General features: G+C 63.0%; 66 protein-coding genes, 1 tRNA gene and 1 other RNA gene (1 of these 68 running past the window's edge). 15 read left to right on the top strand and 53 right to left on the bottom strand.

Annotated elements, in window-relative coordinates:
• The 3 genes in view from atpG to atpC are tightly spaced (at most 17 nt apart) and all read left to right on the top strand, a layout consistent with a single transcriptional unit that may run on beyond the window.
• A protein-coding gene (gene atpG, locus H6B31_RS08030; protein ID WP_204898047.1) for an ATP synthase F1 subunit gamma crosses the window boundary here: on the top strand, nt 1-500 show its 3' portion. Its footprint begins 388 nt before the window's first position; the window shows 500 of its 888 coding nt (coding positions 389-888); its start codon lies beyond the left edge, outside the window; it ends in the stop codon at nt 498-500.
• A 17-nt stretch (nt 501-517) separates the two neighbouring features.
• Nucleotides 518-1,921, top strand: a complete 1,404-nt coding sequence (atpD, locus tag H6B31_RS08025) for a F0F1 ATP synthase subunit beta (RefSeq protein WP_204898046.1) — start codon at nt 518-520, stop codon at nt 1,919-1,921.
• A complete protein-coding gene (gene atpC / locus H6B31_RS08020) occupies nt 1,922-2,362 on the top strand; it encodes an ATP synthase F1 subunit epsilon (protein ID WP_204898045.1) in 441 nt (146 codons plus the stop codon).
• Nucleotides 2,363-2,420: 58 nt separating this feature from the next.
• Here atpC and H6B31_RS08015 read toward each other — a convergent pair whose 3' ends face one another.
• On the bottom strand, nt 2,421-3,338 hold the full coding sequence (locus H6B31_RS08015) for an RluA family pseudouridine synthase (RefSeq protein ID WP_204898044.1): 918 nt from the start codon (nt 3,336-3,338) through the stop codon (nt 2,421-2,423).
• On the bottom strand, nt 3,335-3,826 hold the full coding sequence (lspA, locus tag H6B31_RS08010) for a signal peptidase II (protein ID WP_204898043.1): 492 nt from the start codon (nt 3,824-3,826) through the stop codon (nt 3,335-3,337). Before lspA ends, H6B31_RS08015 begins: the two co-directional genes overlap by 4 nt.
• Nucleotides 3,827-4,000: 174 nt before the next feature.
• Here lspA and H6B31_RS08005 point away from each other — a divergent pair, with 174 nt between their 5' ends.
• Entirely contained in the window at nt 4,001-4,690 is a 690-nt protein-coding gene (locus tag H6B31_RS08005; protein ID WP_204898042.1) for an anaerobic ribonucleoside-triphosphate reductase activating protein, read from the top strand.
• A 1-nt stretch (nt 4,691) separates the two neighbouring features.
• Here H6B31_RS08005 and H6B31_RS08000 read toward each other — a convergent pair whose 3' ends face one another.
• Complete coding sequence (locus H6B31_RS08000) at nt 4,692-5,273, bottom strand: LysE family transporter (RefSeq protein ID WP_204898041.1); 582 nt, start codon at nt 5,271-5,273, stop codon at nt 4,692-4,694.
• A 118-nt stretch (nt 5,274-5,391) separates the two neighbouring features.
• Here H6B31_RS08000 and H6B31_RS07995 point away from each other — a divergent pair, with 118 nt between their 5' ends.
• Nucleotides 5,392-5,940: a helix-turn-helix domain-containing protein gene (locus H6B31_RS07995; RefSeq protein ID WP_207752284.1), complete on the top strand. Its 549-nt coding sequence runs from the start codon at nt 5,392-5,394 to the stop codon at nt 5,938-5,940.
• Nucleotides 5,941-6,256: 316 nt separating this feature from the next.
• Here H6B31_RS07995 and H6B31_RS07990 read toward each other — a convergent pair whose 3' ends face one another.
• The gene (locus H6B31_RS07990; protein ID WP_204898040.1) at nt 6,257-7,288 is read right to left on the bottom strand and encodes a sensor histidine kinase; all 1,032 of its coding nucleotides are present in this window, start codon (nt 7,286-7,288) and stop codon (nt 6,257-6,259) included.
• On the bottom strand, nt 7,285-7,968 hold the full coding sequence (locus H6B31_RS07985; RefSeq protein ID WP_204898039.1) for a response regulator transcription factor: 684 nt from the start codon (nt 7,966-7,968) through the stop codon (nt 7,285-7,287). Before H6B31_RS07985 ends, H6B31_RS07990 begins: the two co-directional genes overlap by 4 nt.
• 367 nt (nt 7,969-8,335) lie before the next feature.
• Here H6B31_RS07985 and H6B31_RS07980 point away from each other — a divergent pair, with 367 nt between their 5' ends.
• The 3 genes from H6B31_RS07980 to H6B31_RS07970 all read left to right on the top strand — a co-directional run bounded on the left by H6B31_RS07980 (nt 8,336) and on the right by H6B31_RS07970 (nt 14,102).
• Nucleotides 8,336-9,622 carry a TolC family protein gene (locus H6B31_RS07980; protein WP_204898038.1) on the top strand — a complete coding sequence of 429 codons (1,287 nt, stop codon included), beginning with the start codon at nt 8,336-8,338 and terminating at the stop codon, nt 9,620-9,622.
• Between the two features lie 136 nt (nt 9,623-9,758).
• The gene (locus tag H6B31_RS07975; protein WP_204898037.1) at nt 9,759-11,045 is read left to right on the top strand and encodes an efflux RND transporter periplasmic adaptor subunit; all 1,287 of its coding nucleotides are present in this window, start codon (nt 9,759-9,761) and stop codon (nt 11,043-11,045) included.
• Nucleotides 11,046-11,051: 6 nt separating this feature from the next.
• Nucleotides 11,052-14,102 (top strand): efflux RND transporter permease subunit, encoded by a 3,051-nt coding sequence (locus tag H6B31_RS07970; protein WP_204898036.1) that lies wholly within the window; start codon nt 11,052-11,054, stop codon nt 14,100-14,102.
• An 849-nt stretch (nt 14,103-14,951) separates the two neighbouring features.
• Here H6B31_RS07970 and H6B31_RS17690 read toward each other — a convergent pair.
• The 3 genes from H6B31_RS17690 to H6B31_RS07955 all read right to left on the bottom strand — a co-directional run bounded on the left by H6B31_RS17690 (nt 14,952) and on the right by H6B31_RS07955 (nt 16,836).
• A complete protein-coding gene (locus tag H6B31_RS17690) occupies nt 14,952-15,791 on the bottom strand; it encodes a DUF4367 domain-containing protein (RefSeq protein WP_204898035.1) in 840 nt (279 codons plus the stop codon).
• Entirely contained in the window at nt 15,778-16,347 is a 570-nt protein-coding gene (locus H6B31_RS07960; RefSeq protein WP_204898034.1) for an RNA polymerase sigma factor, read from the bottom strand. Before H6B31_RS07960 ends, H6B31_RS17690 begins: the two co-directional genes overlap by 14 nt.
• A gap of 153 nt (nt 16,348-16,500) precedes the next feature.
• Nucleotides 16,501-16,836, bottom strand: coding sequence for a winged helix-turn-helix transcriptional regulator (locus H6B31_RS07955; RefSeq protein WP_204898033.1), 336 nt, complete (start codon nt 16,834-16,836; stop codon nt 16,501-16,503).
• 197 nt (nt 16,837-17,033) lie between these two features.
• Here H6B31_RS07955 and acgA point away from each other — a divergent pair, with 197 nt between their 5' ends.
• The 3 genes from acgA to H6B31_RS07940 all read left to right on the top strand — a co-directional run bounded on the left by acgA (nt 17,034) and on the right by H6B31_RS07940 (nt 18,965).
• Nucleotides 17,034-17,222, top strand: a complete 189-nt coding sequence (acgA, locus tag H6B31_RS07950) for an ACGX-repeat peptide (protein WP_204898032.1) — start codon at nt 17,034-17,036, stop codon at nt 17,220-17,222.
• Between the two features lie 121 nt (nt 17,223-17,343).
• Complete coding sequence (gene acgM / locus H6B31_RS07945) at nt 17,344-18,381, top strand: radical SAM/SPASM domain protein, ACGX system (RefSeq protein WP_204898031.1); 1,038 nt, start codon at nt 17,344-17,346, stop codon at nt 18,379-18,381.
• On the top strand, nt 18,378-18,965 hold the full coding sequence (locus H6B31_RS07940; protein WP_204898030.1) for a nitroreductase family protein: 588 nt from the start codon (nt 18,378-18,380) through the stop codon (nt 18,963-18,965). Before acgM ends, H6B31_RS07940 begins: the two co-directional genes overlap by 4 nt.
• 124 nt (nt 18,966-19,089) lie before the next feature.
• On the opposite strand, the gene H6B31_RS07935 is transcribed toward H6B31_RS07940, so the two are convergent.
• From H6B31_RS07935 to H6B31_RS07905, 7 genes are all read right to left on the bottom strand, one after another.
• Nucleotides 19,090-20,475 carry a vWA domain-containing protein gene (locus H6B31_RS07935; protein WP_204898029.1) on the bottom strand — a complete coding sequence of 462 codons (1,386 nt, stop codon included), beginning with the start codon at nt 20,473-20,475 and terminating at the stop codon, nt 19,090-19,092.
• 281 nt (nt 20,476-20,756) lie between these two features.
• Complete coding sequence (locus tag H6B31_RS07930) at nt 20,757-21,851, bottom strand: aldo/keto reductase (protein ID WP_204898028.1); 1,095 nt, start codon at nt 21,849-21,851, stop codon at nt 20,757-20,759.
• A 22-nt stretch (nt 21,852-21,873) separates the two neighbouring features.
• Nucleotides 21,874-22,407 carry a flavodoxin family protein gene (locus H6B31_RS07925; protein ID WP_204898027.1) on the bottom strand — a complete coding sequence of 178 codons (534 nt, stop codon included), beginning with the start codon at nt 22,405-22,407 and terminating at the stop codon, nt 21,874-21,876.
• Between the two features lie 33 nt (nt 22,408-22,440).
• A complete protein-coding gene (locus H6B31_RS07920; protein ID WP_204898026.1) occupies nt 22,441-23,070 on the bottom strand; it encodes a TetR/AcrR family transcriptional regulator in 630 nt (209 codons plus the stop codon).
• Nucleotides 23,071-23,077: 7 nt separating this feature from the next.
• Nucleotides 23,078-23,545, bottom strand: a complete 468-nt coding sequence (locus tag H6B31_RS07915) for a flavodoxin (RefSeq protein ID WP_204898025.1) — start codon at nt 23,543-23,545, stop codon at nt 23,078-23,080.
• A gap of 23 nt (nt 23,546-23,568) precedes the next feature.
• Nucleotides 23,569-24,459: a DUF362 domain-containing protein gene (locus tag H6B31_RS07910; RefSeq protein WP_204898024.1), complete on the bottom strand. Its 891-nt coding sequence runs from the start codon at nt 24,457-24,459 to the stop codon at nt 23,569-23,571.
• A 385-nt stretch (nt 24,460-24,844) separates the two neighbouring features.
• A complete protein-coding gene (locus tag H6B31_RS07905; RefSeq protein ID WP_204898023.1) occupies nt 24,845-25,264 on the bottom strand; it encodes a MerR family transcriptional regulator in 420 nt (139 codons plus the stop codon).
• 205 nt (nt 25,265-25,469) lie between these two features.
• Between H6B31_RS07905 and H6B31_RS07900 the strand changes: the two genes are divergently transcribed.
• Entirely contained in the window at nt 25,470-26,534 is a 1,065-nt protein-coding gene (locus H6B31_RS07900; RefSeq protein WP_243418915.1) for an aldo/keto reductase, read from the top strand.
• 172 nt (nt 26,535-26,706) lie between these two features.
• On the opposite strand, the gene H6B31_RS07895 is transcribed toward H6B31_RS07900, so the two are convergent.
• The 33 genes from H6B31_RS07895 to rpsJ form a co-directional block, all read right to left on the bottom strand.
• A tRNA-Ala gene (locus tag H6B31_RS07895) sits at nt 26,707-26,782 on the bottom strand.
• A 150-nt stretch (nt 26,783-26,932) separates the two neighbouring features.
• A complete protein-coding gene (gene rplQ / locus H6B31_RS07890; protein ID WP_430691881.1) occupies nt 26,933-27,277 on the bottom strand; it encodes a 50S ribosomal protein L17 in 345 nt (114 codons plus the stop codon).
• A gap of 205 nt (nt 27,278-27,482) precedes the next feature.
• Nucleotides 27,483-28,436 (bottom strand): DNA-directed RNA polymerase subunit alpha, encoded by a 954-nt coding sequence (locus tag H6B31_RS07885; protein ID WP_204898022.1) that lies wholly within the window; start codon nt 28,434-28,436, stop codon nt 27,483-27,485.
• Nucleotides 28,437-28,609: 173 nt separating this feature from the next.
• Complete coding sequence (gene rpsD / locus H6B31_RS07880; protein WP_204898021.1) at nt 28,610-29,212, bottom strand: 30S ribosomal protein S4; 603 nt, start codon at nt 29,210-29,212, stop codon at nt 28,610-28,612.
• Between the two features lie 24 nt (nt 29,213-29,236).
• Nucleotides 29,237-29,638: a 30S ribosomal protein S11 gene (rpsK, locus tag H6B31_RS07875; protein ID WP_087290924.1), complete on the bottom strand. Its 402-nt coding sequence runs from the start codon at nt 29,636-29,638 to the stop codon at nt 29,237-29,239.
• A 13-nt stretch (nt 29,639-29,651) separates the two neighbouring features.
• On the bottom strand, nt 29,652-30,020 hold the full coding sequence (rpsM, locus tag H6B31_RS07870; RefSeq protein WP_087290922.1) for a 30S ribosomal protein S13: 369 nt from the start codon (nt 30,018-30,020) through the stop codon (nt 29,652-29,654).
• 17 nt (nt 30,021-30,037) lie between these two features.
• On the bottom strand, nt 30,038-30,151 hold the full coding sequence (gene rpmJ / locus H6B31_RS07865) for a 50S ribosomal protein L36 (RefSeq protein ID WP_008982609.1): 114 nt from the start codon (nt 30,149-30,151) through the stop codon (nt 30,038-30,040).
• Nucleotides 30,152-30,396: 245 nt separating this feature from the next.
• On the bottom strand, nt 30,397-30,615 hold the full coding sequence (gene infA / locus H6B31_RS07860) for a translation initiation factor IF-1 (protein WP_020989775.1): 219 nt from the start codon (nt 30,613-30,615) through the stop codon (nt 30,397-30,399).
• Nucleotides 30,602-30,901, bottom strand: coding sequence for a KOW domain-containing RNA-binding protein (locus tag H6B31_RS07855; RefSeq protein ID WP_204898020.1), 300 nt, complete (start codon nt 30,899-30,901; stop codon nt 30,602-30,604). The genes infA and H6B31_RS07855 overlap by 14 nt, the downstream gene beginning before the upstream one ends.
• Nucleotides 30,894-31,658, bottom strand: a complete 765-nt coding sequence (map, locus tag H6B31_RS07850; RefSeq protein WP_204898048.1) for a type I methionyl aminopeptidase — start codon at nt 31,656-31,658, stop codon at nt 30,894-30,896. Before map ends, H6B31_RS07855 begins: the two co-directional genes overlap by 8 nt.
• An 11-nt stretch (nt 31,659-31,669) precedes the next feature.
• Nucleotides 31,670-32,302 (bottom strand): adenylate kinase, encoded by a 633-nt coding sequence (locus tag H6B31_RS07845; protein WP_191342483.1) that lies wholly within the window; start codon nt 32,300-32,302, stop codon nt 31,670-31,672.
• Between the two features lie 22 nt (nt 32,303-32,324).
• A complete protein-coding gene (gene secY / locus H6B31_RS07840; RefSeq protein ID WP_204898019.1) occupies nt 32,325-33,689 on the bottom strand; it encodes a preprotein translocase subunit SecY in 1,365 nt (454 codons plus the stop codon).
• Nucleotide 33,690: 1 nt separating this feature from the next.
• On the bottom strand, nt 33,691-34,134 hold the full coding sequence (gene rplO, locus H6B31_RS07835; RefSeq protein ID WP_087290916.1) for a 50S ribosomal protein L15: 444 nt from the start codon (nt 34,132-34,134) through the stop codon (nt 33,691-33,693).
• Nucleotides 34,135-34,150: 16 nt separating this feature from the next.
• Nucleotides 34,151-34,333 (bottom strand): 50S ribosomal protein L30, encoded by a 183-nt coding sequence (rpmD, locus tag H6B31_RS07830; RefSeq protein ID WP_087290914.1) that lies wholly within the window; start codon nt 34,331-34,333, stop codon nt 34,151-34,153.
• A gap of 14 nt (nt 34,334-34,347) precedes the next feature.
• Entirely contained in the window at nt 34,348-34,848 is a 501-nt protein-coding gene (gene rpsE / locus H6B31_RS07825; RefSeq protein ID WP_204898018.1) for a 30S ribosomal protein S5, read from the bottom strand.
• A gap of 17 nt (nt 34,849-34,865) precedes the next feature.
• A complete protein-coding gene (rplR, locus tag H6B31_RS07820; protein WP_087290910.1) occupies nt 34,866-35,225 on the bottom strand; it encodes a 50S ribosomal protein L18 in 360 nt (119 codons plus the stop codon).
• Between the two features lie 17 nt (nt 35,226-35,242).
• Complete coding sequence (gene rplF / locus H6B31_RS07815) at nt 35,243-35,788, bottom strand: 50S ribosomal protein L6 (protein ID WP_087290908.1); 546 nt, start codon at nt 35,786-35,788, stop codon at nt 35,243-35,245.
• A gap of 14 nt (nt 35,789-35,802) precedes the next feature.
• Nucleotides 35,803-36,201, bottom strand: coding sequence for a 30S ribosomal protein S8 (gene rpsH, locus H6B31_RS07810; RefSeq protein WP_087290906.1), 399 nt, complete (start codon nt 36,199-36,201; stop codon nt 35,803-35,805).
• Nucleotides 36,202-36,631: 430 nt separating this feature from the next.
• Nucleotides 36,632-36,817 (bottom strand): type Z 30S ribosomal protein S14, encoded by a 186-nt coding sequence (locus H6B31_RS07805; RefSeq protein WP_087290903.1) that lies wholly within the window; start codon nt 36,815-36,817, stop codon nt 36,632-36,634.
• 15 nt (nt 36,818-36,832) lie between these two features.
• Nucleotides 36,833-37,384 carry a 50S ribosomal protein L5 gene (gene rplE, locus H6B31_RS07800; protein WP_087290901.1) on the bottom strand — a complete coding sequence of 184 codons (552 nt, stop codon included), beginning with the start codon at nt 37,382-37,384 and terminating at the stop codon, nt 36,833-36,835.
• Between the two features lie 20 nt (nt 37,385-37,404).
• Nucleotides 37,405-37,719, bottom strand: a complete 315-nt coding sequence (gene rplX / locus H6B31_RS07795) for a 50S ribosomal protein L24 (RefSeq protein WP_087290899.1) — start codon at nt 37,717-37,719, stop codon at nt 37,405-37,407.
• Between the two features lie 16 nt (nt 37,720-37,735).
• A complete protein-coding gene (rplN, locus tag H6B31_RS07790; RefSeq protein ID WP_087290897.1) occupies nt 37,736-38,104 on the bottom strand; it encodes a 50S ribosomal protein L14 in 369 nt (122 codons plus the stop codon).
• A gap of 12 nt (nt 38,105-38,116) precedes the next feature.
• Nucleotides 38,117-38,377: a 30S ribosomal protein S17 gene (gene rpsQ / locus H6B31_RS07785; protein WP_087290895.1), complete on the bottom strand. Its 261-nt coding sequence runs from the start codon at nt 38,375-38,377 to the stop codon at nt 38,117-38,119.
• A gap of 16 nt (nt 38,378-38,393) precedes the next feature.
• A complete protein-coding gene (gene rpmC / locus H6B31_RS07780; RefSeq protein WP_087290893.1) occupies nt 38,394-38,591 on the bottom strand; it encodes a 50S ribosomal protein L29 in 198 nt (65 codons plus the stop codon).
• Nucleotides 38,591-39,022, bottom strand: coding sequence for a 50S ribosomal protein L16 (gene rplP, locus H6B31_RS07775; protein WP_087290891.1), 432 nt, complete (start codon nt 39,020-39,022; stop codon nt 38,591-38,593). The genes rpmC and rplP overlap by 1 nt, the downstream gene beginning before the upstream one ends.
• Nucleotides 39,022-39,852 carry a 30S ribosomal protein S3 gene (gene rpsC / locus H6B31_RS07770; RefSeq protein ID WP_087290889.1) on the bottom strand — a complete coding sequence of 277 codons (831 nt, stop codon included), beginning with the start codon at nt 39,850-39,852 and terminating at the stop codon, nt 39,022-39,024. The genes rplP and rpsC overlap by 1 nt, the downstream gene beginning before the upstream one ends.
• 15 nt (nt 39,853-39,867) lie before the next feature.
• Nucleotides 39,868-40,200 (bottom strand): 50S ribosomal protein L22, encoded by a 333-nt coding sequence (gene rplV, locus H6B31_RS07765; RefSeq protein ID WP_087290887.1) that lies wholly within the window; start codon nt 40,198-40,200, stop codon nt 39,868-39,870.
• A 15-nt stretch (nt 40,201-40,215) separates the two neighbouring features.
• Nucleotides 40,216-40,488, bottom strand: a complete 273-nt coding sequence (gene rpsS, locus H6B31_RS07760) for a 30S ribosomal protein S19 (protein WP_087290885.1) — start codon at nt 40,486-40,488, stop codon at nt 40,216-40,218.
• A 14-nt stretch (nt 40,489-40,502) separates the two neighbouring features.
• Nucleotides 40,503-41,336, bottom strand: a complete 834-nt coding sequence (gene rplB, locus H6B31_RS07755) for a 50S ribosomal protein L2 (protein ID WP_087290883.1) — start codon at nt 41,334-41,336, stop codon at nt 40,503-40,505.
• Nucleotides 41,337-41,351: 15 nt separating this feature from the next.
• The gene (gene rplW, locus H6B31_RS07750) at nt 41,352-41,645 is read right to left on the bottom strand and encodes a 50S ribosomal protein L23 (RefSeq protein WP_087290881.1); all 294 of its coding nucleotides are present in this window, start codon (nt 41,643-41,645) and stop codon (nt 41,352-41,354) included.
• On the bottom strand, nt 41,645-42,265 hold the full coding sequence (gene rplD / locus H6B31_RS07745; RefSeq protein WP_087290879.1) for a 50S ribosomal protein L4: 621 nt from the start codon (nt 42,263-42,265) through the stop codon (nt 41,645-41,647). The genes rplW and rplD overlap by 1 nt, the downstream gene beginning before the upstream one ends.
• A 19-nt stretch (nt 42,266-42,284) precedes the next feature.
• Nucleotides 42,285-43,010, bottom strand: coding sequence for a 50S ribosomal protein L3 (gene rplC / locus H6B31_RS07740; RefSeq protein ID WP_087290877.1), 726 nt, complete (start codon nt 43,008-43,010; stop codon nt 42,285-42,287).
• 137 nt (nt 43,011-43,147) lie between these two features.
• Nucleotides 43,148-43,462 carry a 30S ribosomal protein S10 gene (rpsJ, locus tag H6B31_RS07735; RefSeq protein WP_087290875.1) on the bottom strand — a complete coding sequence of 105 codons (315 nt, stop codon included), beginning with the start codon at nt 43,460-43,462 and terminating at the stop codon, nt 43,148-43,150.
• 510 nt (nt 43,463-43,972) lie between these two features.
• Between rpsJ and H6B31_RS07730 the strand changes: the two genes are divergently transcribed.
• A complete protein-coding gene (locus H6B31_RS07730) occupies nt 43,973-45,259 on the top strand; it encodes a peptidylprolyl isomerase (RefSeq protein ID WP_204898017.1) in 1,287 nt (428 codons plus the stop codon).
• A 127-nt stretch (nt 45,260-45,386) separates the two neighbouring features.
• Here the strand turns inward: H6B31_RS07730 and gdhA are convergent, their stop codons facing one another.
• The 5 genes from gdhA to H6B31_RS07705 all read right to left on the bottom strand — a co-directional run bounded on the left by gdhA (nt 45,387) and on the right by H6B31_RS07705 (nt 50,103).
• On the bottom strand, nt 45,387-46,739 hold the full coding sequence (gene gdhA / locus H6B31_RS07725; protein WP_191436369.1) for an NADP-specific glutamate dehydrogenase: 1,353 nt from the start codon (nt 46,737-46,739) through the stop codon (nt 45,387-45,389).
• A 315-nt stretch (nt 46,740-47,054) separates the two neighbouring features.
• Nucleotides 47,055-47,915, bottom strand: coding sequence for a GNAT family N-acetyltransferase (locus H6B31_RS07720; RefSeq protein ID WP_204898016.1), 861 nt, complete (start codon nt 47,913-47,915; stop codon nt 47,055-47,057).
• An 86-nt stretch (nt 47,916-48,001) separates the two neighbouring features.
• The gene (locus tag H6B31_RS07715) at nt 48,002-48,208 is read right to left on the bottom strand and encodes a PspC domain-containing protein (protein ID WP_204898015.1); all 207 of its coding nucleotides are present in this window, start codon (nt 48,206-48,208) and stop codon (nt 48,002-48,004) included.
• A gap of 129 nt (nt 48,209-48,337) precedes the next feature.
• Complete coding sequence (locus H6B31_RS07710) at nt 48,338-48,895, bottom strand: hypothetical protein (protein WP_204898014.1); 558 nt, start codon at nt 48,893-48,895, stop codon at nt 48,338-48,340.
• Between the two features lie 26 nt (nt 48,896-48,921).
• Nucleotides 48,922-50,103 carry a DEAD/DEAH box helicase gene (locus tag H6B31_RS07705; RefSeq protein WP_204898013.1) on the bottom strand — a complete coding sequence of 394 codons (1,182 nt, stop codon included), beginning with the start codon at nt 50,101-50,103 and terminating at the stop codon, nt 48,922-48,924.
• Nucleotides 50,104-50,378: 275 nt separating this feature from the next.
• Between H6B31_RS07705 and ffs the strand changes: the two genes are divergently transcribed.
• Nucleotides 50,379-50,643: signal recognition particle sRNA large type (gene ffs / locus H6B31_RS07700), an RNA gene on the top strand.
• A 1,159-nt stretch (nt 50,644-51,802) separates the two neighbouring features.
• Nucleotides 51,803-53,147 (top strand): DNA polymerase III subunit gamma/tau (gene dnaX / locus H6B31_RS07695; RefSeq protein ID WP_204898012.1); only part of this gene is annotated, 1,345 nt, incomplete at its 3' end.

The raw sequence follows: 53,147 nt of genomic DNA, 5'->3' as shown, positions 1-53,147 counted from the left end.
GGGACATCCCCTTTGAGGAGGACTTCTCCTATGTGGTCCAGAACCCCACTATGAGTCGGGCCCGGGACATCAGCGACGAGCTGGTACAGCAGTTCCTGGACCGGGAGCTGGACGAGGTGCGTATCCTCTATACGGAGATGGTCTCCGCCCTCCGGCTGGAGGTGCGGGAGCAGACCCTCCTCCCCCTGGTGCGGGAAAATTTCCCCTGGGAGCCCCCCAAGGGCGGGCCGGTGCTGCCCCCGGTGACCTATCTTCCCTCCCCGGAGGCGGTGCTGAACGCCATTGTCCCCAGCGGCTATGTGCGGGGGATGGTGTTCGGGGCCCTGGTGGAGGCCTTCTCCTCCGAGCAGAGCGCCCGAATGACCGCCATGGAGTCGGCCAGCGACAATGCCCGGGATATGCTCAAAAAGCTGTCCCTCACCTATAACCGGGCCCGCCAGGCGGCCATCACCCAGGAGATCACCGAGATCGCCGGCGGCGCTCAAAATGCCCGGAGTTGAGGAAAGGTGTGGTAACCATGTCAAAGGAATGCAAAGGGACGGTGGCCCAGGTACAGGGCCCTGTCATTGACGTACAGTTCCCCCAGGGGGAGCTCCCCTCCATCCAGGACGCCCTGTGGCTGGAGGCCGGCGGCCAGCGCCGGGTCATGGAGGTGGCCCAGCACGTGGGCCGGGACACGGTGCGGTGCTTCATGCTCTCCCCTAGCGAGGGCATCGGCCGTGGGATGGAGGTTACCTCCATGGGCGGCCCCATCTCCGTCCCTGTGGGCGAGAAGGTGCTGGGCCGCATTTTCAACGTGCTGGGGGACCCCATTGACGGCAAGGGGGATGTGGACGCCCAGGAGCGGTGGTCCATCCACCGCCAGCCCCCCAGCTTTGCCGACCAGCGCCCCGTGGTGGACCTGTTTGAGACGGGCATCAAGGTCATCGACCTGCTGGCCCCCTACGCTCGGGGCGGCAAGATTGGCCTGTTCGGCGGCGCCGGAGTGGGCAAGACCGTCCTCATCCAGGAGCTCATCCACAACATCGCCACCCAGCACGGGGGCTACTCCATCTTCACCGGCGTGGGGGAGCGCACCCGTGAGGGCAGCGACCTGTGGCGGGAGATGACCGAGTCCGGCGTCATCTCCAAGACCGCCCTGGTGTTCGGCCAGATGAACGAGTCCCCCGGGGCCCGGATGCGGGTGGCCCTCACCGGGCTGACCATGGCCGAGTATTTCCGGGACCAGGAGCACCAGGATGTGCTGCTGTTCATCGACAACATCTTCCGCTATGTCCAGGCGGGCAGCGAGGTGTCCGCCCTCATGGGCCGCATGCCCTCCGCCGTGGGCTATCAGCCCACCCTGGCCAACGAGATGGGCGCCCTCCAGGAGCGCATCACCTCCACCAAGAGCGGGGCCATCACCTCGGTGCAGGCGGTGTACGTCCCCGCCGACGACCTCACCGACCCCGCCCCCGCCACCACCTTCACCCACCTGGACGCCACCACCGTGCTGTCCCGGAAGATCGTGGAGCAGGGCATCTACCCCGCCGTGGACCCCCTGGAGTCCACCTCCCGGATTCTGGAGCCCGACGTGGTAGGGGAGCGCCACTACAAGATCGCCCGGGCGGTGCAGGAGCTCTTGCAGCGCTACCGGGAGCTCCAGGACATCATCGCCATCCTGGGTATGGAGGAGCTCAGCGAGGACGACAAGCAGGCGGTGGAGCGGGCCCGCCGGGTGCAGCAGTTCTTCTCCCAGCCCTTCTCGGTGGCCCAGACCTTCACCGGCCTGGAGGGCCGCTTCGTAAAGCTGGAGGACACCCTGCGCTCCTTCGAGGCCATCCTGGGAGGCGAGCTGGACCACCTGCCCGAGGCCGCCTTCAGCATGACCGGCGATGTGGACGAGGTGCGCAAGAAGGCCCGGGACATGGGGGTGATCTAAGTGGCGGAAGCGGCACAGGCCCAGGAGGCCAAGAAGACCTTCCACCTGGAGATCGTCACCCCGGATAAGCAGTTCTTCATCGGGGAGGCGGAGGCCCTGGTCCTCCCCGCCCTGGACGGCTCCCTGGGGGTGGAGGCGGGCCATGAGCCCATCGCCACCGCCGTGGTCCCCGGGGACCTGCGGTTCCGTCAGAGCGGGGAGTGGACTTACGCGGTGGTGGGCCAGGGGCTCACCGAGATCATGCCCGACCGGGTGATGGTCCTGGTGTCCGCCGCCGAGCGCCCCGAAGACATCGACCTGAAGCGGGCCGAGGCCGCCCGGGAGCGGGCGGAGGAGCGCCTTAAACAGAAGCTCAGCGTGCGGGACTACTACAACTCCAAGGCCGCCCTGGCCCGGGCCATGGCCCGGCTGAAAGCGGCCCGGCGGAGAAATCCAAAATAAACAAAACAGCGGCGCGGAACAACAAGTTCCGCGCCGCTGTTTTGTCTATCGAGTGTGTTTATCTAGACATCCGCTCCAGCTTGTCCAGCACCCCCTGGAACCAGTCGGGCAGAGGGCACTCCAGCTCCACCTGCTCCCCGGTCCTCGGATGCCGGAAAATCAGTTTTCGGGCGTGTAAACACTGGCCGGCCAGGCCGGGGTAGGGCTTTTTGCTGCCGTACACCGTGTCCCCCAGAAGTGGGTGGCCGATGGAGGCCAGGTGGACCCGGATCTGGTGGGTGCGGCCGGTCTCCAGGCGGCACTCCACGTGGGTATGGCCGGGATAGCGGGCCAGTACCCTCCAGTGGGTCACCGCCGGCCGCCCGTTTCGGGGCTCCACGGCCATCTTCTTCCGGTCCACAGGGTGGCGGCCGATGGGGGCGTCCACCGTGCCCGAGTCCTCCCGGAAACTGCCCACCGCCACCGCCTCGTACACCCGGGCCAGGGAGTGGTCCTGGAGCTGCTCCGCCAGGGCCAGGTGGGCCTTGTCGTTTTTCGCCGCGATGATGAGGCCGGAGGTGTCCCGGTCGATGCGGTGGACGATGCCCGGCCGCAGCTCTCCATTGATTCCGGAGAGTGTATTGCCGCAGTGATATAACAGAGCGTTGACCAAAGTCCCGTCTGGATGGCCGGGGGCGGGGTGGACCACCATGCCCACCGGCTTGTTCACCACGATCACGTCGCTGTCCTCATACACCACATCCAGGGGGATGTTCTGGGGGAGAACGTCCACCGGCTCCGGCTCCGGGAGGACCACCTGAATGACCTGCCCGGAGGCGGTCTTTTCGCTCTTTTTCAGGGGGCGGCCTCCGCTGGTCACCGCCCCCTCCTCCAGCAGCCGCTGGGCGGCGGAGCGGGTGAGCCCCTCTACGCTGCGGGCCAGAAAGGCGTCCAGCCGCTCGCCCCCCGCCTCCGGGGTGAGGATGAGGGGGATCACGCCTGCTCCTCCTTGGGGGCGCCGGTGTCCTTGGACTTGCCCTCCAGCTTCTCATAGAAGAACAGGTAGTAGACCACCGCGGCGAAGCCCCCCACCACCACGCAGATGTCGGCCACGTTGAACACGGCGAACTCCATGAACAGCACGTGGAACATGTCCACCACATAGCCCTGGAGGACCCGGTCGATGAGGTTGCCCACCGCCCCCGCCAGCAGCAGGGCCAGGGCCGTCCGGCCGAAGGGGTGGCGGAACAGGGGCTTCCACACCGCGATGGCCAGCAGCACCGACATCACCAGAGAGATGAGGGCGAGAATCCAGGTGTGGTCGGAGAACAGGGAGAAGGCGGCCCCCGTGTTCTCCACATAGGTCAGGTCCAGGAGATAGGGGAGGAAGGGCACATGCTCCCCCAGGGGGATATTCTGGACCACCAGATACTTCACCAGCTGGTCCAGGGCCACCAGAACGGCCGCAAGAATGGCATATAACATGGAACGGTCTCCTTTGTATCCGTGGAAAAATGTACATATTATTTTACCATGTCCCGCCGCCGGGAACAACGGGGAATTTTCATGGAATTTTCCCCCTGGGACCGCCCCCCGTTGACAGCCGCCCGGCCCGACTCTACAATGGGAGGAGAAAACGCGCTGTGGGAGGAGACGGACATGGATATTCAGGGACTGCAGAAGATGACCCTGCTGGACTATCCCGGCAGGGTGGCGTGTACCGTATTTCTGGGGGGGTGCGACCTGCGCTGCCCCTTCTGCCACAACGGCGGACTGGTGCTGGGCCCCATGCCGGCCGAGCTGGACAGCGAAGAGCTGCTGGCCTTTCTGCGCAAGCGCCGGGGCCTGCTGGACGGGGTGTGCGTCACGGGAGGGGAACCCCTGCTCCGCCCGGACCTGCCGGAGCTGCTCTCTCAAATCAAGGAGCTGGGCTATCCGGTGAAGCTGGACACCAACGGCGGCCGCCCCGCTCAGCTGCGGGCCCTGGCGGAGGCGGGTCTGGTGGACTATGTGGCCATGGACGTGAAAAACAGTCCCGGGCGGTACGGGGAGACGGCGGGGGTGCCCGGCCTGGACCTGGCCCCCTTCCGGGAGAGCGTCTCCTTCCTGCTCCAGGGGACGGTGGACTACGAGTTCCGCACCACGGTGGTACGGGAGTTCCACGACGCGGACAGCTTCAAGGCCATCGGCCCCTGGATCGCCGGTGCGAAGCGGTACTTCCTCCAGAGCTTTGTGGACCGGGACACGGTGCTCCGGGAGGGGCTCCACCCCTGGGACGGGGAGACGCTGGGGAGCTTCGCGGACCTGGTCCGGCCCTATGTGGAGCAGGTGGAGCTGCGGGGGGTGTAGCTCACAGAAACAGGGAGACGGCGCAGTACACCAGCAGCAGGGCCATAATGGTGTTGACCGCCCGGGCGTGCCGGGAGAACAGGAGGCGGAATACCGACCCGAAGGCCGCCCAGGCCAGGGTGAACGCAAACCCGATGAAGGCCAGCAGCAGGGCAAAGAGAAACAGAATCACCGGCTGTCCGCCATAGTAGGGGAGGATGTAGGCCTCCATGGACATGATGCAGTAGAGATATATTTTCGGGTTGATGAACTGGAGGAGCAGGCCGGACAGGAACCCCTCCCGGGAGTGGTCCTCCTGGATCACGTCGGAGCTGCGGAAGGTGCCCCAGGCCAGATAGAGCATATAGGCCGCCCCCAGCACCAGCATGGGCAGCCGGATGGCCGGGATCAGGGCGGACAGGGCGGTGCAGAACAGGGTGCACAGCACCATCACAATGGTGAATCCCACCCAGATGCCCAGATTGAAGGGCAGGGCCCGCCGGAAGCCCAGCCGTCCGGCGTTGGACATGGACATGATGTTATTGGGACCCGGGGTGGCGGCGGTGATCACCGCGTAGGTGAGGAAGGCGTACCAGGGAAACATGGCGCTTGACCTCCTGTTCCAGGGATGATACAATATCCAGGACGAAAAATCCAGTATCCCGGATTTCTCTTATATTGTACTCTTGTGATACTATATTGTCAATAGGAGGACTGCATCTTTGAATGTCAACGACGTCATCGCCCGAAATGTCCGGGCCGCCCGGGAGCGGAAGAAGCTGACCCTGGACGGGGCGGCGGAGCTCACCGGGGTGTCCCGGAGCATGCTGGCCCAGATTGAGAAGGGGGAGGTCAACCCCACCATCTCGGTGGCGTGGAAGATCGCCAACGGATTCAAGGTCTCCTTCACCTCCCTGGTGGAGCCCCAGAGCGAGGGGGTGTCCGTCCTCCGGTGCGGCGCGCCTCTGGAGGAGGACGGGGGGCGCTACCGCAACTACCCCGCCTTTCCCTTTGACGAGCGGCGGCTGTTTGAGACCTACCGCATCGTCATCGAGCCCCGGGGCCGTTTGGAGGCCCAGCCCCACATGCGGGGGACGGAGGAGTATATCACCGTTTTCCAGGGGACGGCGGAGATCGGCGTGGGGGAGGAGGTCCACCGCCTGAACGCCGGGGACTCCATCCGCTTCCCGGCGGACCAGCCCCACCGCTACGCCAACGCCGGGGATGAGCCGGTCCAGCTGAGCATGCTCATCTACTACGATCCCGTATAACAAAACGGGGACAGGTCATAGACCTGTCCCCGTTTCAGTTTGTCGAAAACCCACGCAGCATCAAATCCGCCTGCGTCAGGGCGGGGGAGCTCGAGGGGGCAGCCGCCCGCCTCGAATGGGATCAAATGCCCCGGAAGCCTTGCTGTGCAAGGCTTTCGGCAAGCGAAGCGAGGACTTTTGCGCCGAATAGCGGCGCAAAAGTAACGGCATTTTTGCAGGCTGTCGGAAAAGTTCTTGGACTTTTCCGACAGCCTGCGGGGACAGGTCATAGACCTGTCCCCGCTTTTTTCTTTCTGAGGCCGTATCCCACCGGGCGCTACACCGCCCGGGGCAGCCGGACGGTGAAGGTACTCCCCTGGTCCTCCACGCTGTCCACCTGGATCTGGCCGCCGCACAGCTCCACGATCCGCTGGACGATGGACAGGCCCAGGCCCAGGCCCCGCCCGCTGCCGTTGGGGTTCCCCTGGTAGTATTTATCAAAGATATGGGCCCGTACCTCCTCCGACATGCCGATGCCGGTGTCGGCCACCGAGACCGTCAGTTCCTCCGGCCGGGCCTGAAGGGTGACGGTGATCTCGCCCCCCTCGGGGGTGTATTTCACCGCGTTGTTCAGCAGGTTGATCCACACATGGCGCATCAGCTCCTCATTGCCCGCGTACTCCGCCGGCTCCAGATTGGCGGTGAAGGAGATCCGCTTTTTCTCCCAGGCGGGGGAGAGGAGAATGGCGCACCGCTTGATCTGCTCGTCCAGGGAGTAGGGCCGCTTCTCCGCGATGCACTGCTGGGACTCCAGCTTGGTGAGCAGCAGGGTGCTGTTGGCCAGATCGGCCAGGCGGGAGGACTCGTCCAGAATGATCTGGAGATACTGGTCCCGCTCCTCCGGGGTGGTATCCGGCTCCCGGAGGAGCTCGGCAAAGCCCTTGATGGCGGTGATGGGGGTCTTGAACTCGTGGGAGAAGTGGTTGATGAAGTCGGTGCGCAGGGTCTGGATGCTCTGGAGCTCCTTGGACATCTTGTTGAAGTCCTCATAGGCGGGCTGAAGGGGGCCGCCCTCCTCCGGCTCCAGCCGCTGGGAGAAGTCCCCGTCGGCCACCGCCCGCAGCCCCCGGGTCAGGCCGGAGACCATCCGGTTGAACCGGCGGCTGAACAGGGTGGCGGTGACCCCCACCACGCTGCCCATGATCACCAGCATCCCCAGGGCAAGCACCGTGGAGGCCCTAAGCCAGTAAAAGCGGTTCACCAGGTGGAGCAGGGCGAAGGGGGCCACGGCGGCCAGGGTCACCACGATGGACTCCAGCGCCAGCCAGAATCCCAGTGTGCGGTTATGTCCCCGCTTTCTCTTATTCATGCGCCTTCCTCCTTGGTAATCTCCGCCTTATAGCCCAGGCCCTTGATGGTGACGATGCGGAACTCCGGGATGTCCCGCAGCTTGTTGCGCAGGCGGCTGATGTGGGTCTTCACCGTGTCCTCCCCGCTCTCCGAGTCATAGCCCCAGACACCGTCCAGCAGCTGGTTGCGGGTGAAGATCTGTCCGGGGTAGGACAGGAGCTTATAGAGCAGCTCAAACTCCTTCCTGGGCAGCTCCAGGGTCTCCCCCTCCCGCTGCACCGTGTAGGTGCCGGAGTCCAGCACCACCCGCCCCACCACAATTTTCTGCTCGCTGGCGATGCGGGAGCGGCGCAGCAGGGCGTTGAGCCGCCAGGTGAGCTCCTCATAGTTCACCGGCTTGGTCATATAGTCGTCAATGCCGGAGGAAAACCCCTCCCGCTTGTCCTCAAAGGACTGCTTGGCGGTGAGCAGCAGCACGGGGATGGAGTCCCCCCGCTCCCGCAGGGTCTTCACCAGGGTGTACCCGTCCATCCGGGGCATCATCACGTCGGCGATGATCAGGTCCACCGCTCGGCGCTCCAACACCTCCAGCGCCTCCACGCCGTCCCCGGCGCACACTATGTTGAACTGGTGCTTCAGTTTGGCGGTGGTGAGCAGGCGCATGGAGTCGTCGTCCTCCACCAGCAAAATGGTCGCCATGCCGCTCCTCCTCTCCCTCCGGGGCGGCCGTGCCCGCCCAAAAAATCCTTCTGGACATTCTCCCCCGCCGGAGTTATTCTATATTTAAGAGTAGTATCAACGGTATTATACCGCCGCGGACAGCCCCCGTCAAAGGGCCGGACCGTCTCTTTCCTCAGGATAGCCGCTCCGGGTAAACCCAGTGTAAACTTCCAACCCCTTCCGGTCTGTGCGCTTCGACAAAATCAAGGGCGGAATGCCGAAAAAATCCGGTATTCTCTCCTAGCCGGGCCTTGGGGCAGTTTACGCTCAGTTTACCTTCCCGCGCTATGATGACTACGATGACCAATCTGCATGCAGAAGCATGAATCCAACGGAGGAACCTTCCATGAAACGAAGCATCTCTATGCTGCTGGCCATTCTGACCCTGGCCGGCACACTGACCCTCCCCTCCATGGCCGCCGAGCCGGACGAGGAGAAGGGAACCGCCCAGGAGGCGGTCCAGGAGGAGGAGGCCGCCCAGACGGACGGAACCGAAGCGGGGGAGGCCGAGCCTGAGCCGGAGCCCGACCCGGAGGGGACGGTGACCTGGGGGAATCTGGACGACCGCATCCGGGCGGAGAGCCTCAACGCCCGAATTCTCATTGAGAACATCACTGGAATCGAGGACATCGACTACGACCAGATGTACGAGGACCTGCGCCGGCAGCTCAACGACATCGCCCAGGCCCAGTGGATGATGATTCTTATGGGGGCCGGCCAGGCCGCCGACGCCCTGGACCAGAGCTATGACTCCCTGCGGGACGTGTTTGACTCCATCAAGGACGGGGAGCTCCAGGCGGACAACGCCGACGTGGTCTGGCAGCTGGAGGACACTGTCAACCAGGTGGTGTCCGGGGGCGAGAACCTGTACATCACCCTGGTGGGCCTGGAGCAGCAGGCCGCCGACGGCCAGCGGGGGCTGGACACCATTGACCGCAACCTGGAGCAGCTGCGCCTGCGAGAGCAGCTGGGCCAGGTGTCCCAGCAGACGGTGACTGAGCTGGAGCAGACCCGGGCCCAGACCGTCAGCCAGCTGGCCACCCTGGACTCCAACATCCGCCAGCTGAAGATCCAGCTTCAGAACCTGATCGGTGAGGACCCCACCGGGGAGCTCATCCTGGGTCCCCTGCCCACTCAGGAGGAGACGGCGTGGGAGGAGCCCGACTACGAGGCCGATCTGGAGGCCGCCAAGGCGGCCAGCTGGACCCTGCGGAACGCCCAGCTCACCCTGGACGACGCAAAGGAGCAGTGGGAAGACGACCAGTCCGACTACCGGGGCGCCAGCAAGCAGTATCTGTACCAGCAGGCGGAGCACACCTGGAACGCCGCCCAGCTCACCTACCAGTCCACCGTCCAGAACTTTGAGACCAGCTTCAAGTCCCTGTACGACTCTCTTGCCAACTATGAGCAGGTGCTGGAAAACGCCCAGTCCGCCCTGGCCTGGCAGCAGACCCTGCTGGAGACCGCCCAGACCCGCTACGACCTGGGCCTGATCTCCTACTCCGAGGTGCTCACCGCTCAGGACAATGTGGCCTCCGCCCAGTCCACGGTGGACGGCGCCTGGCGGGATCTGTTCACCGCCCGGAACAGCTATTGCTGGGCGGTGGAGACCGGCCAGCTCTCCCAGAGCTGACCGCCGCCGGACTTCCCTCCGCGGGCCCTCCGCACCCTGGCCCGATGATACTGAAACACAGCGCGGGGGCGGCCTATGGCCGCCCCCGCGCGGGATGTGAATTCCCTGAACGGGAGAAAGGATGGAGTACACGTCTATGAATCGAACACGATCCGCCCTGCTCTGCTGCGCCCTGGTCCTGGCCCTGAGCGGCTGTCAGGAGCAGGTGGAGGAACCTGTGCTGGACCCCACGGTCACGGTGGAAACCACCGCCGTCCAGACCGGCGATCTGAGCACCCAGAGCACCTACATCGGCACCATCTCCGCCGAGGGCACCGCCAGCGTGGTGGCCATGGTATCCGGCAATGTGGAACAGGTGGCCGTCTCGGTGGGGGACACCGTCACCGCCGGTGACCTGCTGTGCCGCTTTGACGACGAGAGCGCCCGCCTCAGCCTTCAGAACGCCCAGGCCGCGGTGAGCAGCGCCCAGGAGAGCTACAACAGCGCCGTGGCCAACTACGGCGGGGCCGACCTGCCCCTCCTCCAGGAGCAGCTGCGCCTGGCCCAGGACAACTACGACGACACTCTGGCCCTGCTGGAGATCGGAGCCGCCTCCCAGGCGGAGGTGGACCAGGCCCATCAGACCCTTCTGTCCGCCCAGGCCGGGGTGGAGGCCGCCCGGGCCTCGCTGAACTCCGCCCAGGCGGGCATCCGGTCCGCCCAGGTGGGGGTGGAGTCGGCCCAGTACCAGCTCTCCCTCTACAACCTCACCGCCCCCATCTCCGGGGTGGTGGAGGCGGTAAACGTGACGGAGAACAACTTCGCCGCCTCGGGCACCGCCGCCTTTGTCATCTCCAACGGCAGCAACAAGACGGTCACCTTCTATGTCACCGACTCGGTGCGCCAGACCCTCACCCCCGGCCAGGCGGTGACCGTCAACTACAACGGCCAGACCTATGAGGGGGCTGTCACCGAGATCGGCGGCGTGGTCAACGCCCAGGTGGGGCAGTTCCAGGTGAAGGCCGTCATCGACGGGGCGCAGGATCTGCCCGACGGCCTGTCGGTGGAGCTGACCACCACCGCCCACCGGGCCAACGGGGCCGTTCTGGTTCCCAGCGACGCCATGTTCTTTGAGGACGGCGTGGCCTATGTGTATCTGCTTCAGGACGGGAAAGCTGTCCGCAGCGACGTGACCATCGGCCTGTACACCGCCGACGAGATCGCAGTGACCGACGGCCTGACCCCGGGGGACCAGGTCATTACCACCTGGTCGGCCAGCCTGCGGGACGGCGCCGACGTGCGCCTGGCCGGCGCGGAGACGGATGCTCCCGCGGATTCCTCCGCGCCCGCCGACTCCTCGGCACCGGCGGACTCCCCGGCCGCCTCGTCCCAGAGCAGCAGCGCCGCCTCCGGTGAGACGGCCGGCGGAGAGGCGGAGGGATAACGGGCCATGAAGTTTGTTCAATTAGTCCTGCGCCGCCCCATGTCCGTGATTATGCTGATCCTGGGCATCGTGGTATTCGGCTCCGCCTCTCTGAGCCAGATGCCCCTGGAGTACATGCCGGATATGGAGATGCCCATGGAGCTGGTGATGGTCACCTGGCCCGGAGCGGACGCGGACAGCGTGGACCGGCTGCTCACCCAGCCCCTGGAGGAGGAGTGCGAGTCCCTGTCCGGCCTGGACAGCATCAACTCCTACTCCTCGGAAAACTACACCATGCTGCAGCTGACCTACAACTACGGCACGGATATGAACGACGCCTACTCCGATCTGAAAAGCGCCATCGACAACCTGATGCCCTCCCTGCCGGACGACTGCCAGGACCCCATGATCATGGAGATCAGCGCCGATGCCCTGGGCACCATGATCATCTCCGCCACCGCCCCCGAGGGGATCGACGTAACCGACTATCTGGAGGACGACGTGGTCCCCGCCCTGGAGAACATCGGCGGCGTGGCCCGGGTGGAGCTGTCCGGCGCCCGGGACGAGTATCTGCGCATCGTGCTGGATGAGGCGGCCATGCGCCAGTATGGCCTGTCCATCTCCACCGTAGGCTCCGCCATCGCGGCGGCCGACTTCGACATGCCTGTGGGCAGCGTGTCTCTGGGCTCCCAGGACATCGCCCTGGGGGTGTACGGCAACGTGGAGGTCAACCCCAGCTTCCGGGACCTGCCCATCCAGACCCCCTCCGGCCAGACGGTCATGCTGGAGGACATCTGCACCTTCTTCAACCTCTACAAGGCGGAGGCCGATTCGGTCAGCCGCTATAACGGCGAGGAGAGCGTCATGCTCACCGTCACCAAGCAGGACTCCGCCTCCACCATGGAGGTGTGCAGCGCCGTTCAGGACGTGCTGGACCAGTACAGCGTGGACGGCGTGGGCTTCCAGGTCACTTACAGCGAGGGCGACAGCATTCTGGAGACCCTGGGTGAGATTCTCAACACCCTCATCACCGGCGTCATCCTCACCATGCTCGTCCTGTTTGTCTTCTTCGGCGACCTGAAAGCCAGCCTGATCGTGGGCGTCAGCATGCCCCTGTCCATTCTGCTGGCGGTGATTCTGCTGAACTTCGCCGGCTTCAACATCGATCTGATGACCGGCTCGGCCCTCATCATCGCCATCGGCATGATCGTGGACAACTCCATTGTCATCCTGGAGAGCTGCATGCGCGCCAAGGAGGACGGCCTGGAGGCCAGAGAGGCCGCCGCCGTGGGCACCAGCACCATGCTCATGTCCATTCTGGCGGGCACCCTCACCACCGTGGTGGTGTACATCCCCATGGCCATGGCCGAGGGCCTGGTGGGCATGATGACCGCCCCTCTGAGCTGGACCATCCTGCTGACTCTGACCTGTTCCTTCCTGTCCGCCGTGGTGGTGGTCCCCCTGGCCTTTATCTGGCTCAAGCCCCGCACCCGGGACGAGCTCATCACCAACCGGATTCTGGGCCGTTTCAAGGCCTTTTACCGCCGCACCCTGCCCCGGCTGCTGCGCCACCCGGGCCGGGTGGTGTCGGTGGGCGCGGCCTGCTTCGTGGCCGCCATCCTGCTGATGAGCCAGATGGAATTTGTGCTCATGCCCAGCAACTTTGACGGCAGCATCACCATCAGCGCCGCCTTCCGCTCCGGCACCAAGGTGGAGGTGATGAGCCAGCGCATCCAGGCCCTGGAGGACGCCCTCCTGGCCGACGAGAACTTCGAGAGCGTCACTCTGGACATCTCCGGCAGCACCGCCTCCTTCACCGCCTACGCAGTGAGCAACTGCGGCCGCTCCAGCGAGGAGGCGGTGGTGGAGTACACCAACCAGTTCGGCAGCATGCCGGACATGGACGTGTCCGTCTCCCCCACCGGCACCATGGACATGAGCTCCATGATGAGCAGCAACAGCAAGGACGTGGTCCTGCTGTCCAACGACCTGGACTCCCTCCAGGAGGCCGCCGCGTCCGTGGAGGACGCCATGGCCCAGGTGCCCGGCGTCATCCGCATTGAAAACCCCTTCAACTCCAGCCAGTCCAAGGGCCGCATCGTCATCGACTCTCAGAAGGCCATGGCCCTGGGCACCTCCGAGTCGGCGGTGGCCATGCAGATCTACTACCTGCTGGACGGCCTCACCGCCACCTCGGTGACCTATGAGGACACCGAGTACGACGTGGTCCTGGAGTACCCCGAGGGCAAATACGACGACATCACCTCCCTGCTGGACTACTCCATCACCACCCAGACCGGCCAGCAGGTGGCCCTGCGGGACATCTCCACCGTGGAGTACATCACCACCCTGCCCACCATCACCCGGCAGGACGGCCAGTACAGCGTCACCCTCACCGCCACCACCACCGACACGGCCAAATACAGCGCCCCGGAGGCCATTGACGCCCAGGTGGCCGGGGTGACCCTGCCCGCGGGCGTGAGCGTGGGCATCGGCATGATGGACCAGAGCACCGCCGACGGCCTGGAGAGCATGACCACCGCCATTCTGGCGGGCGCCTTCCTGGTATTCCTGGTCATGGCCATTCAGTTCGACTCCCCCCGCCTGTCCATCATGGTGATGATGTGCATCCCCCTGAGCCTCATCGGCTGCGTGGGACTGGTGTTCCTCACCGGCCGGCCCATGAGCATCGTGGGCCTGATGGGCTTCCTGATGCTCATCGGCATTGCGGTGAACAACGGCATCTACCTGGTGGACGGCACCGACCAGTTGCGGCAGACCATGCCCCTGGGCGACGCCCTAGTGGAGGCGGGCACCACCCGCCTGCGCCCCATCCTGATGACCACCCTCACCACCATCATCTCCATGGTGCCCATGATGTTCTCCACCGACAGCGGTATGGGCATGATGAAGGATATGGCCTACGTCATGGTGGGCGGCCTGGTGGCCTCCACCATCCTGGCCATGTTCCTGATGCCTGCCTTCTACCTGCTCATCCGGCGGGAGAATCTGGACGGCACCAAAAAGGGCCGCAAACACAAGCAGCAGAAGATCGAGGCCGGGGCCGCTCAGTCCTGACGGACCGTTTCGGTTCCTTCCAAAAAATTAAGACGCGCCCGCGCTGGTCATTCAAAGCCAGTGCGGGCGCGTCTTTTGTTCTTCGGGGGGAGTTTCGCCGCCTGTCCTTTTTAAGCCTTCCCCCCAGGGGGAAGGTGGCTGGCCGTAAGGCCAGCCGGATGAGGGGACAGGTTTCGGATTGAATTCGTTGTACGCAGGGAAGTTTCGCCGTCTGCGGACGGCGAGTGACTTTGCCCCCGGCGGCAAAGTCACCAAAACGCCGCCGGGGACGCAGCCGATGGACTACGGCTCCGCTTCGCTCCGCCTAGGTCCATAGGACTGCTTTCCCCGGACCCCATTACGGGGAACGCATACCTGTAAGGAGGCGGAGAATTTCCGGCGCGCAAAATCTGAGTGGCGGTCCGCGTGTTCTCCCGGGCCACCGGGCCCTGGGTTTGCAAAAATTGCAGGTGCAACATTTCCACAGCCGCGCCTGCCTTTGCCGAGCCAACGCTCCCGGTGCAATTCTGGCGGGAGCCCCAAGGGGCTCCCCTACCCAAACTCGGAATCTTTTCTTGAAGCCTGTAGGGGAGGACGACTCCCCTTATCAAGGGGCCGATTCCCCCTATCAGGGGGAAATGGCCGTAGGCCAAAAGGGGTAGGGATGATGGCCAAAGGCCAGAGGGGATAGGGACAGGTGTCACGCAAAGCGTGACGGATGAGGGGAACAGTCCGGTATAAAGGCAGTTCGTTTTTCCCGTAGGGGCGGCACACCTGGGCCGCCCGCCTTCCCCCTCTCAGGGGGAAGGTGCCGAGCGCAGCGAGGCGGATGAGGGTGCCTCCCCGCTCCGCACCATTTCCATGCGTGCCCTACTGTCCCCCGCCCCAGTGGAACCCCTCCGCCAGGCGGAGCATCTCCTCCTCCGTCAGATTTGTGGCGTTAATCTGCACGATGACCCGGTTGTTCTCATCAATCCAATAGATCATCATATCGCTCCAGATGTCAAATCCAGTCATAGAGAATCGCTTTTGAAGCATCTCTTCCCCTGTGACATACAGCTCAGCGGGATGCCCCTGCACGGTAATCTCCCGCTTTGTGCAGCCCTCTGTATTTAAATTGTACACTGAGCTTTGGCTATAGGGAGTGACACTTACTTCAAGTAAGCCGTCCACCGGACTCAGATAGCTCACCAAGTCACTGCCTCCTTCAATACCGCCCTCCAGCTCAAACCCCTCCGGCACCCACTCCAGGGCGATGTTGTAGTGGTACTCCAGTCCATCCTCCGCCGCAGTCCCCTCCGCGGGGGGCGCGGCCGTCCCCCCGGCGTCCCCGCCGGCGCTCTCAAAGGTGATCTGGGTCCGGTCGTCCATCACCTCAATGACTGCGTTCAGGGTGGCCACCCGCACGTCCTCGCTGAGGGCGAAGGCGGCGGCGAACATGACCGCCCCCAGCATTGCCGCCACCAGGACTTTGGTGAGCCACCGGACGGCAGTCCGTCCGGTGGCGTGGAGCCGCCTTTGGACAAAGGCCTCGCGGATAACCGCCTCACAGCGCCGGTCCACCTCCGGCGGGAGCGCCCCCTCCGGGTCCCGGTTCAGCGCCTCGCTCAGGCGCAGGGCCTCCTCCCCCTCGGCCTCCGCCAGGGCGTCCATCAGCAGGGCGAAGCGGGCCTCCTCATAGTCCTCCCACAGCTGTTCACGGTTTTTCACGCTTCTCCGCCTCCTTTCCCATCAGCCGGAGCACCTTCCTCCTGGCCCGGGTCAGCTTCATGCGCACGCTGTCCGTCCGGCAGCCCAGCATCCGCCCCAGCTCCTCATTCTCATAGCCCAGGATGTACTTGCGCTCCAGCAGCATCCGGGTCTCCCCGTCCAGCTGGGGCCAGATCTCCCGCAGCCGCTGGACCTCCTCCCGGCAGAACACCGTCTCGTCCAGACTGTCCGTCCGGGGCGTCTCTCCCTGGGTCAGGTCCTCCAGACCCACCACCCGCTCCCTCTCCCGCCCCTGGACCTTCAGCAGGTCGATAGCGGTGTTCCGCACCGTGGCGCGCACATATCCGGCCAGGGCGGGCCGCTTCAGCCGCCGCAGGACGGCCACCTTCTCAATGAGCTTTTTCAGGCTCTCCTGAACCACCTCCTCCTGGCTGTGGGGATCGGCCAGGTACTTTTGGGCGGTGTAGAACATCAGGCGGCTGAACTCCTGATAGAGCCACAGGAGAAACTCCCGGTCGCTCCCATGGAAGGCGGCCTCCTGCTCATCCCAAGGCATGGTATCATCTCCTCGCTGTATACTTCTGCACATCAAAAGACGGCTCCAGGCGGAAAACGCAACAGGGCCCGCAGGCTTTTTCCTCCGCCCCGAAAAAAGACGCGCAGGGAGGCGGCAAAGCGCCCCGTGCGCGTCTAACATTTTCCTCTGCGGTCAGCTCTTTTGTCTCATGCGCGTCTGGTACTCCAGCCCCCACCGCCGCATCACGTCGATAATGGGCCGCATGGACTCCCCCAGGTCGCTGAGGGCGTACTCCACCCGGGGCGGCACCTCCGGGTAGACTGTGCGGGTGACGATCCCGTCCTCCTCCAGCGAGCGCAGGCTGTCGGTGAGCACCTTCTGGCTGACCCCGTTCAGGTCCTTCTTCAATTCGTTGAACCGCCAGGGCCGGGCCATCAGATTCCGCAGAATCAACAGCTTCCACTTGCTGCCGATGAGGGCCACAGTGGTGGCCACCGGACAGGCGGGCATCTCCTCCTTGGTCAGCATGGATCGCCCCTCCCTTCCCCTTGGAATGATGTTGTTCCCATTATAATCCCCATCCAAAACCCGGTCAAGGAGTTACAAAAAGGTGACCTGGTTATAAAAAAGTGCGTACTTGTGGGGGACAATCGGCCGCCGCTATACTAAGCGCAGGGAACAGGGAAACCCCTGATTCCCAGACGAAATTCAAGGAGGAACCGAGTATGGCATTGAAGGATCTGTTTGGCTGGAGCGGCAGGGGAGAGGAAAAGGCCTCCTCCGCCTGCGGTGCCGCCTGTGGGGCGGGGAACAAGCCGGAGGAGAAACCCGCCGCCTGCGGCTCTGCCTGCGGAGCTGGCGACCCCAAGCCCACCGCCTGCGGAAGCGCCTGCGGCGCCGGCGGCCGGCAGTAAGCGCCCGCGCCCTCTGGCCCGCCCCCGCCGGGCGGGCCAATGGGGCGCACTTCCCGAGGGACGTGCCCCGCCTCTGGGGAAATGCGCCCCGCTCCACACACCCATCAGGAGGTAACTTGCTATGGAATACTTTGCCTTTCAGTGGCACATCACCGACGCCTGCGACCAGCGCTGCAAGCACTGCTACATCTTCTCGGAGGACGCCGGCAGGGAGCCGGACGCCATGACCTGGCCTCAGATCCAGGATACTTTCTACAACTGCCTGGACTTCTGCAAAATCCACCGCCGCCTGCCCTACTTCTACCTCACCGGGGGCGACCCCATCCTGCACCCCAGCTTCTGGGAACTGCTGGGGCTGATGAAGGAAAATGAGATCCCCTTCACCATTCTGGGCAACCCCTTCCACCTGGACGACGAAGTGTGCCGGCGGCTGGAGGAGTACGGCTGTGAGAAGTACCAGCTCTCCCTGGACGGCCTGCGGGAGACCCACGACTGGTTCCGCAAGCCGGGCAGCTTCGACTGCACCCTGGAGAAAATCGCCTGCATCAAAAAGGCCGGTATCCGGGCGGTGATTATGACCACCGTGTCCGGCGTCAACATCGACCAGATCCCGGAGCTCATCGACACGGTGGTGGCCCACGGGGCGGACGTGTACGCCTTTGCCCGCTACTGCCCCACCAGCGGGGAGAAGGATGTGGGCGTCGAGCCCCTGCGCTACCGGCAGCTCCTGGCCGACTGCGACAGGAAGTTCAAAGCATACGAGGCCGCGGGCTGTGAGACCTATTTCAACAAGAAGGACCACCTGTGGACCCTGTACGAGTATGAGACGGGCGAGTTTCATATCCCGGAGACTGCGGAACCAGGGGTAATCTACGGCGGCTGCAACTGCGGCTGCTGCCACCTGACCATTCTGCCCACCGGGGACGTATACGCCTGCCGCCGGGTGCAGAACAGCAGGGTGGGGAACGTGTTCACCGACCGGCTGGCCGACCTGTGGGTGTGCCGGATGGAGGAGTACCGGGACTTTGCCCGCTTTGAGAAGTGCGCCAAGTGCGAGCTTCTGGCCTGGTGCCGGGGCTGTCCGGCGGTGGCCAGCGGGCGGGATGGAAACTTTTACGCCGCCGACCCCCAGTGCTGGAAGGAGGTGGCCGGAGCATGAACCAGGTGATGCAGACCATCCTCCACCGCCGGTCCATCCGTCAGTTTGATCCCCGGCAGATCGACGAGGGGGCGCTGGAGCAGATCCTCCAGGCGGGCCTGTACGCCCCCAGCGCCGGCGGGCGGCAGGGCCCCCTCTTTGTGGTGAGCCAGGACCGGGAGGTGAACCTCCGCCTGGGCCGGATCAAGCGGGCCAACTCCCACCCCCGCATGGCCGCCGCCGGCAGCTATGTCTCCCGGGAGCAGCCCAGTATCGCCGACGCCCCCGCCATCACCGACGCCTTTTACGGGGCCCCCACAGTGGTCACCCTGTTCGCCCCCAAAAACTTTCTCTTTGCCCCGGAGGACTGCGCCGCGGCGGCGGAGAACATGCTGCTGGCCGCGGACTCCCTGGGGGTAGGCGGCTGCTACATCGGCCAGGGGTGGACCGCCTTCGCCGACCCCTACGGCCAGGAGCTCCTGCGCCGGTGGGGGATTCGGACGGACTACTACGCCGTCCTCCAGGTCCTTCTGGGCCGCCCGCGGGAGGGGAACCCACACCCCGCGCCCAAGCCCCGAAAGGAGGGGCGGGTGCTTCGGGTGTGACCCCGCCCTTCCGCCGCTTCTAAAATCCCCAGTCCCCAAAACAGCCCGGCGCAGGCGATGCCTGCGCCGGGCATTTTCTCCCGCCTTCGCCCCAGTCGGGTCAGAGGGGGAGCCGGGGATTCTATCACACCGTCACGATGGGGCCGCAGCAGCAGCAAAAATCGCTGTCGATGTTATGAGCGATGACGCGGGCCCGGAAGCTGCGGGGCTCGCACATGGGCCGGGTGTTTCCGCCGGTCCCGTCCAGGTCCTCCGGCACCACAAATTTGATGCACTTCACCAGCACGTCCCGGCAGTTGGGGAAATCGTGGGCCGGGATGATGACCGTCTTCATCCCCCGGGCGTGCTCCTGGCCGTTCTCATCCACTTCGGTGAGGATCACGGCCAGCGCCACCCGCTTGCCGGGACAGACCTGTTTCAGGGTCAGATCCAGCTGGAGAATGCGGCCCTGGGACTCCAGGAACACGTCGCCCAGATTCACCACCACCGAGTCCTGGCAGCCGCGGACGGTCAGATCCACAGGGATCGGGCACTCCTCCGGCTGGACCACCACGTCGCACTCCACCGTCACGGTGGGCTCCAGGAATGTCACCTGGTTCCCTTCGGTGTCCGTGTAGGAGATGGACTCGTTGACCAGCTTGACGCCGGGCGTGTTCCCCACATGGCGGACGAAAAATTCCAGGGTAGCGCTCTCCGAGGCGCTCACCCCCAGGGCGGGAATAGTCCAGCGCAGGGAGGTGTCGTCCAGCTGCATGGCGCTGCCCTGGCCAGGAGGGGTGATGCTGGTGATGACAAAGTCGGCGGTCACCACCTCATGGATCACGATGTTGGTGGCCCCCGTCTTGGAAATATTGGCGGCCAGGTCGGCGAATAACTGCTCCAGGTCGGCGGCGTCCGGCGTGACCGCCACATGGGCGGCGTCTGGGTCGGTGGCCCAGTCGTTGAGGGCGCTCACGTCCACCCCGTCCGACCCGATCAGGCCGATGCAGTAGATGGTGATGCCCTGGGCACGGGCCGCGGCGGCCACGGGGGCCGGCGGGACGCCGGTGGTGGTGTTCCCGTCGGTAAACATGACGATGACCCTGGCACTGCTGGAGCTGGGGTCGAACAGGGAGGCCGCCTGTTCAAACGCCTCCGCGTGGTTGGTGCTGCCGCCGGCCGACAGGGCGTCCACCGCGTCCTTCAGATCGGCCACCGAGGTGATCAGCTGGGTGTCCTGCACAGCAGTGTCCGCGAAGCTGACAATGCCGATGCGGCTCCCCGCGCCGATCTCTCCCGTCGGCTGCCCACCGGTGGACTCCGCGATGATATCAATAAAGGTCTTCGCCCCCGCCTTCATGTTGGCCAGAGGGGCGCCGGCCATGCTTCCCGAGCGGTCCAGCACCAGGGCGATATCCACCGGATTCGACAGGATATCCGGCGCGGCGGTGAGGGCCAGCGTGACCTTCAGCGTCTCCCCGCAGTCGATCTGTCCGGTGCTGAGCACCTTGTTTGAATTTGTAATACCCATTCGTATTACCTCCTTCTGGGGCAGGGCCCCAGGTCAGTCTATTCCTGACCGCCGTCCCTCGACACAGTGCGCCGTCCTTCCCGCCCAGCCGAAACAGTCTCTGCCGGGCGTGGAATTCTGAAGGGCCCCTTCTCCAATATTTGGGCCCGGTAAACCGAAAGGGGGCTCCCTGCGAAAGGGAGCCCCTGGGAAATCAATTTTATTGATGCCGTTTTGCGGTCAAAATGCTCCCCAGCCCTCTCCAGCACGCCGCGCCGGAGAGGACGGGGAGCAGACAGCTCTTATCTGCCAAAATATTCCGCAATCCGTTTCATGCGGTCCGACTGGGCCACACGGAAGGGACAGCGGCGGTCGCAGTGGCCGCAGGAGATGCAGTCGGAGGCGTGCTTTTCCAGCTTGGCGTAGTGGTCCGCCGCCATGGCGTCGCCGATCTTGGCCAGATCGTAATACTTGTTGATGAGGCCGATGTTCAGCCCCGCCGGACAGGGGGCACAGTGGTTGCAGTACACACAGGTTCCGGTGACGTCCCTGGGAGTGAAGGTCCCCAGGACGGAGTAGTCCCGCTCCTCTGGGGAGGCGTCCAGCCAGGAGAGCGCCTCCTTTATGTCCTCCAGGTTCCGGATGCCGGGCAGCACCGTCAGCACCCCCGGCTTGTCCAAGGCGTACTGGAGGCACTGGACCTTGGTGAGGGCCCTGCCAAAGGGGGAGGTCTGATCGCTGAGCAGCTGTCCGGCGGAGTAGGGCTTCATGACGGAGATGCCGATCCCCTCCGCCTCGCAGCGCTGGTAGAGCTTCATCCGCTCCGAGGCGCTGCCGATGGCGAACTCCCCGTGCTGGTAGTCGTAGGCGGGGTTGATGGAGAACATCAGCTGCTCCACCAGGCCGGTGTCCAGGATCTTCTGGATCAGCTCCGGCGTGTGGGAGCTGAGGCCGATGTGCCGCACCACGCCGGACTTCTTCAGCTCCAGCAGATAGTCCAGCACGCCGTTTTCCCGGTACGCCCTCCAATCCCGCTCCTCGTCCAGGCAGTGGATCATGCCGAAGTCGATATAGTCGGTCCTCAGCTCCTTCAGCTGCCAGTCCACCTGACGCCGGATGGTGTCCAGGTCTGTGGTCCAGCCGTATTCACCGCTCTCGTAGTTGGCGCCGAAGTGGATCTGATAAAACAGCTCCCGCCGCACAGAGCCGAGGGCCGCTCCCACATAGGGGAAGGTCCCGGCCCCGGCGGTGGCGAAGTCCAGGTAGTTGACCCCGCGCTCATAGGCGCAGGCCAGCGCGGCGGCCGCCTCCCGCTCCGGCGCCTCGAAGATGGGGCCGGTGCCGATGCCGATGACGCTGATCTTGTCCCCCGTTTTGGGGTGCACTCTGTATTCCATGGTAATCCTCCAACCTCTGTTTTCATAGACGGCGGCCCAGCTCATAGGCCAGCTTGGGGTAGCGGGACCGCTTTGTCATGGACAGGGTTCCGCATCCCCTGCCCAGCACCGTGCCCTGATCCTCCAGATCCAGATAGCGCACCAGGGTGCGGTAATGTGCCTCCAGGGCCTCAAAGGTCCAGCTGTCCGCGTTCCATGCGGCGGCCAGGAGGGCGGACTTCATGTGCTTCCGGGTGATGCTGCTGTTGATGGCGCAGAACCGGTCCACCAGGATCTTCAGCTGGGCGGACATCCCGTAGTAGTACAGGGGGGTCACAAATACCAGCATGTCCGCATCCAGGATCTGCCGGCGGAACTGCTCCATGTCGTCCTTCTGAACACAGGGGCCCTCATATCCGCAGCGGACACAGCCGCTGCAGGGGTGGAGGTCGGCATGGGCCGCATCGATGACCTCCACCGCATGGCCCGCCTCCCTGGCTCCGCGGATAAATTCCTCCGCCAGGAAATTGGAGGAGCCATGCCGGTTGGGGCTGCCCTCCAGAACAAGAATCTTCATTTGATCTGCCTCCTTGTGCCCGCCTGGGGTTCCTTACTCAAAGGCCCGCAAAAAATTGCCCACAAAGGACTTTGTCAGCTCGTAAATGGAGGCGGGGGTGTACGCCACCTGGGCAGCCTCCATAGCCGCCAGCTGTTTCTCCGTGTGGGAGGTGTAGGGATAAACGCCGAACAGGAAGGGAAAGAAGGCGTAGAGGAAGCTTTGCGTCTCATCCGCAGTCAGATGGGGGAACGCCTTCTCCAGACAGCGGGTGACCGCCCCCAGCGCGCCGGCATAGGCCCGCTTGAAGTCCACCAGATTTTCCAGCCGGCTGTTTCCCTCCATATCGTAGAGGTTCATGCTCATCAGCTTCAGCATGCAGCCGCGCTTCTCCAGCACGCGGGCCATCCCGTCCGCAAACTCCCCGGCGGACAGCGGCCCGTCCCGCCGGGCCAGCTCTTCCAGATCCGCGGCCCACCGCTCGTGTTCCCGCTGGAGCAGGGCCAGAAAGATCTCCTCCTTGGTCTGAAAGTAATTGTAAATCGAGGTACGGGTGAAGGAGGTTTTGGCCCCGATGTCCCGAATGGTGATGTCCCGAAACCCCATGGTCTCATAGAGGGCGGCGCAGGCGTCGATGATCTCTTCCCGCCTGGCGTGGGTCAGTTCTTCCGATCCCTTGGGCATGGCCGCCTCACAGTCCCAAAACGGACCTGGCCCAGGCCGCCGCGCCGCTGTTCACCAGCTTGCCCCGCTTCCAATCGGCCTTGGGGCAGTGGTCCTCCAAGCTCTTCTCCGCTCTGCTGATGCCGCTCCCGCCGGAGGTGGCAAAGGGGATCGCCGTCTTGCCGGAGAAATCATAGCCCTCCAAGAAGGTATCCACGACCCGGGGTTCCACTGCCCACCAGATGGGAAACCCCACGAATACCGTGTCATACTGTTCCATGTTCTCCACCGCCCCGGTAATGGCGGGCCGGCATGCCGGGTCGTTCATCTCCCTGGTGCTGCGGCTCTTCTTGTCCATCCAGTTCAGGTCTGCGTCGGTGTAGGGCTCCGCCGGGCGGATCTCATACAGGTCCGCGCCCACGGCCCGGGCAATCTCCTTCGCCGCCCGGGCGGTCACGCCGCTGGCGGAAAAATAGGCCACCAAAATGTTGCTCATATGGTTCTCCTCCGTTTCAAGTCTTACAGCTCAATCAGTTCATATTCCCGGGAGCCGAAGCCCAGGTCAGCCGCGGCCTCGATGGTATGGATGCCGTTGCGGCTGTTCACCCGCTCCATAAAGTGCTCCTTTCCCGGATCGTCGGAGTTCATCACCAGGTCGATGCAGGCCTGGTCGATGGCCACCGGGTCCAGAGAGGCCAGGATACCGATATCCTTCATGCAGGGGTCCTCGGCCACCTCACAGCAGTCGCAGTCCATGGACAGGTTCTTCATCACATTGATGAAGGCGATTTTTCCCTTAAAATGCTCCACCACGCTGGAGGCAGCGTCGGCCATGGCCTCCGGGAAGGCCACAGGGCTGGCGTGCTGCCGCCAGGTTTCAAAACGGTCGTCTGTTTTGCCGGCGGAGTGGATCAGGGCCTTGCCCGCCCGGGAGGCGCAGCCGATAGCCAGCTGCTTCAGGGCGCCGCCGTAGCCGCCCATGGGATGCCCCTTGAAGTGGGCCAGCACCAGCATGGAGTCATAGTTCATGATGTTTTTGCCCAGGTGGTTCTCCTGAAGGATTTTTCCGTTTGGGATGGGCCAGACCACGTCCGGACCCTGGGCATCCATCAGGTCCACATCGAAGTATTGGGTCCAGCCGTGCTCCTCCAGGAGCTTCCGATGGGACTCCGTGTGGTCCCGCACGCCACCGGCCGCGTCGCCATAGGCGGTGTTGCATTCCACGACGGTTCCGTGGACTGCCTCCACCATGGGCCGCCAGAACTCCGGGCGCAGAAAATTCTGGTTGCCTTTTTCCCCGGAGTGAACCTTCACCGCCACCCTGCCGGGCAGCTCTGCCCCCAGGGCGCGGTATAGCTCAACGACTTTCTCCGGGGTGATCTCCCGCGTAAAATAGATCTTTTCCTTCATGGAAAAACCTCCCTTTGCAGACCGCGCGGTTATAGTATTGCAGCTCTGACACTGTGTCAGTAACTGTACTATATCACTATTCTGACGCTGTGTCAATATAGTTTCAGGTTTTCTTACCTAAAAACGCCTCCATTCGGCGTGAGGCCGAACAGAGACGTTTTCCGGTTTTATAAATTTTTTCCCGCCAAGCCGCCCGCTGCGGCATAGGGGCGATGCCGTACTCTCACCGGGTTGCGTTCCCGCGAAAGAGCCCCATAGGGGTCTGCAGATGTTCGCTGGACAGCTCGGCAGGGGAGAGGCCCAGAGCAGCAGGCTATCCTCCACCGGCGAGGCACGGCTCCTTTCTCTGTCCGCCCGGATGTTTCCTCTGAACAGGAACAGACTCCTATCCGTTCTCCTCTCCATAACGTGCGAGGTAGAGATCTTTCGCAGTCTCCTCTGATCCGGTTTTCGCCGCAATCTCATAAAACGCCAGGGTGCGTCGCGAGTGCTCCAGCGCATTTTGCACAGCGGCCAGCTTCTCCTCCAGCCGGGCAATATACGTCTGGTAGATGGCAAGGCGCTCATCCAAGGTGACGTCCCCCTGCCTGACCAGGGACATGAAGTGCCGGATCTCCTGAATCGTCAGTCCAGATTCCTTGAAGCACCCGATGAGGTCGATGGCCTCCAGGTCCCGGTCTGAAAAGACCCGGTAGCCGGACTCCTTGCGCTGAAGGTCCGGCAGAAGCCCCTCTTTGTCGTAGTACCGGATGGTTGGAATGGACAGGCCGGTCATCTCTGAGACTTTTTTGATGGTGTAGTTCATATAGATCGCCCCTTTGGGTGCAGTATAGCGAAAAAAGGAGGGCTCCGTCAAGAAAAGGGGATTGACTCTCAAGTTTACTTTACCCTTATACTAACTCTGAAAGGGACCGTTCCGCGGCCGCCAATACGATGAGAGGACGGGTTGACAAGTATGCGGTATCACCAATTTGAGGATCTCCAGCTGTCCCAGCTGGGCATGGGGGGCGATGCGTCTGCCCCAGACAGAACCGGGGTTTGCAAAACCCATTGATGAAGCGAAGGCTATAGAGCTGGTCGACTTCTGCATCACCCACGGGATCAACTACTTTGACACAGCGTATATCTACCACATGGGGCAGTCCGAGGTGTTTCTGGGGAAGGCGCTGAAAGGGTATCCCCGGAACATCTTCTACGTGGCCGACAAATTCAACGTACAGGCGGAACCGGACTATAAAAAACAGTTTGCCCGGCAGCTGGACCGGCTCCAGATGGACCGCATCGACTTCTATCTGCTCCACGGGGTGACGTACAAGCTGATCTCCGACTATCTGGATCACGGCGCGCCGGAGTATTTCCGGGAGCAGAAGCGGCTGGGAAAGATCCGGTATTTCGGATTCTCCTTCCACGGTTCCCCCGATGCCCTGCGGCAGATGCTGGCCCGCGGCCCATGGGACTTTGTGCAGATTCAGCTGAACTACTACGACTGGTTCCACGGGACGGCCCGGGCGCTGTACGAGATCCTCCGGGAACACGACATCCCCATTATGGTGATGGAGCCGGCCCACGGCGGGATGCTGGCGGATCTGCCTGAGGCGGGACGCAATCTCCTGCTGACCGCCAAGCCCGGCGCCACGGCAGCTTCGTGGGCCTTCCGGTTCCTTCGGACACTGCCGGGGATCGCCGTGGTTCTAAGCGGGATGTCCTCTCTGGAGCAGGTAAAAGACAATGTCCAGACCTTCTCCCACGACAAGCCTCTGTCTGAACAGGAGATTACTCTGGTGCGGCAGGTGAGCGACGTGATCCACGTTCTCTATGCGGTGCCCTGCACGGGCTGCCGCTACTGCTGCGCCGACTGCCCCCAGCATCTGGACATCCCCTTCCTGCTCACCGCTTTCAACGAGTACAAGACCGGGGGAGAAAAGAGCCTGTCCTCCTGGCGTCTGGCCCGGCTGGGCGCCCTGCCGGAGAACAAACGTCCCTCCGCCTGCATCGGCTGCGGCGCGTGTACCGCCCACTGTCCCCATGGGCTGGACGTGCCCGCCTATATGAAGGAGATGGCGGCGTTTCTGTAACGATCCAAAACACGATGATGTTCCGGACTGAGAATGACTCTAAAATCCTGCGCCGCAATAAACAATGAAGGGTACCCTTCAAAAAGGGGTGCCCTTAAAGTGATCAAAACAGAACTCTTTCTGTGGTCAAACGAAAAATCGCCGCAGTTTTTCACTGCGGCGATTTCCATTTTGGTGGACCTAATCGGGATCGAACCGACGACCTTACGGATGCGAACCGTACGCTCTCCCAGCTGAGCTATAGGCCCATATATTGCTTTTCCCGGCGAAAGCCTGCTTATGATATTATAGCAGGTTTTTTCAAAAAGTAAAGGGGAAATTTTCGTTTTGGGTAAGGATTCAGCGAATCCCGCCCCAAAAGGGGCGGGATTTGCGTTTTTCCTGTGTCAGCGGCCGGATCAGACCAGCTGAACAATGGCCATCTCGGCGGCGTCGCCGCGGCGGGGGCCAATCTTCACCACACGGGTGTAGCCGCCGTTGCGGTCGGCGTACTTGGGGCCGATCTCCTGGAACAGCTTCTTAGCCACATCCTCCTTGGTGATGTAGCCCAGAGCCTGCCGGTAGGCGGGCAGATCGTTCTTCTTGGCCAGGGTGATCATCTTCTCGGCCACAGGAGCCACTTCCTTGGCGCGGGTGACGGTGGTCTTGATCTGGCCGTTCTCCAGCAGATAGGTAACCATGGCGCGGAGCATAGCCCGGCGCTGATCGCTGGTGCGGCCCAGCTTGCGATGCTTCATAGACATAACAAACACTCCTTCGACCTCGCGCTGCGAGATCACTCTTAAAAAATTCGTTCATTGGGCGCATAGGGCCCGGGACACCTGTGAAGGACCGCCTCGCGGCGGCACGGGAAGCGGAACGTTACATACCTTCCTCGCTGCCCCCGGCAGGGGAGGGGAGAGGGAAAGCTCTTCCCAGCAGCCTGCCTGTATCCTGCGTAATATACGCTTAGTTGTTGTTGTCGTCGCTGGCCAGGGACAGGCCCATCATAGCCAGCTTGTTGATGACCTCTTCCAGGGACTTGCGGCCCAGGTTGCGCACCTTCATCATCTCTTCCTCGGTCTTGGAGATCAGGTCCTCCACCGTGTTGATGTTGGCCCGTTTCAGGCAGTTGTAGGAGCGCACAGACAGGTCCATGTCGTCAATGGTCATCTCCATCACCTTGTCCCGCTGGGTCTCGGCCTTCTCCACCACAGTGGAACGGCTGCCCATGGTCTCGCTCAGGTCGGTAAACAGGGTGAAGTGGTCACACAGAATGCGGGCTCCCAGAGAGACCGCGTCCCGGGCGTCGATGGTCCCGTCGGTCCAGACCTCCAGGGTCAGCTTGTCATAGTCCGTGGCGTCGCCCACACGGGTGTTCTCCACAGTGTAGTTGACCTTGCGGACGGGGGTGTAGATGGAGTCCACGGGGATCAGACCGATGATGGTCTGGGCGGGCTTGTTCCGGTCGGCGGGGACATAGCCGCGGCCGTGGGACAGGGTCAGCTCCATGGACAGGGTGGCGTCCGCGCCCAGAGTAGCGATGTGCAGCTCCGGGTTGAGGATCTCCACATCCGCGTCCGCCTTGATGTCGCCGGCGGTGACCTCGCACTCGCCGGAGGCCTCGATGTGGACGGTCTTGGTCTCCTCACAGTGGAGCTTGGCGATGATGCTCTTGATGTTGAGGACGATCTCGGTCACGTCCTCCTTCACGCCCGGGATGGTGGAAAACTCGTGCTGGACGCCGGCGATCTTGATAGAAGTCACCGCGGTGCCCGGCAGAGAGGACAGCAGGATACGGCGCAGGGAGTTGCCCAGAGTGGTGCCGTAGCCGCGCTCCAGGGGCTCCACCACGTACTTGCCATAGGAGCTGTCGCCGGGATTCTCCACGCATTCAATGCGGGGCTTCTCGATTTCTACCATATGCTATGATACCCTCCTTTTCGCGACGGCGTATCCCGCCGTCTGATTCAGCTCACCAATATCTGAGGGTTGTCTAAGTCTAACTTCAACAGGGCGCCGCCGCAGGGAAATCTCTGCGGAGAAAAGACGCCCCTGGGCCTTCGGACAGGCCGAAGGCCCACAGGCTCGGTTCCTTACTTAGAGTACAGCTCGACGATGAGGTGCTCTTCCACGGGGAAGTCGATGTCGTCCCGAACGGGGAGAGCAACGACCTTGCCCTGGAGGGTATTCTTGGCGCGCTCCAGCCACTTGGGGATGGTGACCATGGGGGCGTCCTCACCCACCAGGCCCTTGAACTTCACGGAGGAGCGGCTCTTCTCCCGGACCTCGATGACGTCTCCCACCTTCACCAGGTAGGAGGGGATGTCCACCCGCTGGCCGTTGACGGTGAAGTGACCGTGGGTGGTCAGCTGGCGGGCCTCACGGCGGGTCTTGGCGAAGCCCAGGCGGTACACCACATTGTCCAGGCGGCGCTCGATGAGAGTCAGCAGGTTCTCACCGGTCTTGCCCTGCATCCGGTTGGCCTTCTCATAGTACATATGGAACTGCTTCTCCATGATGCCGTAGACAAACTTGACCTTCTGCTTCTCGGTCAGCTGCATGGCGTACTCGGACTGCTTTCTCCGCATCTGCCCCTTGGGGTTGCGGTTGGTTGTCTTCTTGTCATAGCCCATGACGGCGGGGGACAGGTTCAGCGCCTTGCACCGCTTGGCAATGGGCTGCATATTTCTAGCCATCTGTCAAAACCTCCTTCTTCCAGATCAGACGCGGCGGCGCTTGGGCGGCCGGCAGCCGTTGTGGGGAACGGGGGTCACGTCCTTGATCAGGGTGACCTCCAGGCCAACGGCCTGCAGGGCGCGGATGGCGGCCTCACGGCCGGCGCCGGGGCCCTTCACGTAGACCTCAACGGTCTTCAGGCCGTACTCCATGGCGGCCTTGGCGGCCGTCTCAGCGGCGGTCTGCGCGGCGAAGGGGGTGGACTTACGGGAACCGCGGAAGCCCAGGCCGCCGGAGGAGGCCCAGGACAGGGCGTTGCCCTGAAGATCGGTGACAGTCACCATGGTGTTGTTGAAGGAGGAGCGGATATGCACCTGGCCCTTCTCTACGTTCTTACGCTCGCGGCGCTTGCGCACCACTTTCTTACCCTTGGTATTCGCAGCCATGTGTTATCCCTCCTTACTTCTTCTTGTTGGCGACGGTACGCTTGGGACCCTTGCGGGTACGGGCGTTGGTCTTGGTCCGCTGGCCGCGCACGGGCAGCCCCTTGCGGTGGCGGACGCCGCGGTAGCAGCCGATCTCGGTCAGGCGCTTGATGTCCATCGCCACATTGCGGCGCAGGTCGCCCTCCACGGTGTACTCGTGGCCAATGATCTCACGCAGCTTGGTCTCGTCCTCCTCGGACAGGTCCTTCACGCGGGTGTCAGGGTTGATTCCGGCCTGGGCCAGGATCTTGTTGGCGCTGGTGCGCCCAATGCCGTAGATATAAGTGAGGCCGATCTCAATTCGCTTCTCTCTCGGCAGGTCAATACCGGCAATACGAGCCATTCTTACAGCACCTCCAATTAACCTTGTCTCTGCTTATGCTTGGGGTTTTCGCAAATAACCATGACTTTGCCCTTGCGCTTGATGACTTTGCACTTCTCGCACATGGGCTTCACGGACGGTCTGACTTTCATAGTTAAAACCTCCTGATGAATGCCTTAATGGCCCCTCCTCGTCGAAACAAGCTCCGTATCCTTCGCCCCCGCGCAAGCGCGAGGGCTCACTCACTCCGCTGTTTCTCCTCTCCAAATGCGACCCACTTCGTTGGGCTCGCATTTGGGGCGGCCTGCGGCCGCTGTCCCCGCGGGGGGACGGGAGTCTTGACGGACCCCGGAAGGCAAGGCTTCCAGGGAAAGCCGGACGATTTGGTCGTTAATAGTTACTTAGAACGCCAGGTAATACGGCCTCGGGTGAGGTCGTAGGGTGACATCTGAACGGTCACCTTGTCGCCGGGCAGGATGCGGATAAAGTTCATCCGCAGCTTCCCGGAAATATGGGCCAGGATAATGTGGCCATTGCCAATGTCCACGTGGAACGTGGTATTGGGAAGGGACTCGGTGACGACTCCCTCCAGTTCGATCATATCATCTTTCGCCAAGCGTGATTCCCTCCTTGAAGGCGGCCAGCGCCCTTCTCAGTTCCCGGTCCGACACCGGTTCTCCTTGTTTCAGCTTCTGGATGGCGGGGTGGTCAAAGGGGCGGTCCGGCGGGGTGAGGGCCTCCACATGCCGCAGCTTTTTCGCCTTGGGATGGGCCGCTCTCCGTCGCTTTCCGTCGGCCAGCAGCAGCCGGCCGGTCTCCTCTTCCACACCCATGACGCAGAAGATGCCTTCCTTGTCCCGTCCGGCAGTTGCCCGGACGATCTGCCCTTTGTGATCAGACATAGGCTCCATCCTCGGTGACGGTGAGGATCTCGGGGCCGTCCTCAGTGATGAGGATGGTATTTTCATAGTGGGCGGTGAGGGAGCCGTCCAGGGACACGGTGGTCCACTTGTCGGCCAGTACCTTCACCTGCCAGTCGCCGGCGCACACCATGGGCTCCACGGCGATGGTCATGCCCGGCTGGAGCCGGGGACCGTGGCCGGCGGGCCCGAAGTTGCGCACCTCGGGGGCCTCGTGGAGATTGCGGCCCACGCCGTGGCCCACAAAATCCCGGACCACAGAGAAGCCGTTGGCCTCCACATACTCCTGGACCGCATGGCCGATGTCTGAGACACGGCAGCCGCTGCGGGCCATTTTGATGCCCTCCCAGAAGCTCTGCTGCGTGACCTGGATGAGCTTCTTGGCCTCATCGCTGATCTCACCGCAGGCGTAGGTGGCGGCGCAGTCCCCGTGGAAACCGTCAATATAGGCCCCCACGTCCACGCTGACGATATCGCCCTCTTTCAGCTTCCGGGGGCCCGGGATGCCGTGGATCACCACCTCGTTCACCGAGATGCAGGCAGATCCAGGGAATCCGGCGTAGCCCAGGAAGGAGGGCTTTCCGCCGTGGCTCTCGATAAAGCGCCGGACGGCGGTGTCGATCTCATGGGTGGTGACCCCAGGGGCCACCATAGATCCGGCCAGGGCGCGGGCCTGGGCGGTGAGCCGCCCGGCCTTGCGCATGGCCTCAATCTCCCGGGGAGATTTCATGGAAATCATTTCGATGCCCTTCAAGACTCCAACGCCTCCAGAATCACGGCCGTGGTGGCCTCAATGGTGGGCTGGTTGTCCACCGAGCGCAGGGTTCCCTTGCTCTGGTAGTAGTCCTTCAGGGGCTCGGTCTGCTCGTGGTAGACGCGCAGACGCTCCCGCACGGTCTCGGGCTTGTCGTCGGCCCGCTGGACCACCGGGGCCCCGCAGGCGTCGCACACGCCCTCCACCTTGGTGGGACGGGCTTTCAAATGGTAAGAGGCGCCGCACTTGCTGCACACACGGCGGCCGCCCATGCGGTCCTCGATCTCCTGATCGCTGATCTCAATGGAGATCACCCGGTCGAAGGAGACCCCCGCCTGGGAGAGGGCCTCGGCCTGGCCGATGGTGCGGGGCACCCCGTCCAGGATGAAACCGCTCTGGCAGTCCGGCTGCCCGATGCGCTCTTTCACCACGCGGATGATCACATCATCGGGGACCAGCTTGCCCGCGTCCATATAGCTCTTGGCCTCCAGACCCACAGGAGTTCCCTCCTGGATGGCGGCACGGAGCATGTTGCCGGTGGAGATGGTGGGGATTCCCAGCTTCGCGCTGAGGATCTCCGCTTGGGTGCCTTTTCCCGCGCCGGGGGCGCCCAGCAGGATCAACTTCATACCCATAACGCCTCTCTTCCCATTACTCCAGGAAGCCCTTGTAGTGCCGCATGAGCATCTGGGCCTCCATCTGCTTGGTGGTCTCCAGGGCGACGCCCACCACGATGATCACGGAGGTGCCGCCGATGGCCAGGGAGCTGTACCCGAACAGGTTGCCGGTGATGATGGGCGCGATGGCCACGATGGACAGGTAGAGGGCTCCGAACATGGTAATCTTGTTGAGGACCTTCAGAATGAAGTCGGCGGTGGGCTTGCCCGGACGGAAGCCGGGAATGAAGCCGCCGTTCTTCTTCAGGTTGTTGGCCACCTCCACGGGGTTGAACTGCATGGTGGCGTAGAAATAGCTGAAGCCCACGATGAGCAGGAAATACAGCACGCTGTAGAAGGGGTTCGCCGTATCGAACAGCATCATCAAGGTGCCGCCGAAGCCGCCGCTCTCCGTGGTCCACCCGGCGAAAGCGCCGATGGTGGCGGGGATCATGGCGATGGACTGGGCGAAGATGATGGGCATGACGCCGCCCATATTCACCTTGATGGGAATGTGGGTGGACTGGCCGCCGTACATCTTCCGTCCCACCACCCGCTTGGCGTACTGAACCGGCAGGCGGCGCTCGGAGTTGGAGATGAATACGATCAGGACCACCAGAGCCAGCATGCCCACGACGATGACCGCGATCATCCAGGGGGCCAGGATGCTGTTCTCATAGGCCGCCCGCTCCACCTCGGTCATGGCCGCCAGCTGCTCCTCGGTACGGGGATTCAGGTAGGCCTGAATGCCGCTGATCATATCCCGGAGCATGTGGGGGAAGCGGGAGACGATACCGGCGAACAGCAGCACAGAGATGCCGTTGCCGATGCCGAACTCGGTGATCTGCTCGCCCAGCCACATGAGGAAGGCGGAGCCGGCAGTGAAGGACAGGATGATGACGATAGCCACCCACACAGCGGGCAGGCCCTCGGTCTCCACCAGATCGTAGCTGTTGATCAGGCTGTAGTAGCCAAAGCCCTGGATCAGGCCGATGGCCACGGTGGTGTACCGGGTGATGGAGGCGATCTTCTTCCGGCCCTCCTCGCCGCCCTCCTTGGCCAGCCGCTCCAGAGCGGGGATGGCCACGGTGAGCAGCTGGATGATGATGGAGCTGTTGATATAGGGCTGAATGCTCAGAGCGAACAGGGTCGCCATGGAGAAGGCGGAGCCGCTCATGGCGTTCATCAGACCCAGAATGGTGCCGCTCTGGGCGCTCAGATAGGTCTCCAGACCAGAGGTGTTGATATAAGGCACCGGAATGGCGGCGCCCAGGCGGAAGATGAGCAGCGCGAAGATGGTAAACAGGATCTTACGGCGCAGCTCCGGGATCTGCCAGGCGTCCCGGACGGTCTTGATCATATCAGACCACCTCCACCTTACCACCCGCAGCTTCGATTTTTTCCTTGGCGGAGGCGGAGAAGGCGGAAGCCTGGACGGTCAGCTTCTTGCTGATGGAGCCGTTGCCCAGGATCTTGACGCCGTACTGGCACTTGGACAGGATGCCCTTCTCCAGCAGAGCCTGAACGGTGACAGTCTCACCGTCGGCAAACTTGGCGTCCAAGGTGGAGACGTTCACCGCCTCCAGGGGCTTGGCAAAAATGTTGTGGAAACCGCGCTTGGGCAGGCGGCGGGCCAGAGGCATCTGGCCGCCCTCGAAGCCCACGCGGACACCGCCGCCGGAGCGGGCCCACTGGCCCTTCTGGCCGCGGCCGGCGGTCTTACCGTTGCCGGAGCCGTTGCCGCGGCCCTTGCGGTAGGCCTTGGTGTTGGAACCGGCGGCGGGGGAGAGTTCATGCAGATTCATTGTCTCGCGCCTCCTCTTAGTTTTCCTCGGATACCTGGAGCAGGTAGCCGATCTGGGCGACCTTGCCCCGGGTGGCCGCGTTGTCGGGCTGCACGGTGGTGTCGCCGATCTTGTGAAGGCCCAGGGCCTCGGCGGTCGCCTTGTGCTTGGCGATGCGGCCGTTCAGGCTCTTGACCAGCTTGATGTTCAGATTAGCCATTGTGAGTGCCCTCCTTACTCCAAGATCTCTTCCACGCTCTTGCCGCGGATGCGGGCGACCTCCTCAGGGCTTCTCAGGGACTTCAGGCCCTCAAAAGCGGCGGAGACCACGTTCTGCGGATTGTTGGAGCGCAGGCACTTGGTGTAGATGTCCTTGATTCCCACGGCCTCCAGCACGGCGCGGACGGCGCCGCCGGCGATGACGCCGGTACCGGGAGCGGCGGGCTTCATCAGCACGCGGCCGGCGCCGAAGGCGCCGATGACCTCGTGGGGAATGGTGGTGCCGGACAGGGACACGGTGATCATGTTCTTCTTGGCGTCCTCGATGCCCTTGCGGATGGCCTCGGGCACCTCGGCGGCCTTGCCGGTGCCGAAGCCCACGCGGCCCTTCTCATCGCCCACCACCATCAGAGCGGCGAACTTCATGACGCGGCCGCCCTTGACGGTCTTGGACACGCGGTTCAGAGAGACGAGCTTCTCCACGTACTCGCTGGGTTGTTTCTCAAATCTAGGCATTGTCGTTTCCTCCTCCCTTAGAACTGCAGGCCGCCCTCACGGGCGCCCTCGGCCAGAGCCTTGACACGGCCATGGTACACATAGCCGCCGCGGTCGAAGACCACGGTCTCAATGCCCTTCGCCTTGGCACGCTCGGCCACGGTGACGCCCACCTGCTTGGCGGCGTCGGTCTTGGTGCCTTCGCAGGAGAAGTCCTTCTCCAGGGTGGAAGCGGAGACCAGGGTCTTGCCGCTCACATCGTCGATGATCTGGGCGTAGATGTTGGTCTCGCTGCGGAACACGTTCAGGCGGGGACGCTCGGGCGTGCCGGAGATTTTCGCACGCACGCGCTTGTGGCGCTTAATGCGCTGAGAACGGGTATCGGGTCTGTTGATCATGTTGGCACACCTCCTTCTTACTTCTTGGCGCCGGTCTTACCAGCCTTGCGGCGGATGACCTCGTCGGTATACTTGATGCCCTTGCCCTTATAAGGCTCAGGCGGACGCTTCTCTCTCACTTCGGCGGCAAACTGGCCCACCTGCTGCTTGTCGCAGCCGTGAATGACGATCTTGTTGGGGCCGGGAACCTCGATGGTGATGCCGGGGATCTCCTCCATGGTGACCTGATGGGAGAAGCCCAGGTTCATAACCAGCTTGTTGCCCTCCTTGGCCACACGGTAGCCGACGCCGTTCACGTCCAGCTCCTTCTTGTAGCCCTCGGTGACGCCCACCACCATGTTGTGGATCAGGGTCCGGGTCAGGCCGTGCAGAGCGCGGTTCTCCTTGGCGTCGTTGGGACGGGTGACGTGGATGACCTCACCCTCCTGCTCGATCTTCATGTTGGGGTGGAACTGACGGGTCAGGGTGCCCTTGGGGCCCTTCACAGTGACCACATTCTCCGCCTCGATCTTAACCTCCACGCCGGCGGGGACGGCGATAGGAGCTCTACCAATTCTAGACATTCCTATAACCCTCCTTACCAGACAAATGCCAGGACTTCGCCGCCGACATGGGCCTGACGGGCCTTCTTGTCGGTCATGACGCCCTTGGACGTGGATACGATGGCGATGCCCAGCCCGCGTAAAACCTTGGGCAGCTCGTCCGCGCCGGCATACACGCGCAGGCCAGGCTTGGACACGCGGCGCAGACCGGAGATGACCTTCTCCTTGCCGGCACCATACTTCAGGGTGATGCGGATAACGCCCTGAGTCCCGTCGTCGATCAGCTGGAAGTTCTTGATATAGCCTTCATCCAGCAGGATCTGCGCGATGGACTTCTTCATGTTGGACGCGGGGACGTCCACGGTGTCATGCTTGGCGTTGTTCGCGTTGCGGATGCGGGTGAGCATATCCGCAATGGGATCCGTGATATGCATGAGTCTTTACCTCCTATTCGATTACCGGCCGTTGGGTAAGCCGGTACAAGCGGCAAGGTATCGCAGGGCAGGTAGACCCTTCGACCTATTGACCGCCTTCGTGCCTTTGGCACTATTTATCAAAACCGCCGTCCCGAGGCGGGTTTGACCAAAAGGAATGAAACAGCGCAAATCCCCGGCAGTCGCCCGGAGCCCTTCCGCGGCCCCTGCGATCCCGGGTTTCGCCTCGCCCACGGCGCCGGGTGTGTCCCTAAAAAAGACCTCTCGGCGCGCAAGCACCTGATTATACCTCATTTATGTCCGGATTGCAAGACTTTTTAGCCTCGCACGCCCGGACGCGTGGTTCACTTTTGTCCAGAAGGAACCGGTTGTGCAGACACAGCCGGTTCCTTCCAAGACGTTATTGACCTGGCGGTCTGAGTATTCAGAATTACCAGGAAGCTTTCTTCACACCGGGGATCTGGCCCTTATAGGCCAGCTCCCGGAAGCAGATACGGCAGATGCCGTAGTCCCGCAGGTAAGCGTGGGGACGGCCGCACAGCTTGCAGCGGTTGTAGCGGCGGGAGGAGAACTTGGGCTCCTTCTGCTGCTTGAGAATCATAGACTTCTTAGCCATTGTTCATCCTCCTCCTTAGCGGGTGGCGAAGGGCGCGCCCACGAGCTTGAGCAGCTCACGGGCCTCTTCGTCAGTCTGGGCGGTGGTGCAGACCACGATGTCCATGCCGCGGATCTTGTCGATCTTGTCGTACTCGATCTCGGGGAAGATCAGCTGCTCCTTGACGCCCAGGGCGTAGTTGCCGCGGCCGTCGAAGGAGTCGGCGGAGATGCCCCGGAAGTCACGGACACGGGGCAGAGCCACGTTGAACAGACGGTCCAGGAACTCCCACATCTTGTTGCCGCGCAGGGTGACCTTGGCTCCGATGGGCATGCCCTCACGGAGCTTGAAGTTAGCCACGGACTTCTTGGCCTTGGTGATGACGGCCTTCTGGCCGGTGATGGTGGTCAGGTCGTTCACCACGGCGTCCAGCACCTTGGCGTTCTCCCGGGCCTCGCTGCAGCCCACGTTGACCACGATCTTCTCCAGACGGGGGATCTGCATGGTGGACTTATAGCCGAACTTCTGCATCAGAGCAGGAGCGACCTCGTCCTGATACAGCTTCTTCAGGTTGGGCGTATTAGCCATTTCGATTCACTCCTCCTCTCTCAGATCTCGGCGCCGCACTTCTTGCAGATGCGGACCTTCTTGTCGCCCTCGACCTTGTGGCCGATGCGGGTGGGCTTGTTGCACTTGGGGCAGACCTTCTGCACCTTGCAGGCGTAGAGGGGGGCCTCCTTCTTCAGGATGCCGCCCTGGTCGCCCTGCTTGCGGGGCTTGGTGTGGCGGGAGACCACGTTGATGTTCTCCACGACCACCTTGCCGCTCTTGGGCTGGACCTCCAGGACCTTGCCCTGCTTGCCCTTGTCCTTGCCGGACAGCACGACCACCAGGTCGTCCTTCTTGATGCTCATTTTCTTCATGCTTCGTTACCCTCCCTTACAGCACTTCGGGAGCCAGGGACAGGATCTTCATATAGTCCTTGTCGCGCAGCTCGCGGGCCACGGGGCCAAAGATACGGGTGCCGCGGGGGTTCTTGTCCTCACGGATGAGGACGGCGGCGTTGTCGTCGAAGCGGACGTAAGAGCCGTCGGCGCGGCGCACACCCCGGGAGGTGCGGACGATAACGGCCTTGACCACCTCGCCCTTCTTCACGGTTCCGCCGGGCTGGGCCTTCCGAACGGAGGCCACAATCACGTCTCCGATGTTGCCGAACTTGCGCTTGGAACCGCCCAGCACACGGATGGTCTTGATCTCCTTGGCGCCGGTGTTATCGGCGACCTTCAGATAGCTTTCTTCCTGAATCATGCCGGCACCTCCTTACTTCGCCTTCTCGATGATTTCGACCACGCGCCACCGCTTGTCCTTGGACAGGGGGCGGGTCTCCATCACGCGGACGCGGTCACCCACGCCGCACTGGTTGTTCTCGTCGTGAGCCTTCAGCTTATAGGTTCTCTTGACGATCTTCTTATACAGAGGGTGGGCCACACGGTCGGCGACGGCGACCACCACGGTCTTGTCCATCTTGTCCGAAACCACCAGGCCGACTCTGGTCTTACGGGAAGAAGTTCTGTTTTCCATCTTCTATCTCCTCCTCTTAGCGGCCGGCGAGCTGCTGCTCGCGGATGATGGTCTTGACCCGGGCGATGTCCTTCTTAACCTCCGCAATGCGGATGGGGTTGTCCAGCTGATTGGTGGCGTGCTGAAGGCGCAGGTTGAACAGGTCCTTCTTCAGGTCCATCAGCTTGGTCTCCAGCTCCGCGCCGGAGAGCTTGCGGATCTCATTGGCCTTCATTACGCTTCACCACCCTTCTCGGTCTCTTCACGCTTCACGATCTTGCACTTGACAGGCAGCTTGTGGCTGGCCAGGCGCAGAGCCTCGCGGGCGACCTCCTCGGAGACGCCGGCGATCTCGAACATCACGCGGCCGGGCTTGACCACGGCCACCCAGTACTCGGGAGAGCCCTTACCGGAACCCATGCGGGTCTCGGCCGGCTTCTCGGTGACGGGCTTATCGGGGAAGATCTTGATCCACACCTTACCGCCACGCTTGGTGTAACGGGTCATGGCGATACGGGCGGCCTCGATCTGGTTGCTGGTGATCCAGCTGGGCTCAGTGGCCACCAGGCCAAACTCACCGTAAGTGACGGTATTGCCGCGGGTGGCCTTGCCCTTCATGCGGCCGCGGTGGACGCGGCGGTATTTAACGCGCTTCGGCAGCAGCATTACTGAGCGCCTCCTTCCTTAGGAGTGTTGGCCTGACCGGCGGGGCGGGGGCCACGGTTGTTATCACGGTTAAAGTTGTTGCGGCGCTCCCCGTCCCGGCGGAAGCCGCCCCGGCGGTCGCCGTTGCGGCGGTCGCGGCGCTCACGGCGCTCCTGATAGGGCTTGCTGGTATCCAGGGTGCGGGGGGTGGTGCGCAGGGCCTGAGTCAGCACCTCGCCCTTGTAGATCCACACCTTCACGCCGATGCGGCCGTAGGTGGTGGCAGCCTCAGCGAAGCCGTAGTCGATGTCGGCGCGCAGAGTCTGCAGGGGGATGGTGCCGTCGTGGTAGTGCTCGGTGCGGGCAATCTCAGCGCCGCCCAGACGGCCGGAAACGCTGGTCTTGATGCCCAGGGCGCCGGCGCGCATGGCGCGGCCCATGGCGTTCTTCATGGCGCGGCGGAAGCCGATACGCTTCTCCAGCTGCTGGGCGATGTTCTCGGCCACCAGCTGAGCGTCCATGTCGGAGTTGCGCACTTCCACGATCTTCAGGTCCACGGGCTTGCCGATCATCTTGACCAGCTTGGCCTCCAGGGCCTTGATCTCCTCGCCGCCCTTGCCGATGACGACGCCGGGGCGGGCGCAGTGCAGGTAAATACGGACCTTGGCGTTGTCCCGCTCGATCTCGATCTTGGGGATGCCGGCGCCGTACAGAGTCTTCTTCAAGTAGTCACGGATCTTCTTGTCCTCCACCAGCAGGTCGCCGACCAGCTCGTTCTTCGCGTACCAGCGGGAGTCCCAATCCTTGATGACGCCCACGCGAAGGCCGTGGGGATTGACTTTCTGTCCCATATTGTTCCTCCTCCCTTAGCGCTCGCTCACGGCGATGGTGACGTGAGAGGTGCGCTTGTTGATGCGGTACGCCCGGCCCTGGGCCCGGGGCATGATGCGCTTGATGATGGGGCCGGGGTTGGCATAGCAGGCGGACACATACAGCTTCTCAGGGTCCATCTGGTGGTTGTTCTCCGCATTGGCCGCAGCGCTCTTCAGCAGCTTGAGCACAGGCTCAGAGGCGGCCTTGGGGGTGTTCAGCAAAATCGCGGTGGCGGTGGCCACGTCCTTGCCGCGGATCAGGTCCAGGACGATCTTCACCTTACGGGGAGAGATCCGCAGATATCTCAGGTTTGCAACAGCTTCCATTGCTCTCTCTCCTCCTTACTTACCGGTCTTGGAACCCGCGTGACCCTTGAAGGTGCGGGTGGGAACGAACTCGCCCAGCTTGTGGCCGACCATATCCTCGGTCACATAGACGGGCACGTGCTTGCGGCCGTCGTGGACGGCGAAGGTGTGACCCACGAAGGAGGGGAAGATGGTGGAGGCGCGGCTCCAGGTCTTCAGCACCTTCTTGTCGCCGGTCTGATTCATTTCATCGACCCGCTTCAGCAGCTCGGGGGCGCAAAAGGGGCCTTTCTTGATACTTCTGCTCATCTTTTACTCCCTCCTTACTTGGCGTTGCGGCGCTTCACGATGAACTTATCGGTGCGGTTCTTGGTCTTGCGGGTCTTGTAACCCAGAGCGGGCTTGCCCCAGGGAGTGACCGGGCCGGGACGGCCGACAGGGCTCTTGCCCTCGCCGCCGCCGTGGGGGTGGTCATTGGGGTTCATGACGGAGCCGCGGACGGTGGGCCGCCAGCCCATGTGGCGCTTGCGGCCGGCCTTACCGATCTGAATGTTGGCGTGGTCGGTGTTGCCCACCTGGCCGATGGTGGCCTTGCAGTTCTCGCGGATATAGCGCACCTCGCCGGAGGGGAGGCGGACCTGAGCCATGCCGTTCTCCTTGGCCATCAGCTGAGCGGCCACGCCGGCGGCGCGGACCAGCTGAGCGCCCTTGCCGGGGTAGAGCTCGATGTTGTGGATCATCTCGCCCACAGGGATGTTGGCGATGGGCAGGCAGTTGCCGGGCAGGATGTCGGCGTCGGCGCCGGTCATGATGATGTGGCCGGCCTTCAGGCCGTTGGGGGCCAGGATATAGCGGCGCTCGCCGTCCTCATACTCGATCAGAGCGATGTTGGCGGAGCGGTTGGGGTCGTACTGCAGGTTGACCACAGTGGCCTTGCCCTCTTTGTCCCGCTTGAAGTCGATGATGCGGTACTTCTGCTTGTTGCCGCCGCCGTGGTGGCGGACGGTGATGCGGCCGTAGCTGTTGCGGCCCGCGTGCTTCTTCAGCACCTCGGTGAGGGCGCGCTCGGGCTTGGCCTTCTTGTCGATGCCCTCGAAGGCGGACACAGTCATGTGGCGGCGGGAGGGCGTTGTGGGCTTATAAGTCTTGATAGCCATTTCTCAATCTCCTCCTTACACCATGCCTTCGAAGAACTCGATGGTCTTGGAATCGGCGGTCAGGGTGACCATGGCCTTCTTCCAGCTGGGCCGGCGGCCGGCGGGCCGGTAGCCCATGCGCTTCATTTTGCCCTGCATGTTCAGGGTGTTCACCTTGGCGACCTTCACGCCGAAGATCTCCTCGACCGCCTTGGCGATCTCGATCTTGTTGGCGGTCTTGGCCACCTCGAAGGTGTAGCGCTTCATCTCGGCGTCCGCCATGGACTGCTCGGTGATGATGGGGCGCTTGATGATATCATAAGCGGTCATTATGCGAACACCTCCTCAATGATAGCCAGGGCGGCCTTATCGACCACCAGGCGGTTGGCGTTGACGATGTCGTAAACGCTCAGGACCTTGGCGGTGGTGGTGATGACGCCGGGGATGTTCCGGGCGGACAGGACCACATTCTTCTCCACCTCAGGGGTGATGACCACGGACTTGCCGGCCTGGATGCTGTCCAGGAAGCCCTTCATGGCCTTGGTCTTCACCTCGTCCAGCTTCAGGCCGTCCACCACCAGGATGTCGCCGGAGGCGGCCTTGGCGGACAGGGCGGACTTCAGAGCCAGACGCTTCACCTTCTTGTTGAGGGTGTAGCGGTAGGTGCGGGGCTTGGGGGCAAACACGATGCCGCCGTGGGTCCACTGGGGAGCCCGGGTGGAACCCTGACGGGCGTGGCCGGTGCCCTTCTGGCGCCAGGGCTTCTTGCCGCCGCCGGAGACCTCGGCGCGGGTCAGAGCGCTCTGGGTGCCCTGACGGCAGTTGGCCAGGTGGTTCTTGACCACCTCGTGGACCACAGCCGTGTTGGGCTCGATGCCGAACACCGCATCGGAGAGCTCGATCTCGCCGACCTGCTGGCCGGCCATGTTAAACACATTTGCTTTAGCCATGATTTACACTCTCCTTTCCTTACTTGTTGCGGGCGGAAGCCTTCTGCGGGTTGCGGCCGGAAGCCTTCTGCGGGTTGACGCTGACGCCGGCGGCGCCCTTGGGCTCGAAGAACTTCTTCACGCTGTTGCGCAGGAACACCACGCCGCCCTTGGGGCCGGGGATGGCGCCGCGCACGGCGATGATGCCCAGCTCGGTGTCCACCTGGACCACGTCCAGGTTCATGACGGTGACCTGCTCGTTGCCCATCTGGCCGGCACCGATGGTGCCCTTGATGATCTTGGACATGTGGCTGGTGGCGCCCAGAGAGCCGATGTTGCGGTGCACAGGGCCGCCGCCGTGGGTGTTGCGCTTGACAGCGGCACCGTGGCGCTTAACAACGCCCTCGTAGCCGTGGCCCTTGCTGATGCCGGTCACGTCCACACGGTCGCCGGCGGCGAAGACCTCGGCGGTGAGCTCGTCGCCCACCTCGTACTTGGAGCAGTCGTCCAGACGGAACTCCTTCAGAACCTTCTTGAACTCGGTCATGCCGGCCTTCTTCTGGTGGCCGACCTCGGGCTTGGTGAGCTTGCGCTCAGCAACCGTCTCATAACCCAGCTGAATGGCCTCATAGCCATCCTTCTCGGCGGTCTTCTTCTGCACCACGGTGCAGGGCCCGGCCTGGATCACGGTCACAGGGACCACGCGGCCAGCCTCATCGAAGACCTGGGTCATGCCGATCTTTTTGCCGATGATCGCTTTCTCCATGTTGGATTTCCTCCTATAAAGGTTATTGGTCGGGAGAGTTGCCCAATGGGCTGGCATTGCTCTCGCGACTTGACCCGTCCATCTCTATGACGCGATGGACTGCGGGTACAACAAAGTTGTGCTTGAGACCGGCTGAATTACAGCTTGATCTCGATCTCCACGCCGGCGGGAAGCTCCAGGCTCATCAGGGCCTCCACGGTCTTGGGGGAGGGCTTGATGACGTCGATGAGCCGCTTGTGGGTGCGGCGCTCGAACTGCTCGCGGCTGTCCTTGTACTTGTGGACGGCGCGCAGGATGGTGACGACTTCCTTCTTGGTGGGCAGGGGAATGGGACCGGAGACGGAAGCGCCGGTGCGCTTGGCGGTCTCCACGATCTTCTCCGCGCTCTGGTCGATGAGCTGGTGGTCATAGGCCTTCAGGCGGATGCGGATCATTTCTTTCTGAGCTGCCATGGGTTGTTTCCTCCTTAATACATACGAAGTGAATTTCTTTGTCCTTCATGCTTCGTACGGTGAAGTTCCTGTCCACGTTCTCGTGCGTATCACTCCGTGACATGAAAGAAACCGGCGCAGCAAGCAGGCCGGTTCCACCCAACCACAGCGATATACGCCGTGCCCAGGTCCTTCAGCCGCCCGATTCTAGCTCGGACATACTCCGCGGAAGTTCCCTCATTGCTGAGCAATCTCCCGCATCATCGCATTGCCCCCTTACAGGGACTTTGGTATCATACATCAACACCCCCGTGTGTGTCAAGGACTTTTTCAAATTTTTTTAGCAAATTTCCCGCCGGATTCGCCCCGCCGTTCTGCGGAAAAAAACCGTCCCCGCCTGGGATGGGGGAGAGAGGGCGGCAAGCGGCCTCCTTTCCCCTTGCTCCCGCCGCTCCTTTGTGCTATGATACCCAAAAGCGGCCCCTGCTCCGGGCCCATTACCTTTTTAAATAGAAAGGAATCCGACTGCTTATGACCCATCTGAAACGGCTGGGAGCCCTCTCCCTGTCCCTTGCTCTGACCCTGACCGCCCTGAGCGGCTGCCAGAACGGCGCCTCCTCGTCCTCCCAGGAGGATGCGCCCATCGACCTGGCCTCTGTCACCGACCCCTACCTGACCACCGCCGGCCTGTCCGGCGACACGGTGGTGGCCCGCGCCGGGGGCGCGGACATCACCGCCGGAAGCCTGCTGTACTGGATGGCCTACCTGGTGGACAGCTCCATCCAGGACCCCTCCTCCATGGACACCGTCTGGGAGCTGGATATGGGCAACGGCCAGACCTTTGAACAGGGCATCCTGGACGCCTCCCTGAACAACGCCGCCCTGTACGCCCTGCTCCCCATCCAGGCTCAGGCGGAGGGGATCTCCGTCTCCCCGGATCTCTCCCAGCAGGTGAGCGACCTGATGGCCTCCATGGAGACTCAGGCCGGCAGCGCCGAGCTGCTGGACCACTCCCTGTGGTACAACGCCCTCACTCCGGAGCTGTACACCACCCTCTTTGAGGTGAACGACCTGAACAGCCAGCTTCAGGAGAAGCTGTACGGGGAGGGGAGCGCCGGCTACCCCACCGACGACCAGGTGCTCTCCTACGCCAAAGATCAGGGCTACTACCGGGCCAAGCACATCCTTCTGAAGACGGTGGACACCAACAGCCCCCTCACCGACGAGAACGGCAACCCCACCGGGGAGTATGAGCCTCTGGACGAGGCCACCGTGGCCGAGAAGAAGGCCCTGGCCGAGGACCTGCTGGCTCAGCTCCAGGCCGCCGGCGACAAGGAGGCCCTCTTTGACCAGCTGATGGCCCAGTACAGCGAGGACACCGCCTCGGACGGCTCGCTGAACGGGGCTGACGGCTACGTGGCCTCTCCCGGACAGATGGTGGCTCCCTTTGAGGAGGCCGCCCAGGCCCTGTCCGACGGCGAGGTCAGCGGCATCGTGGAGAGCGTCTACGGCTACCACATCATCCTCCGCCTCCCCCTGGACCCGGCAAACTTCCGCAGCGGGTACATCGCCCAGCAGATGACCGACCTGCGCCAGGGCTGGCTGGACGCCAACCCGGTGGAGACCACTGAGGCCTTTGCCCAGGTGGACCCCCCCGCCTTCTATGAGAAGCTCCTCTCCCTGCGCACCGCCATCGAGGAGGAGGCCGCCGCCCAGCAGGAGGCCGACAGCAGCGGCTCCGGCTCTTCCTCCTCCGGCAGCTCCGCTTCCTCCAGCTCCAGCGCTTCCAGTTCCGCCTCCTCCCAGGCTGCGTCCTGATTCCCCACGCATTTTGCGCCTCCGCTCCGGCGGAGGCGCTTTTTTGCCGGAAAACAAGAAAGCCCGGGGGCCCTCACTGAGAGGACCCCCGGGGAAAGGAATCGTGTTGAAATGGTTGTGTGCTGAATTAGAAGATGCCCTGAGCCATCATGGCGTCGGCGACCTTCTGGAAGCCCACGATGTTGGCGCCGGCGACCAGGTCATAGCCCAGACCATAGCGCTCAGCAACCTCAACGGAGGAGTGATAGATGTTCTTCATGATGCTCTGCAGCTTGGCGTCCACTTCCTCAGCAGTCCAGTACACGCGCTCGGCGTTCTGAGCCATCTCCAGCTCGGACACGGACACGCCGCCGGCGTTGACAGCCTTGGAGGGGGCGACGACCATGTGCTTCTGCTCCTTCAGGAACTCCAGAGCGTCGTTGGTGGTGGGCATGTTGGCGACCTCGATGTAGTACTTCACACCGGACTCGGCAATCTTCTTGGCCCACTCGATGTTGACGTCGTTCTGAGTGGCGGCGGGCATATAGATGTCCACGTCCTTCACGCCCCAGCACTTGGTGTTGGGTACGAACTCGCAGTCAAACTTGTCCGCATAGGGCTTGCAGTGCATGGGATCGTTGGCGCGCATCTCCAAGATGTAGTTCAGCTTCTCCTCGGTGCACACGCCGTCGGGATCGTGGATGTAGCCGTCGGGGCCGGCGAAGTAGGTGACCTTGGCGCCCAGCTGAGCGGCCTTCTTCATGATGCCCCAGCCCACGTTGCCGTAGCCGGACATAGCGATGCGCTTGCCCTCGATGGACTCGCCGTCATGGGCCAGAGCCTCGACCAGATAGTACACAGCGCCGTAGCCGGTGGCCTCGGGACGCAGGATGGAGCCGCCGGTGCAGACAGCCTTGCCGGACAGAGCGCCAAACTCAGCAGCGCCCACGATGCGGCGGTACTGACCATACATATAGCCGATCTCACGGCCGCCGCAGCCCAGGTCGCCGGCGGGGCAGTCGATGTCCTGGCCGATGTGACGATACAGCTCGGTGATGAAGGCCTGGCAGAAACGCATGACCTCGGCGTCGCTCTTGCCGCGAGGATCGAAGTCGGAGCCGCCCTTGGCGCCGCCGATGGGCAGACCAGTCATGGCGTCCTTAAAGACCTGCTCGAAGCCCAGGAACTTCACGATAGAGAGGTTGACGGAGGGGTCAAAGCGGATGCCTCCCTTGTAGGGGCCAAGAGCCGCGTTGTACTGAACGCGGTAGCCGCGGTTGACATGCCACACGTGATTGTCGTCCTCCCAGGTCACGCGGAACTCGATGACGCGCTCGGGCTCGACCATCCGCTCCAGCAGGGCGGCCTTCTCGTACTCGGGATGGGCGTCGATCACGGGCTCCAGGGAGCTGAGGACCTCCTCGACGGTCTGCAGGAACTCGGGCTCGTTGGCATTCTTCGCCTTGGTCTCGGCCAGAACTCTCTCGATGTACTTGTTCATGATGACATTCCTCCTATAATGTATTTTTTGTGGCGATTTTCCAAGATTTTGACAGAATCCTTTCATTCCGCTCTTTAAATCAAGTTTAAAGGACATCAAAAAGGGCTCTATCGCTCGTCCTTATGTGTAGTATAACATAAAATGCCAGGAAGTAAAGCAAATTTTTTGTGGGTGTCACCACAACAAAACGACTGTGGCAGCTCCCAGCCTTTCGTTCCTTTCCACAGAAATCCATGCGGATTTTTGACGAAACAAACAAAAAGCGGCTGGATTCCAAAACGGAAATCCAGCCATCCACAATCAGAATGCAGGAGTTCAGTCAAAGGCCAGCCCAAGGTAGGCGGTGCTGGACCAGTCCCAGGCGGCCTCCACCTCCGGGTCGAGCCACTTGAGCATGGCAAAGGGCTGGCTGCCTTCCGGCACACGGTACGTCATGCACCAGTGGGGCAGAAGGCTGGGCAGACACTCCAGCACCCAGTCCCTGTCCTCCGGGGCGCACAGGAGCTCCTTGACCAGCAGTTTGCCGTTTTCTATCCCCTCGGCGCACAGGACGGCCCGGCCGCGGGGGGCGGCCAGGGCATACAAGCCCCCGCCGGGGGTGAGGGCGCAGGCTCCCGCCTGATAGCCCATCATCTCCTCCGGGATGACAATGTGAGGCGTCTCCGCCAGCCAACTCTCCCGCAGGGCGGTATATTCCCCCGGTGAGAGCCGCTCCAGGGACTTCACCGCGCCTGGATTCCGGTCCGCTTTCTCCCAGTGAAAGAAGTTCTGCCCGTGAACAAAGCACTCCCGGAAGCCATTTCTCCCGAAAAACTGGTGCAGAGAGGGCTCCGCCGGCTTGGTGGTCACCGCCGGAATGCCCCAGGAGCGGAAAAAGCCGTCCGCATCGGAGAGCAGCCGCCCGGCCAGTCCCCGGCCCCGAGCCTCCGGGTGGGTGGCCACGGCGTACAGATAGGCCGCCCGGTACTTCCCCCGGCCGGGCACCGCGAAGGTGGTGTCGAACCAGGCGGTCATGGCCTGGACCACCCCGTCCTCCTCCAGCATAAGCATCCGCTCCGGCTTATAGTAGGTGTGATAGAAGTTGTCCACATAGGCCCCGTCGTCCCCAAAGGCCAGCTGCCACAGCTCTCGCTGGCGGGGAATATCCGCGGGGGTGGAGATCCGGGTCTGAAGCATGGTGCTCCTCCTTATAGACTGTTCTCAGAAAACCGCCGGAAAGAAGGCAGGGCGGGTCTCCGACCCGCCCGCAGCCCCTCATACATTTAATATCCGGGGTACACGTCGCTCTTCCGGGGCATGATGATGGCACACACCACATAGATCCAGAACAGCGCCGAGAAGCTGAACACCGTGGCGATCACCCAGGCCACCCGCACCAGAGTGGGGTCGATGTCGAAATACTCCGCGATGCCGCCGCACACGCCGGCCACCATCTTGTAAGGGCCCTCGGTCTTATACAGCTTTTTCATATCGAAAACACTCCATTCCAATAATTACGGGGCTCGCGCCCTTTTTCGTTGTCCTTATCATACTACGGCAGGATTGAAAACATCCTGGGAATCAGATTAAAGAACCATAAAAATTGGAAGGAAACCCATTCATAGTTCCCCCTGCCGGAGCATGTAGAGCTTCCGGGCCAGCAGCGCGGCGGAGATGGTAAAAAACACCTCCAGAGCGCTGGACACCATCCGCGGGATCAAAAACAGCACGGCGCTCCCCAGCACGATCAGGCCCCAGGCAATCAGCAGGCGGCCGTACCGCTCCGGCCGCTGCCGGCGCAGGATAAGCAGGACCGCCAGCAGGGCCAGCATCAGCAGGGCGCAGGCTCCGGCGGCCAGTCCCACATGGAGGGCGGCAAACCGTGGGAAGTAGTCAGGCAGATAGGGGATGGCCAGGGCATACCCCAGGGCCAGGCAGGCGGCCAGCACCAGCCATGACACCGCCAGCCGCGCCCACTGTCCAGGCAGCGAGAAGGCCAGACGGTTGACCACCACAAAGAAGTAGCTGCCCGCCAGCAGGCCCCAGTAGAGGAATCCCCGGTAGTGGTCCCACCCGGTGACGGCGATCACGGAAAAATTGCTGCCGAACCACTCTGTACCCCCGGCAAAGGAGATGGTGTACACCGGGATCAGGAAACAGGCGAAGAAGTTCAGCACAAAATGGCGTTTTCTTTTCCCCGGCTTCATCCCTTGGCCGGAGCCGGCTCCAGCTCCCCCTGGTCGTTGAGGACCATCTTCTGGATCTGGTTGCCGGTGTTCTTCTGAATGTCGTCCAGGCGGATGCCCTCGGTGATGTTGGACACCAGGGAGTAGGCCACCCCGTGGCGCTTGGCCCGGCCGGTGCGGCCGATGCGGTGGATGTAGTACTCATTCTCGTCGGGCACGTCGTAGTTGAACACCGCGTCCACGTCGTCGATGTCCAGCCCCCGGGCGGCCACGTCGGTGGCAGCCAGCACCCGCAGCTTGCCCTCCCGGAATTTCTGGAGGGTCTTCTCCCGCACCCGCTGCTGGATGTCCCCGTGGATGGCCTCGCAGGTGACCCCCCGCATCCGCAGCAGGCCGGAGAGCCGGTCGGTCATGTTCTTCGTGTTGCAGAAGGCGATGACCCGGTCAAAGCCCCCGATCTCCATGAGGCGGACCATGGCGTCCACCTTCTCGTTCCGCTCCACGTCCAGGCGGTACTGGCTGATGTCCGGCTTGTTCTGCTCGTCAGCCCGGACGGTGATCTCCACCGGGTCCCGCTGGTACACCCAGGAGATGTCCATCACTTCCCGGGAAATGGTGGCGGAAAAGAGGCCCAGGTTCCGCCGCTGGGGCATCAGGTCCAGGATGCGGGTCACGTCCCGGATGAAGCCCATGTCCAGCATCCGGTCGGCCTCGTCCAGCACCACCGTCTCCACCTGGTCCAGGCGGACGGTGCGGCGCTTCACATGGTCCATCAGGCGGCCGGGAGTGGCCACCACGATCTGGGGTCTCTTTTTTAATTGTGTGATCTGCTTGTCGATGGGCTGTCCGCCGTACAGGCACACGGTGCGCACTCCCTCTTTGAAGGCGCACAGGTCCCGCAGCTCGTCCCGGATCTGGATGGCCAGCTCCCGGGTGGGGGCCAGCACCAGGGCCAGCACGTCGCTGGACTCCGGGTCGATGTGCTCCACCATGGGGATGCCGAAAGCAAAGGTCTTGCCCGTCCCCGTGGGGGCCTTGGCGATGACATCCTTATACTCCATAAAATAGGGGATGGCGCCCCCCTGGACGGGGGTGGCCTGCTCATAGCCCTTCTTCTCCAGGGCCTTCATAATGGGCTCGGACAGCCCCAGGTCCGCATACCGGACGTTTTCACTGACAATTTCGCCGTTGATCTCCATAATTCAAACGTTCGCTCCTTCTGTCTCTTGTGGTATGTCTCCTGTGATCCAAGGCCCACCACTCGACACATCAGGCTGTGCAGGACGCCGTTTTCCCCGGCGCGGCCCCGAATCCCGCTGCGGGTTCTGGCCCGCGTAGCGCTCCTATTATATAAGGTTTCCCCATTCTTGTCCAGCCTTCCCCGGTTTTCGGCGAAAAAATCAGTTGCCAAGCGGGCAGAATTATAGTAAAATGATTCCCAGTCTGATTGTTCCGCCTTCGGCGGAGAGCAAGGCCGCACTAGTTGGGGAGATAGCGGTGCCCTGTACCTGCAACCCGCTACAGCAGGGATGAATCCCGGCCCCCGGACGTGTGATGTGTCGTCTGACCTGGATAAGCAGTGATGATAGGCCGGTCCCGCGCAACGCGGCTCCGTGAACCGTGTCAGGCGGGGAACCGAGCAGCACTAAGCGGCCCGCCGCGTGTGCCGCGGGGGTACTGTCCTTGAGCCGGCTGTCCCGGTAACGGACATACCGCGCGCTTCAAAGGCCGGTGTGCGGCCTTGCTCTCCACCGAAGGTTTTTCTTTATGTAAGTTTAGGCGCAGGGGGTCCGCCGCCTGCGGGCGGCAAGCAATGATTCCTCTTTTCGTAGGGCGCGAGAAGGTGAATTGCCCCGTAGGGGCAAGAGAAGCTGGCCTGGGCCACGACCCGGCGCGCCGCGTCCCGTGGATTGGTCGCGCCGGGGAATTTCGCCGCTGCGGCGGCGAGTGACTTTCTCAGCGATGAGAAAGTCACCAAAGAATCGCCGGGGGACGGCTCAGGATGGACACTCCGTGTCCATATTCGCCTTGCCCCCGGTCCCCCATTACGGGGGACGCATACCTGCAAGTCCAAGCAAAATTTCCGGCGCGCAAAATCTGAGTGACGCTCTAAATTCCCGCCGGGCCACTGGGCCCTGGGTTTGCAAAAATTAGGGCATGTGCGGTTCCCCCGCCGCGCCTGGGTTTTCCGAACCAACGCACCCGATTCAAAATACGGGATACCTCATCCGCCCCCTTCGGGGGCACCTTCCCCTAAAGGGGAAGGCAAGGGGAAATGGCCGTAGGCCAAAAGGGGTAGGGAGGCACGGCCGCAGGCCGTGCCGGATGAGGGGAACAGTCCTGATTATGAGGGCGGTCCGTTTCAACCGTAGGGGCGCACAGTGCGCGCCCGCGGGCCGGTCTGGGACCGGCCCCTAGCGATATTTCGGAACGCTCCCCCTTCTTCGTAGGGGCGGGTGTCCTCACCCGCCCGCCGTCCCTCTGCGCCGAACTTGAGCCCCACCCGCCCAAAAGGCGCGCTTTCCACCGATCGAGGCAATCCCCAAAGGCTGCCGACAACTCAGCGGCAGCGGTAATAGAAGAGAAACCATTCCGCTGAGCCACCCGCGCCTTTGCGATAACTGCCAAGCCCGCCTAATTGGCGGCTCCCGTAAAAATAGGGGACCGGGGGCCGACTCCCCCTGTCAGGGGGAGATGTCGCGAAGCGACAGAGGGGGTAGGGTGGCGGTCCTATGGGCACGAAGTGCCCGTCGGCCGCGTCCCCCGGCGATTCTTTGGTTTCTTTCCCATCGCTGGGAAAGAAACTCGCCCCGCAGGGCGAAACCCTGCAAAATAGGGCGGCGGCGAAATCCCCCTGCAAGTATCAAACATCGTTTGTTTTCTTTCGAGGTGACCCCCATGTACCAAGCCCTATACCGCAAATGGCGGCCCCGCACCTTTGACGACGTGGTGGGGCAGGACCACATCACCGAGACCCTCAAGCGCCAGGTGGCCTCCGGGCGGCTGTCCCACGCCTACCTCTTTACCGGCACCCGGGGCACCGGCAAGACCACCTGCGCCAAGATTCTGTCCCGGGCGGTGAACTGCCAGAACCCGGTGGACGGCAACCCCTGCAACCAGTGTCCCGCCTGTCTGGGCATTGAGAACGGGTCCATCCTGGACGTGCTGGAGCTGGACGCCGCCTCCAACAACGGCGTGGACCAGGTGCGCGCCCTCCGGGACGAGGCGGTGTACACCCCCGCCGCCGTGCGCAAGCGGGTGTACATCGTGGACGAGGTGCACATGCTGTCCACCCCCGCCTTCAACGCCCTGCTGAAAATCCTGGAGGAGCCCCCGGAGCACCTGATGTTCATTCTGGCCACCACGGAGCTCCACAAGGTGCCCGCCACCATCAAATCCCGGTGCCAGCAGTTCTCCTTCAAGCGCATCCTCCCGGGTCAGATCGCCCAGCGGCTGGGCTATGTGGCCGGGCAGGAGGGCATCGACCTGACGGGGGAGGGGGCCGCCCTCCTGGCCCGGCTGGCCGACGGCGGCATGCGGGACGCCCTGTCCCTGCTGGACCAATGCGCCGGGGCCGGACAGCGGGTGGACGAGCAGGAGATCCTGGACACCCTGGGGCTGGCGGGCAATCTGGAGACCGCCAAGCTCATGGGCCTCATCGCCGTCCGCGACACCGCCGGAGCCCTGGAAACCCTGGGGCGGCTGTACGGGAACGGCAAGGACGTGTCCTCGGTGCTGGAGGAGTTATCTTCCCTGGCCCGGGACCTGCTGCTGCGGAAGACCGCCCCCCAGGGCGGAACCGCCCTCCTCACCGGCGGCTACGATGGAAACACCATGCGCAGCCTGGGGGAGCAGTTCACCGCCCCCCGCCTGCTTCAGATCTTAAAGCTGCTCCAGTCCACCCTGCCCGAGCTGGCCCGGAGCAGCAGCCGCCGCACCGACGCGGAGCTGTGCCTCATCCGCCTGTGCGACGAGCGGCTGGACGACTCCGCCGCCGGGCTGGCCGCCCGGGTGGCCCGGCTGGAGGAGCTGCTGGCCGGAGGGATTCCGGCCTCTGTGGTGACCCCGGCCCCTCCGGCGGCCCCGGTTCCTCAACCGGCCGCGCCGGTCCAGTCCCCACCAGCTCCCACCCCTGCGGTCCCTGCCGCGCCGACCAGGCCGGCGGCCCCCAGCGCGGCGGACACGCCCCCCTGGGAGGAGGAGCGGCCGCCCCTGCCCCCCGAGCTGTCTCTTATACACATCT

The sequence above is a fragment of the Pseudoflavonifractor capillosus genome, from assembly GCF_016899775.1.
Classification (GTDB): domain Bacteria; phylum Bacillota; class Clostridia; order Oscillospirales; family Oscillospiraceae; genus Lawsonibacter.
This window is presented reverse-complemented; position numbering and strand designations above follow the sequence as displayed.

Excerpts from the sequence above, each read along its gene's own strand:
- atpD (WP_204898046.1), top strand. The coding sequence starts at position 518 with ATGTCAAAGGAATGCAAAGGGACGGTGGCCCAGGTACAGGGCCCTGTC.
- lspA (WP_204898043.1), bottom strand. The coding sequence starts at position 3,826 with ATGTTATATGCCATTCTTGCGGCCGTTCTGGTGGCCCTGGACCAGCTG.
- H6B31_RS08005 (WP_204898042.1), top strand. The coding sequence starts at position 4,001 with ATGGATATTCAGGGACTGCAGAAGATGACCCTGCTGGACTATCCCGGC.
- H6B31_RS08000 (WP_204898041.1), bottom strand. The coding sequence starts at position 5,273 with ATGTTTCCCTGGTACGCCTTCCTCACCTACGCGGTGATCACCGCCGCC.
- H6B31_RS07990 (WP_204898040.1), bottom strand. The coding sequence starts at position 7,288 with ATGAATAAGAGAAAGCGGGGACATAACCGCACACTGGGATTCTGGCTG.
- H6B31_RS07985 (WP_204898039.1), bottom strand. The coding sequence starts at position 7,968 with ATGGCGACCATTTTGCTGGTGGAGGACGACGACTCCATGCGCCTGCTC.
- H6B31_RS07980 (WP_204898038.1), top strand. The coding sequence starts at position 8,336 with ATGAAACGAAGCATCTCTATGCTGCTGGCCATTCTGACCCTGGCCGGC.
- H6B31_RS07975 (WP_204898037.1), top strand. The coding sequence starts at position 9,759 with ATGAATCGAACACGATCCGCCCTGCTCTGCTGCGCCCTGGTCCTGGCC.
- H6B31_RS07970 (WP_204898036.1), top strand. The coding sequence starts at position 11,052 with ATGAAGTTTGTTCAATTAGTCCTGCGCCGCCCCATGTCCGTGATTATG.
- H6B31_RS07960 (WP_204898034.1), bottom strand. The coding sequence starts at position 16,347 with ATGCCTTGGGATGAGCAGGAGGCCGCCTTCCATGGGAGCGACCGGGAG.
- H6B31_RS07955 (WP_204898033.1), bottom strand. The coding sequence starts at position 16,836 with ATGCTGACCAAGGAGGAGATGCCCGCCTGTCCGGTGGCCACCACTGTG.
- acgA (WP_204898032.1), top strand. The coding sequence starts at position 17,034 with ATGGCATTGAAGGATCTGTTTGGCTGGAGCGGCAGGGGAGAGGAAAAG.
- acgM (WP_204898031.1), top strand. The coding sequence starts at position 17,344 with ATGGAATACTTTGCCTTTCAGTGGCACATCACCGACGCCTGCGACCAG.
- H6B31_RS07940 (WP_204898030.1), top strand. The coding sequence starts at position 18,378 with ATGAACCAGGTGATGCAGACCATCCTCCACCGCCGGTCCATCCGTCAG.
- H6B31_RS07935 (WP_204898029.1), bottom strand. The coding sequence starts at position 20,475 with ATGGGTATTACAAATTCAAACAAGGTGCTCAGCACCGGACAGATCGAC.
- H6B31_RS07930 (WP_204898028.1), bottom strand. The coding sequence starts at position 21,851 with ATGGAATACAGAGTGCACCCCAAAACGGGGGACAAGATCAGCGTCATC.
- H6B31_RS07925 (WP_204898027.1), bottom strand. The coding sequence starts at position 22,407 with ATGAAGATTCTTGTTCTGGAGGGCAGCCCCAACCGGCATGGCTCCTCC.
- H6B31_RS07920 (WP_204898026.1), bottom strand. The coding sequence starts at position 23,070 with ATGCCCAAGGGATCGGAAGAACTGACCCACGCCAGGCGGGAAGAGATC.
- H6B31_RS07915 (WP_204898025.1), bottom strand. The coding sequence starts at position 23,545 with ATGAGCAACATTTTGGTGGCCTATTTTTCCGCCAGCGGCGTGACCGCC.
- H6B31_RS07910 (WP_204898024.1), bottom strand. The coding sequence starts at position 24,459 with ATGAAGGAAAAGATCTATTTTACGCGGGAGATCACCCCGGAGAAAGTC.
- H6B31_RS07905 (WP_204898023.1), bottom strand. The coding sequence starts at position 25,264 with ATGAACTACACCATCAAAAAAGTCTCAGAGATGACCGGCCTGTCCATT.
- H6B31_RS07900 (WP_243418915.1), top strand. The coding sequence starts at position 25,470 with ATGCGTCTGCCCCAGACAGAACCGGGGTTTGCAAAACCCATTGATGAA.
- rplQ (WP_430691881.1), bottom strand. The coding sequence starts at position 27,277 with ATGTCTATGAAGCATCGCAAGCTGGGCCGCACCAGCGATCAGCGCCGG.
- H6B31_RS07885 (WP_204898022.1), bottom strand. The coding sequence starts at position 28,436 with ATGGTAGAAATCGAGAAGCCCCGCATTGAATGCGTGGAGAATCCCGGC.
- rpsD (WP_204898021.1), bottom strand. The coding sequence starts at position 29,212 with ATGGCTAGAAATATGCAGCCCATTGCCAAGCGGTGCAAGGCGCTGAAC.
- rpsK (WP_087290924.1), bottom strand. The coding sequence starts at position 29,638 with ATGGCTGCGAATACCAAGGGTAAGAAAGTGGTGCGCAAGCGCCGCGAG.
- rpsM (WP_087290922.1), bottom strand. The coding sequence starts at position 30,020 with ATGGCTCGTATTGCCGGTATTGACCTGCCGAGAGAGAAGCGAATTGAG.
- rpmJ (WP_008982609.1), bottom strand. The coding sequence starts at position 30,151 with ATGAAAGTCAGACCGTCCGTGAAGCCCATGTGCGAGAAGTGCAAAGTC.
- H6B31_RS07855 (WP_204898020.1), bottom strand. The coding sequence starts at position 30,901 with ATGTCTGATCACAAAGGGCAGATCGTCCGGGCAACTGCCGGACGGGAC.
- map (WP_204898048.1), bottom strand. The coding sequence starts at position 31,658 with ATGATTTCCATGAAATCTCCCCGGGAGATTGAGGCCATGCGCAAGGCC.
- H6B31_RS07845 (WP_191342483.1), bottom strand. The coding sequence starts at position 32,302 with ATGAAGTTGATCCTGCTGGGCGCCCCCGGCGCGGGAAAAGGCACCCAA.
- secY (WP_204898019.1), bottom strand. The coding sequence starts at position 33,689 with ATGATCAAGACCGTCCGGGACGCCTGGCAGATCCCGGAGCTGCGCCGT.
- rplO (WP_087290916.1), bottom strand. The coding sequence starts at position 34,134 with ATGAATCTGCATGAACTCTCCCCCGCCGCCGGTTCCAACACCAAGGCC.
- rpmD (WP_087290914.1), bottom strand. The coding sequence starts at position 34,333 with ATGGCTAATCTGAACATCAAGCTGGTCAAGAGCCTGAACGGCCGCATC.
- rpsE (WP_204898018.1), bottom strand. The coding sequence starts at position 34,848 with ATGCCTAGATTTGAGAAACAACCCAGCGAGTACGTGGAGAAGCTCGTC.
- rplR (WP_087290910.1), bottom strand. The coding sequence starts at position 35,225 with ATGATCAACAGACCCGATACCCGTTCTCAGCGCATTAAGCGCCACAAG.
- rplF (WP_087290908.1), bottom strand. The coding sequence starts at position 35,788 with ATGTCTAGAATTGGTAGAGCTCCTATCGCCGTCCCCGCCGGCGTGGAG.
- rpsH (WP_087290906.1), bottom strand. The coding sequence starts at position 36,201 with ATGCATATCACGGATCCCATTGCGGATATGCTCACCCGCATCCGCAAC.
- H6B31_RS07805 (WP_087290903.1), bottom strand. The coding sequence starts at position 36,817 with ATGGCTAAGAAGTCTATGATTCTCAAGCAGCAGAAGGAGCCCAAGTTC.
- rplE (WP_087290901.1), bottom strand. The coding sequence starts at position 37,384 with ATGGCTAATACGCCCAACCTGAAGAAGCTGTATCAGGACGAGGTCGCT.
- rplX (WP_087290899.1), bottom strand. The coding sequence starts at position 37,719 with ATGAAGAAAATGAGCATCAAGAAGGACGACCTGGTGGTCGTGCTGTCC.
- rplN (WP_087290897.1), bottom strand. The coding sequence starts at position 38,104 with ATGATTCAGGAAGAAAGCTATCTGAAGGTCGCCGATAACACCGGCGCC.
- rpsQ (WP_087290895.1), bottom strand. The coding sequence starts at position 38,377 with ATGGAAAACAGAACTTCTTCCCGTAAGACCAGAGTCGGCCTGGTGGTT.
- rpmC (WP_087290893.1), bottom strand. The coding sequence starts at position 38,591 with ATGAAGGCCAATGAGATCCGCAAGCTCTCCGGCGCGGAGCTGGAGACC.
- rplP (WP_087290891.1), bottom strand. The coding sequence starts at position 39,022 with ATGCTGCTGCCGAAGCGCGTTAAATACCGCCGCGTCCACCGCGGCCGC.
- rpsC (WP_087290889.1), bottom strand. The coding sequence starts at position 39,852 with ATGGGACAGAAAGTCAATCCCCACGGCCTTCGCGTGGGCGTCATCAAG.
- rplV (WP_087290887.1), bottom strand. The coding sequence starts at position 40,200 with ATGGAAGCTGTTGCAAACCTGAGATATCTGCGGATCTCTCCCCGTAAG.
- rpsS (WP_087290885.1), bottom strand. The coding sequence starts at position 40,488 with ATGAGCAGAAGTATCAAGAAAGGCCCCTTTTGCGCCCCCGAGCTGCTG.
- rplB (WP_087290883.1), bottom strand. The coding sequence starts at position 41,336 with ATGGCTATCAAGACTTATAAGCCCACAACGCCCTCCCGCCGCCACATG.
- rplW (WP_087290881.1), bottom strand. The coding sequence starts at position 41,645 with ATGACCGCTTATGATATCATCAAGCGCCCCATCATCACCGAGCAGTCC.
- rplD (WP_087290879.1), bottom strand. The coding sequence starts at position 42,265 with ATGGCTAAAGCAAATGTGTTTAACATGGCCGGCCAGCAGGTCGGCGAG.
- rplC (WP_087290877.1), bottom strand. The coding sequence starts at position 43,010 with ATGGAGAAAGCGATCATCGGCAAAAAGATCGGCATGACCCAGGTCTTC.
- rpsJ (WP_087290875.1), bottom strand. The coding sequence starts at position 43,462 with ATGGCAGCTCAGAAAGAAATGATCCGCATCCGCCTGAAGGCCTATGAC.
- H6B31_RS07730 (WP_204898017.1), top strand. The coding sequence starts at position 43,973 with ATGACCCATCTGAAACGGCTGGGAGCCCTCTCCCTGTCCCTTGCTCTG.
- gdhA (WP_191436369.1), bottom strand. The coding sequence starts at position 46,739 with ATGAACAAGTACATCGAGAGAGTTCTGGCCGAGACCAAGGCGAAGAAT.
- H6B31_RS07720 (WP_204898016.1), bottom strand. The coding sequence starts at position 47,915 with ATGCTTCAGACCCGGATCTCCACCCCCGCGGATATTCCCCGCCAGCGA.
- H6B31_RS07715 (WP_204898015.1), bottom strand. The coding sequence starts at position 48,208 with ATGAAAAAGCTGTATAAGACCGAGGGCCCTTACAAGATGGTGGCCGGC.
- H6B31_RS07705 (WP_204898013.1), bottom strand. The coding sequence starts at position 50,103 with ATGGAGATCAACGGCGAAATTGTCAGTGAAAACGTCCGGTATGCGGAC.